Source organism: Mesorhizobium sanjuanii, from assembly GCF_002529485.1.
GTDB lineage: Bacteria > Pseudomonadota > Alphaproteobacteria > Rhizobiales > Rhizobiaceae > Mesorhizobium > Mesorhizobium sanjuanii.
Genome location: NZ_NWQG01000012.1, coordinates 1 through 57,671, shown reverse-complemented (window position 1 = coordinate 57,671; position 57,671 = coordinate 1). Strand labels below are relative to the sequence as shown.

Below are 57,671 nucleotides of genomic sequence, written 5' to 3'. Positions count from 1 at the left end.
GTGACAGGATCGCCATGCAGACCGAACCCAATGTCACGCCCTCCGCCGAGGATATCTGCCGCGTTTGGCGCGCCGACCTCCGCCTGAGCAGTGGCGCAGCCATTGTTTACATGCAGAGGATCAAGCTGTTCCGCGCCTATTGCGTCGAACATGGGCGGGTGGAGCGCGGAGAACTCACCCTCGAACGCCTGAACCGCTTTATCGACTGGTATGCGCAACGACGGAATCTCGATCCGCGTTCGCTACATCTTTTCCGGAGCGGTCTGCGTTCGCTCAACCGGATCTATCATAGCTTGGGGTTAGCACCGCCGCCTTGGCGATCGCCGCGTCCGGCAAAGCCGCCGGCAACACCTTTGCTTTCGGAGTATGCCGACTATCTTCTGCGGCATCGCGGCAATCCGCAAGCGACTGTAGACCAAAAGCTGTATCAAATCGGCAAGCTTCGGGATCACCTGGCGCAGGCCGGCGAAGACTGGCATTCGATACGCTTGGTTGCGTATTCCGATGAAGCCGGCCACTGATTCCGATTTGAAGCCGGCCGGTCATTCCGATTTCATTCCGGCCGGTGTTCCGATTTGAAGCCGGCCATTTTTCGGACTGATCCTGGGTCTCGTTGATGTTTGGATTGGGTTTCGTTTCAGGTCAAGCTTGCGCTATTTCAGACGCTCTTGGCGAGCGCTGTTTTCGCATGCTTTCACCGGTGAGATCGATGCGATAGGCGTTGTGAACGAGGCGGTCCAGAATGGCATCGGCAAGAGTTGGGTTTGCAATGATCTCGTACCAGTGATCCAGGGGCAGCTGACTGGTGACGATGGTTGATCGGCGTTCGTAGCGGTCTTCAATGATCTCAAGCACATCACGCCGCTGGTCATCATTGAGTTTTTCCGGTCCCCAGTCATCGAGAATGAGAAGGTCGGTTTTGGCGAGTTGCTTGAGGATCCGGCCATAACGTCCGTCGCCTCTGGCAAGGGCAAGTGTTGCAAACAGCCGGGGAACGCGGTGATAGGCGACGGAGAAATCCTCTCGGCAAGCTTTGTGGCCAAGCGCACAGGCCAGCCAGCTCTTGCCCACGCCCGCCGGCCCGGTGATGAGAAGACTGTGATGCTTGCGAATCCAGTCGCAGCCGGCAAGCGCCATGAACAGATTGCGGTCGAGACCGCGTGCAGCACGAAAGTCGGCATTCTCGATCTGCGCATCATGGCGAAGCTTGGCAGCCCTGGCGCGAGCCTCGAAACGCTTCTGGCGGCGCATGGTCGCCTCGCGTTCGAGCAGCATGGCAAGCCATTCGCCGTGCTCGAGGCCGCGTGCTTCGGATTGTGCGTCGAGCTCCTGGAAAGCGGTGGCCATGCCATAAAGGCCGAGCTCTCGCAGCATGTCGATGGTCGGATGGATAAGCATTGGTGTGTCTCCTCAATGAAAGTAATCAGGGCCACGCAGATTGGCGTGATCGACGATGGCGGTCGGTTCGGTGGAATGCCTTGCGGCCTTGTGATTGGCGATAAGCGAGGCGATGCTCTTGCAGTTCAGGCCACCGATCTCGACAGCGCGGGCGGATACGGCTTCGGCCCGATTGCGATCGATGTCGCGAAACAGGCGTAGGATGCCCAGACATGTTCGAAAGCCCTGCTCGGGATGCGGACGGCTGGCGAGAATTGCGATGACCAGACCTTCGGTCTGCGGCCCGATCGACGTGGCCCAACGCCGAAAGCGCTCCGGTGTCCATTCGGCATAGCGCCGGTGGGAACTGGGCATGTGATCCGGATCGGTTCCGTGGCGAGGACCGCCATAGCGGCGCTGATGCACCGCGACGCGCTTGCCGCGGTGGAAGATCTCGATCGTGCGCGCCGTTGCTCTCAGATCAACCTGCTGGCGAATGAGGCTGTGCGGCACGGAATAAAAGAAAGTCTTGAACTCGACGTGGTAATCCGTCGAGACGCGGGCCAAACGCCATTCGGCAAACTCGTAGTCTTCGCTCGGAAGGCTTGCGAGTGCGGCACGCTCGACACTCTCGAACAGTTGCCGGCGACTGGCGCCCAGCCGGCGCGTGACGTGGTCGTTGATGCGATCGAGTGCCTGACGAATGGCCGCATTGGCTTCTGCCAGCGAGAAGAAGGTCTGATTGCGCATCCGCCCCAGAATGCAGGACTGGGCGAAGCGGACGCCGTTCTCGACTTTGGATTTGTCCTTCGGTCGCCGCGGCCCTGCCGGCAGGACACCGACACCATAGTGGGATGCCATCATGCCGTAGCTTCGGTTGATCTCGGGATCGTAGAAACTGGCGCGGCTGACGCCCGCCTTCAGATTGTCGGGGACGATCAGCCGGGAAACGCCTCCGAAGAAACGAAACATCCGAACATGCGAGCCGATCCAGTCGGGAAGTGTTTGTGTCCATGTTGCTTCAGCATAGGTGAAGCTGGATGCGCCGAGCACCGCCACGAAGATCTCTGCCTCGCGGATCTCACCGGTCTTGCGATCAACAATCGGATCTTCTTGCCGGAATAGTCGACGAAGACCTTGTCGCCGGCCGCATGCTCCTGGCGCATCGTCGGCGAAAGCCGCTGCTCGAAACTGCGAAAGAGTTCGCAGAAGCGACTGTAGCCATATCCTTCGGGATGCGACCCACGATAATCCTCCCAGAGGATGAGCAAGGTGACACCGGGCTTCTTGAGCTCGACGGCAAGATCGGCCCAGTTCGGTTCTGTGCGTCTTCTCGTGCCCTGTTTGACGCCGTTGCGAGTGAAGAGTTTGTTCTCGAGCGCATCGTCGGTCAGTTCGCCCGGCAAGGGCCAGGTCAATCCAACCGCCGCTGCGCGCTGCAGATTATCCTGCACCGTACTGCGCGCTATTCCCAACACGACGGCAATCTCGCGGGAGCTCGTCCCGCTTCCGGCAAGCCGCAGCATTTGTCGTAACTGTCTCATGGTCAGCCTTCTCTTTGCCGGCATCAAAATCTCCCCGTTCATCGCGGGGCATTTGATGCCAAAGTTGCTGACCCAGGAGGTAATGTTCAGTGCCGAAAACTGGCCGACTTTTGATTGGAATGGTGGCCGGCTTCAAATCGGAATGGTGGCCGGTCTTTGATCGGAATGGCGGCCGGCTTCACGTCGGAATCCGCACGCTTGGTTGATGTCGACGCCTTTCTCGTCGCTTACGCACAACGGTATTCCCGGTCGTACGTTAGTGGCGTCGCGTCCAGTATCCGCTGTTTCCTGCGTTTTCTGCATTGGAGCGATCGCATTCCCGTCGATCTCAGCGAAGCCGTGATCGCGCCGGTGCAACCGCGCCTCGAGCGACCGCGGCGGGCGCTCGCCTGGGAGGATGTGCAGCGCCTGCTGAAGGCGGTGGATCGGTCGACACTGATGGGACTGCGCGATTACGCGCTCCTGTTGATGATGAGCACCTACGGTCTTGGAGCGGGCGAGGCCATCCGCTTGCGGTTCGAAGACATCGATTGGGAAGCCGGCACCCTGTCGGTCGTTCGGCCGAAGACGGGGACGGCCTTCATATTGCCGCTTCTGCCGGCGGTCGCTAAGGCGTTGGCAGACTATCTCCACGGCGGGCGCCCCATGGACACACCCACCCGGCATCTGTTCGTGCAGATGCATGTGCCGTTCGGTCCCTTGGCGGCTTCAAGCGCGGTCCGCCATATCGTCGCAAGGCATGCGAGAGTTGCCGGGATATCGGCACCGTTTCTCGGCAGTCACGTGTTGCGGCATTCGCACGCCGCATGCCAGATCGATCTCGGCACCCCGCCGCGCGTGGTCTCAGAGCTTCTTGGGCATCGGGATCCGGAGTCCCTTTCCGCCTACGTGCGGATCGCAACGGAGACGTTGCGTGATGTCGCATTGCCGGTGCCGTCATGACCAGGCGCGGCTGGAGCTGAGTTTGAAGTGTGCCACCTGCAGCTTGGTGCGCTCGCCGCCGAGAACCGCCTAGTCTTCTGACCAGTCGAACTGGAACGCCTCACCAGGTTCGAACGCCAGCGGCACGAAGGTGCCGCGCCCGCTCGTTTGCATCTGTCGCTGGCGGTCCTCTTTCCAGGCACGCGCAAAGGCGGCAACGCGGCCGTATGAGCCCTCATAGCCGAGGCTCATCAGGTCTGCGTGCAACTGCCTGATCGTGCGCTTCTGCTTGCGCGACCTGTTCGCTTCCGTCCTCAGCCAGGCCGACAACCGCTCGGCATAGTTGCTCGGCCGCTCCGGCACCTTGAAACGAGGCTCGACCTCGTCGGATCGCAGTATTTGCGGGTGGTGTTCCGCGAAAGCTCCGTGCGCCGCGCAATCTCCCGGATCGACAGTCCGTCCCGCAGGTGCCAGCGCCGGATAACGCTCAATAACGCCATGTCTATCACTCCAAAGTCCCCCCGCAATCAGCCAGCAGGGGTGGGTTCAAACATGGGTCACTTCTCAATGGAAAAACCGCCTAATCCCGGGTCAGTTCTCGGCGGAAATCAACACGCGGGCAATACCGCTAACAGACTGAAAGCCACAACGATTGATTTTAACTTCATAATTCTACTCCCATTCTCGCGAGGTGTCTCGATCATTTTTCACCAGCTAGGATGCTTCCTTTTCGGAATGTTTTTTGTCCGACATTCGCGATCACCGCTCTGTCGCTGCGCCTCAACGCAGTCCCTTAAATTGCACGCCCCAGCAGAATGAGACGCTGATTTTCGGCCTTAATTAGCAAAGGACGGCTGCTTAGGTTGCCCTGTGGTTCTCCTCGCGAACCGAACGGCTCTGCGTATGTTGAGTCATTGCTGACTCGGACGCGACGACTTACACCGCGTCGGCATCCACCGTGAAGGTATGTCCCGACATACGCTCGCCTGCATCCGAGACAAGAAAGAGCGCCATAGCCGCGATATCATTTGGCAGCACCCCTATCCCCATTGACGAGTTCGCCATGAACCGGGCGCGGATCTCCTCGCGGTCAACGCCCGTTTGAGCAGCTTCCCCGGCGATTACACGCTCTAGACGATCGCCTTCAACCCAGCCGGGACAGATGACGTTGACTCGTATCTTCGAAGGACCCAATTCCTTGGCGAGGCTCTTGGCCAGTCCGATAACGCCCCATTTTGAAGCGTTGTAGGGTGAACGTCGCGCATTGCCCACCAGACCTGCGGTCGACGATATATTTACTATAGCTCCGCCACCGGCCTGTCGCATGAGCGGAGCGGCAAGACGGGCAAGCACGAAATGGCTGGTGAGATTGACCGCCAACGTCCGGTTCCAAGCCTCCAGTGTCATGGATTCAGCGGGTTCGATCGGACCTGCTATCCCGGCATTGTTGATCAGGATATCGATCCCACCGAGCCGCTCGACCGCAGCTGCGAAGAAGCGCTCAGTATCGTTCGCATCGGCAAGGTCACAACACATCGCGCCAATGGCGGGATGGCGCTGTCTTAGCTCTGCAACCTTCAGTTGATCGACACCGCACACCTCCACCTGAGCCCCAGCTTCCGCAAGTGTCTCGGCAATAACACGACCAATACCGGAGGTCGCAGCGGAGACGATAGCTCGGCGACCAGAGAGGGAGAGGGATGGGGTCATTGTGCTGCTCCTAGTTAAATTGAGAGTGGGGATCGAAAGGGGGTTTCAATGAACTTGTGAACCAGATTCTGAAGTTGTTTTCTCAAAGGTGCCACACTGGATTGTGATGGAATTCGGCCGAGTCCTCCGGTAGGTTGAGATTTTCGGCTTATGCGGCGAGCTCAATCTGCTGATCAAGTGTAAGCGCGACGAGCGGATCACCAGCATCGACGGTTGACTTCTACTGCCTTGCGCGAACAGTCCTGGTCATGGCATAGAGCTGGAGGACGGCTGGACCGATGTGCTGAGGAGCCGTTGCGCGCAGTTTTGCCCACCCGTAGTTCATCGAGAAATACGAACCCCATATCAAATCTGCGTGTCGGGTGCATTGTCGGGCCGTGACTCTGCGATGACACCCGGACCAGCCGCCAAGATTTCTCTTCTTGTTTAGTGAAATTTGTTGACGCTTAACGGACGGAGCCTCATATCCTGTCATGTGGGAGGGGACTAGGCCGACCGTAACGGCCTCACATCGTCCGCAGCCGATACAAAGCCCCGAGGAGACGACCTCCGCGACAGACGTCGCAGTTCGTCCGCTGTCAGGGAGGATGGTTTCGTTTCGCTGTTCCACAGGCTCTGCCCGAAGTATTTGCCAGCGGCCGATCTGCTGGATCACCAAGCCCGACTCCAGCGAGCCGGCCTTCACGCGGCGGCGAGTCGTGCCTCGCGCCGCAAGTCCTCGGCTCTGTCCGTTCTCTCCCAGGTGAGCTCGGGCCCTTCGCGGCCGAAGGCCGTACGTCGCGGTCTTGCCTCGGGCGTACGAGATCAAGCATATGGATGATGCCTTTGCGTCTGAAATCAAACAGCTCAAGAATGATGCGCTCTATCGTTTTTTCATTTTGGCGGTCCCGAAAGGTGTGTCGCGGATTGACCCGGGAGTGGCCCCTCCACCAAATGTCCACCTCACCTTATCATCTTCCAATTGGCAATTAGAGCAACCGCCCGCATCGTCCTCACGGATGTGGGGGTTAGCGCCGCAGGGTATGATACTCCAGCTCTTCGCGGTCATTGCGACTGGTGACCGTGATTTCTGGAAATTCGGTCATACAGGTCGCCGAACGTAGTCGCCTTGATTATCTCATCCAATTGTGGCGACCTCCAGTGGTCGCTTTTCGTCAAATAAGACTGCAGCTCTGCTGCGATAAGGCTGTCTCCCCCAACATCAAAGAAGTTATCTTCCCAGCCTATATCTTGAACGCCAATAATAGTCTTGACTCCATCAAGGAAAAAGCTTCTCTGATCACCGTTAGTCAAAATGTTGTCTTTACCTTTTTCGACTTCTTCTTTCTTTCGCAGAGATCTTTTCTCTTCTTCCGGCTGCTCGTCTGGCGTCGTGAACACGTCCTCCCGTTGCCGTTCTCGCTCCTCGGTCTGCGGCGGAGCCGTCAAGCCTGCAGGCTGACCCTCCGGCCAGCAACGGTGACCATCAAACGAGTATGTCGGAAGCGAGACCCGCCGGCGGGAACCGAATGGTTCCAATTGATCCCCCACTCGTTTCCAATCCACCGAAACACCCAAAGCCCAGAGGTTCCCAAGACATTCCAGAAGAACATGACGGTCGGTGAACTCCTCGTCGTTCCTGTCGCGCGCGGCTGGTATAATCGCTGGAATTCTGGTCTTACGATCCTCTGAACTGATTGCTTCATGAGCGAAACGCGCCAGATTGCGTGAGGGGCCAAGGTCAATGAGAGCAGTTGCACCGGCCGCGACGATAGCCGCGACAGACCGATCGAATCGGATCGTTCCACTTGCTTGCCTGCTCCAGTAGGTCTCGGGTAGAGGCTCTTTCGCCTCGTGCAGATATCCCCCTGAATTGAGCGCGATGGCCAGAGCCGGTACTCGCTTATCGAGCGTGCGGACATGTGCATCGATAATATCAGCTGCCGGTTTCATTAGTGGAGAGTGGCTGGGGACGCCGCCTGTGTTGAGGATCTGGTTGGGAATTTCTGCCTTCTCGAGCCCCTCCTGCAGCCTTTCAATCAATTCCCGTTTCCCGGTGAACACGACACTGGTTTTGGAATTCACGACGCCAATACTAATCTCGCCAGCTTCAGCCCGGCCACGCCAGGCGTCCTCCCTGAGGATGTGTTCAGCCTCCTCCGGGCTGCGTTTGACCGCAAGCATAGCACCGTCGACACCAAGATTCGCCATCGCGCGACCACGGGCGACCATCAAGGCTACAGCGTCGTCCAGTTGCAGAATGCCCGCCAGGGTGGCCACGACGTATTCGCTCATGCTGTGTCCGACAAGGTAACCGGGATGCACGCCACACGATTCCAGCAAATGTGCCATAGCGTACTGCACGGAGAAGATCATGACGTTGATTTCTTCAAAGGAAGCGGCCTCGTATGCATCGTTTCCCCCGAACACGAGTGACACCAGATCACGATCGAGGACCTGGCGACTGGTGGCGGCACACGTCAAGAACGCCTGGCGAAAATCCGGTACATGATCAAATAGGTCCTTGAACATCCCTGCGTGCTGCACTCCGCCGCCCGGCAGCATGAACGCAATCGAAGGCGAAGAAAGAATTCGATCAGCCGCACTATCGGCCTCTTCTTCTAATCTCTTGATGGCCGTGTCCAAGTTGCGCGCCACAACGACAGTTCGATGCTCGAACTGGCATCTCGCCACGCGTAGTGTGTGAGCGACGTCGCCAAGATCGATATCGCGGTTACGCCGCAGGAACGCGGCTAGATTCCGGCAGGCCCGGCTTAACGCCGAGGAGGTCTTTGCAGATAGACACAGGGCGTGGGATCCCCGATCGACCGGTCCGGGCCAGGCCCTTACCTTCTCGTCCATCCATTCCTGCAGAATGACATGGCAGTTGGTTCCGCCCATGCCGAGCCCCGTGACTCCGGCAGTGCGCGGCCGTCCCGGCGGGCGGGGCCAAGGTCTAAGCTTCTCGTTGATAAAGAAGGGCGTGTCTTCCAGACCGAGATCTTCGTTCAGCCGGTTGATATTGATTGTCGCGGGGATTACTCCATGCTGAAGGGTGAGAACTGTCTTGATAAAGCTTGCCACCCCTGAGGCGATATTTGCGTGGCCGATATTGGGTTTAATTGACCCAAGCGCACAAGCGTTGCCCGTTTTCGCTTGCCCCGCGAAGACCTCTGCCAGAGCGCGGACCTCGATCGGGTCGCCGACCTTGGTGCCGGTACCATGAGTTTCGATGTATTCCACATCTTCAGGGCCAAGTGCCGCGGAGGCAAGTGCTTGGCGCACAACGTCAGCCTGGCCTCGCGCGCTAGGCGCCGAGAAGGACGATTTGGCGCGGCCATCGTTGTTAATGGCACATCCTTTTACCACCGCGTGGATCGGGTCATTCGCCTCAAGCGCGTCTTCAAGGCGCTTGAGAACGACAACCCCTACCCCATCTCCGAGCACCGTGCCACTGGCATTGGCATCAAAGGCTCGGCACACACCGTCCGAAGAATTAATGTAGCCCTTGACAAACTGATACCCCGCTTGAGGGAAGGTGATACTTGAGCCCCCTGCTAACGCCATGTCGCAATAGCCGGCCGCTAGCGACTGAGCGGCGAGCGCGACCGCCACTAACCCAGTTGAGCATGAGGTTTGCACGGCAATGCTTGGACCGTTGAGGTTCAGCATGTAGGATACGCGCGAGGCGAGGTAGTCCTTCTCGTTGCCGAGCTCCGTCAGGAAAGCGAGTGGTGGGTTGGTAGGATCGACGAGGCCGCCGCCCTTCAAATAATGCAGTAGATAGAGTGGGAGAGAAGAACCTGCGAACACTCCGGTCCGGCCTTCATGCTGGGTTGGCGCATATCCAGCCGACTCGAGTGCCTTCCAGCAGCATTCGAGAAACAGGCGATGCTGCGGGTCCATTAACGTTGCCTCACGCCTCGAAAGTTTCCAGAAATCCGGATCGAAAAGGTCCACATCCTTGAGATGGGCGCCCACGCGCACATAATCGGGGCGCTTCAGGAGAGCCTCCGGAAGGCCCCGGGCCTTGAGTTCCTGCGTGGAGAGCGAGGTGATCGAGCACACCCCATGGCGGAGGTTCTCCCACAGCGCGTCCACAGTCTCCGCACCAGGAAAACGCGCGGCCATGCCAATCACCGCAATGTCCATACTGGAGCTGCGTCGATGGTCCACCGCTTTCACGTGCGGGCTACACGACAAGACTGGCGCTGTTTTGGGGAGCTTGGCGATTCGAGGACGCCCCTGCCCGCGAATGGGCTTGCGGAGAAGAGCCGCGAGTTCGTTAAAGGTTGGATTGAGGAAGACCTCCACTACCCGGAGCTCCACCTTCAGACTCTTACGAAGCTGCGTGCAGAGACGGGCAGCCAGAAGGGAGTGTCCGCCGCAGTCGAAAAAGTTGTCGCCCGGATCAGCAGCTTCGGACTGGAGAACGTCGCGCCAAGCCGCGCGAAGTGCCGATTCGACCTCGTCTTCGACCTCGTCTTCGACCTCGTCGGTACCGGTCATCGGAGCGCACGCCTCTTGCGCGAGCCCGCGAAGGAGCGACCGATCAAGTTTCCCGTTAGCCGCGATGGGCAATTCCGTCAGAGACACGAGCTCTGACGGAATTGCGTAGTGCGGCAGCTCAGACTTCAGGTGCGACCGCAAGGCCGCCTGCCAGCCCTTGCCCCTATTCCGTAAGACTACATAAGCGATCAGCCGATCAGGCTGGCCGGTCGTCGGATCGAGCTCGGGCACAACGGCTGCGGAGCAGACGCTGGAGTACCGAAGCAAAGCAGCTTCTATAGACGCTGGAACGACGCTGTATCCTCGGATTTTCACCATGAAAGCGCAGCGCCCGATAATCTCCAATTGGCCACCGGGCAGCATGCGGCCAAGATCGCCGGTGCGGAACATCGTGCCCCCAGCTCGGAACGGGTCGGGAAAGAACCTTTCCCGTGTCATCTCCGGGCTGTCGAGATATCCATGAGCCAAGACATCGCCGCCGACGAAGACCTCGCCCAGGAAACCCAGCGGTACGGGATCGCGTTCCTCGCCGAGGATATAGACACTGACATTGTGATGAGGCGGACCGACCGGGACGACCTTCTGTGTTGTCGCAGGATCGATCTCGCTCAGGTCAATATACGAGATGTCATGTGCCTCCGCTGCGCCGTAGTGATTGATAATCTTGACGTGCGGCAGCGCATCTCTCACTCGCGCAAACAGCGCTGCTGTTAACACCTCGCCTGATAGGATGATCAATCGGAGATCGGTAAGGCGGGAGGGGACGTCGAGCAAGCCGCTGCTAAGAAGCACATCCAACAGTGAAGGGGTTAGCAATATTCTCGAAATTCGATTTCGTTCCAGATAGTCGACCAGCTGGGGCGGATCGTAGATAACGTCGTCAGGAACAAGATAGGCTGGAATCCCGGCGAGGATCGGCCGCATTATCTCCCCGACCAAGAAGAGATTGACCGCCTCGCGCTCATCAGCCGCATATGGCAGCGCGTGATAGCGCAACTGGTAAGCGCTCACAGAACTTCGGTGAGGTAAAACGACCCCTTTTGGTTCACCAGTCGTCCCAGACGAAAATACAATCAGGGCCGGGGCATCGAGATCTACCGCTTGGGGATTGGCCGGGCTTGCCTTCCCGAGTTGCGCTTGCCAAGCCTCGTCGAGCGACAGCACAAGGCCCGACCAGTCAGGCGGAAGATTAGCCGCGAAGCGGTTGTTGGTGACAACGATTTCGACCGCTGCCTTCTCAAGTAGTCGTTTTACCGCAGCAACTGGCAGTGCTTTGTCAAGCAGGACGTAGGCCGCCCCTGTCTTAAGGATACCGATCAGCCCAACGGCATATTCAGGGGAAGTATCCATCAGGATACCGATGCGCGAACCTCGGCTTTGACCATGTCCGAGGAGATGTCCGGATAGAGTCTCGCTCAGCTCATCGAGTTCACGATATGTGATGGTCGCAGCCTCTGAAACGATCGCAGGACTGTCGGGGGTTAAAGCCGCTTGTTTGCGGAATTGCTCATGCAGTGTGAGATCATTGTAGGGGACTGCCTCGCCGTGTTGGATGGAACCCGAAAGCTGCCCCTTCACCTCGCTGATCTCGCGCATAAGGCTAGACACCACCTCCTCCGTAAGAGAATGGGTGAAAAAGTGATCGCCATCAAACATAATCCGGGCAAAGCGCGACGTAGTAAGCCGACGCCATTCGTCTAGATCATTGGCATTGATTTCGTCCTTAACTCCACCCATTGCGGTGATTGCCGCCTTGAGAGGTGTTGGTAGGTTTCGGTCGTAAGTCTCCGCAAGTTCGAAGTCGGCCCGCAGCGGCGGCAAAATGAAATCCAGTAGCAGTTTCTCGTTTGCCAGCGCCTTCTTGGGGACCAGGCCAAGGGTGCGAACCACATTGGCTAACTTATCATCCGCGTAGGTATACATCGGCGGCTCTTCCGGAGGCAGGTCGGCCGACGGGTGAGCAGACACGACAACATGGAAGGGAGATGGCCGACCGGCCTTCTCCAGAGAGCGGGCAACCTCATAAGCCACGAGGGCTCCCATGCTGTGGCCGAAGAAAATAAAGGGTCTGTCGCTGTACGCTTGGAGCGCCTCAGTGACCATGGATACCAGTACGTCCATGCTGCGGATGGCAGCCTCACTTGACCGTTTGCCACGCCCGGGCAGATCGAGGCAAATAAGTTCAACGTCCTCGGGGATATAGTCCGGCCAATTACGGAACGACTGGACGCCCCCGCCCCCGTGCGGGAAACAGATTATCCTATACGACACCTCAAGTGAGCTCTTTAAAACTCTAAGCAACGCGTTGTCTTTACAAGAAATTTGTTCCATCTCAAACTACTCCATTTGCTAACTTCATAAATACCATAAGTGCGCCACGATAAAAAGATATGTTTAAGAATTTTACTTTACGACTAGTAAAGCTATTTTAACAAAATTCTTAATGTTCGTAATGTTTCGTAATATTTTTGGAGAGAAGCCGAGATTTTCGTTTAACAATTATGCTAGGACATTCCGTCTGCTGACATTGTTTTGAATCACTCTCGATCGATTTCATGCTTGCTCCAGACCATCTGTGCCTAGATTAGTTTCCGTCCACAAACGTGCGCATTCGTAGCGTTTACAAAGAGTTACACCCTGCCGATTGGCCTTGACGACGGCATGGATAGGATCATGGCGCTGACTGTCGACAGACTGGTGTCATTGGCACGATCAGGCGCACGCCACGAGGGCCGACAAATAGCCGGAGCGATGCAACTGCGATGCCGGGTGCGTCAGGTCGCTTGGGGCGGACGAGGTTGTAGCCACGACCGAGGACCACGTAAGTCTTGAAGTGATCAAGGCCACGCCAGGTACAGCGCGCCAGGCCGTAGGCGCGCTTCAAGCACGATATTCCGGCTTCGATGCCCCTGCCAGCTATGACGGCAAGGAGATTCGCCGGACATATTCGGCGCTGGGGAATTCACCGTGATGATCTCCTCCGACCATCGAACATGTGGAAGGGAGATGTGACGGGGACCGGCAGATGGTGTCGATCCTCACCTGCGTGCTGACCGACGGATTGAGCTCGGTCGAGGCCGCCTGTCAGGAAGCCATCGAGCACGGCGTCTCGTGGGCCGGTTTCCTCAACATCCTGGCCCGCAGCCGCGATCCGGCGCCGGGCACGATCCTTTCCATTCCACAGGCGCTGAAGCTCGCTCACGAGCCGATCGCCGACTGCGCCCGCTATGACAGCCTCAGGAGGACGAACAGCCATGGAACGCACCGAAGTACTGGAACTGATGGGGGCGCTGAAACTCTTCGGGATGCGCGCGGCCTATGACGAGATCATGGGCGTCGCCATTAAGCGGCAGCACGAACCGCCGAAGATCGTCGGCGATCTGTTGCAGGCCGAGATATCGGAGAAGCAGGCCCGCTCCATCAAGTACCAGCTCACCGTACAACCTTCCGCTGGCCAAGGATATCGAGGACTTCGATTTTGCCGGCGCGCCGGTCAACGAGAGCCTGATCCGCGACCTCGCCGCCGGCGCCTTCGTCGCCGATCAGCGCAATGTCGTCCTGGTCGGCGGGACAGGCACCGGCAAGTCGCACCTGGCGATCGCCATTGCCCGTTCTCTCATCCGCAACGGCCCACGCGGGCGCTTCTTCAACGTTGTCGACCTCGTCAACAGGCTCGAGACCGAGACCGTGCCGGCCGGCAGGGCCGCATTGCCGATCATCTTACCCGACTCGACTTCGTCGTCTTCGATGAACTCGGCTATCTTCCCTTCGCCCAGGCCGGCGGGCAGTTGCTCTTCCATCCGGTCTCAAAGCTTAACGAACGCACCAGTGTCATCATCACCACCAATCTCGCCTTCGGGGAATGGCCGAGCGTCTTCGGCGACGCCAAGATGACAACCGCGCTGCTCGACCGCCTCACCCATCACTGCGAGATCGCCGAGACTGGCAACGAATCCTGGCGCTTCAAGAGCCGCTCTCAAAGCTGAAGTCCAAAAGCCAATCAGTCGCGCCCGATCAGGCTGTGCAACCCCGACCAGCTTCGCCTGATCGGGCGCTTACCGGCGTGCCTCTCAACACCGAAAGCCGGGGTCCCTTTTGCGCGAAAAAACAGGGTCCCGATTCCGTGGTCATTGACATTTGCTTTCAAAGCCGCCGTGAATGGTACGATTCGCTGCCGCCGCCGAGCCAGGTCGTCGGCCTCTAGGCCGGCGCCTGCGCTGCCGGTGATCTCAAACGCGGGCCTGACATGCGCCGCTCCGAATTCACCGGCCTTGACCTCATGCGTGATGACCACGGTGATGGCGCCGGCTGGATCAGGATCCATCCGGAAGAGGTGTATCGGTGATGCTGTAGGAAAAAACCAGTTGGGCGAGGGCGAGGGCGGCCGGCCAATCTCATCAATGCGCAACACGTCCAGCACATAAAAAGGAAGGCCTGACGTCTGTCGCGTCCGCGACACTGTCTTCGATGTACGTCCTCTAACTTCACTCTCATGCCCTTGAATCATGGCCCGTAAAATCGACGACGTTATTTCTGCTCGGTGGCACGACTTTTGCTCCCATCCCCTTGGAGTAGGGAGCTGCCCACCAACATTCAGGTGGCGGTTGAGCTAATCCATTCGTGCTTCATCAAAGGCTACAACTGCCGATAGGGAGATCTAGCTCACATGCATGCGACGCTGAAGACTTTATCTCATTTTGATCGAGCTCACGTTGCCCACTTAAAGCTCGAGCCCGAGCAAGAACAGTTTGTCGATTCATTGGATTTTGTGTTCTCCGAGCTTCAAGGTAACGCGCGCCCCGACCTGGAGCACGCATTTTCAGTCGTTGTCAGCCATCAGATCGTTGGCTTCTTTGTCCTGCGTGAAAAAGCGGCCTTGCCTGAATGGGCCCCGCCAGGCGTGATTACCTTGCACAGCTTTCGTGTGGGGCGGGGATACCAAGGTAACGGATATGGAAAAGCGGCTTCCAGACTTGTCTCTCAATGGATTTCGACAAACCGCCCATCGGTCAGGCGCCTCATGCTTACCGTTGAAGAAGATAATGTAAGGGCTAGACATTTTTATATGACATCTGGGTTTTCTGACACCAGCGCTACTTACTACGACAAAAAGTTTGGTTTTCAGAATGTTCTTGAACGCAAGATAAAGTCCGTCTGAAGTTGTGATTATTGTGACTTCCTTTGTCGGCTGTTGCCCGATCATCGCACCGGTCAAATAGTTCATGCTATTCCCCGTTTACACTCTCCAACTGACCCAGTGCCCCCCGAGCGTGAAGCAGCGAAGCTAAAGTCGAGGCCGCGGAATAGCGATGGCTAAAGCGGGATTGGCCCCACCGACTTAACCTCTTCCATAATGACGCAAGTTCGGAAGCTCTTCACGTTTCCTTCCTTGAAAAATAATTGTCTTGTAAGAGACGTATACTCCCCCATGTCTCTGGTATTAATTAGGAGGATGAAGTCTGCCTCTCCGGTAACGTGGTAGCATTGCTGCACCTGAGGGCAGTTCAGGAACCGTCTTTTCATCCCGTCGAGCAAATCCAGTTTTCCGCTTTTAGCCGTCACCTCCACGATGACCGTCTGAGGACACCCAATCGGTCTCTCGTCTGAGATGGACATGAAATCGTCGAGCCCCGTTTTGCCTGCCTGGATCATCTACTAGGCACTCTCCTGATATACTTGGCTCTCGGTACAAATTCTGCGCCCTGATAGTAGTCACGTCGGAGGCTGCTATCTCTGGCTCTGAACCACGTGCCGGAGAGTGAAAATGACCACCGCGCGGATGGTTCGAGGCCAGGACCCGTCGCCGTCGCTTTCGTCGTAAGGTTCGTCAGCTATGACGAAACCGGCCTCGCGCACAAAATTGCTGACAGTCCCGAGAACCGTTGACTTGAAACATGGGAGGGACCTGGACCCCGCAACCTGTCTACGAACCGACACGCGCGATCCTCTCTTCACGCCAAGTCAGCGGCGTCTTTCAATCCCGATACGATCAGGTCGGTTCGCAATCCCTGTCCGGCCCCCAGAAACCCGCGAGACTTTGTCCACATACTCCACTCCTTCAAGTGGATCGGTGTTTATCGATGAACTCTTTCACCCTCCCTTTGCGGTGCACCTTAGCGTGCTCCCAACGTTCCGATATCGCGGCGCATGTCAGCTGCATGTCCCGAAAATGCGTTTTTGCTACGGAAAGCTGGTCATCGGTTGAGCTTTTTCCGGGTCCTCCTCCGAACTGCAGAGCATCTCTGCACTCTTCAAGGCTCGCTGGTAATTCGCCAGCGAATTGGCTGGCCAACTCGCTTCGGCGCTCCGCGACGCTGCTATCCAGAGACAAGCGCCTGGTGATCTCGCCAATTCGTGTGTGGGCCTTCCTGAAAGGCATGCCTCGCGACGCCATCCGTTCGGCGGCGACGGCCGTCATTGATGACCCGTCTTCCAGATTTTCACGCATCGACTGCACGTTGAACGACATGTATTTCACGATAAGCGATGTGAGGATGATAGCCCTTTTCAGGGCCTCCTCTGAAAGCCTGAGAGGAGAGCAGCCGTAGTTGCTTGTCTCGATCGAGTTGCTGAAAGGTGCTTTGCAGGTAGCAGTTGCCGCAGAAACGTATGCGCCAATTACGGTGCTTCCCGACCCCTTGATGTGTTCAAGTAGGAACGGGTTCTTCTTTTGCGGCAGCATGGACGAGCCTCCGGCAAGATTTCGAGGAATGTCAATAAGAGCGAACTCACGAGTCGTCCAGACCTGCAGATCCTGGGCCACACGGCTGAGCAAGGTTGAGATGCTAGCAAAGATTGAAAGTGCGTGCAGGTGATGGTCTCGGCTCGCGACCGCGTCAAGTGAGTTGAACGACGGCTCTTCAAATCCTAGAAGACTTGCGGTTTTCAAAGGATCAATCGGCATACTGGTGCCTCCGCCGGCACCAGCTCCCATAGGGCAGTTCCTGATGTCTTCCAGCAGGCTATGGAGGCGCTGGCGTTCGCGCCCCAGAGCGAAGAAGACGCCAAGCAAGTAGTGCCCTGGCGATCCGGGGAGTGCGATCTGGTATTGACTGTAGAGCGGAGCCACTAGTCTCGATGCCTCTTCCGCTCGCTGCAGCAGGGCATCTTGTGCAATTTCAATCTGTTGGGAGATGGAACACGCGGCCTCCCGGAGAGCCAGGAGAGAAATGGTCGCGTTCAAGTCGTTGCGGGACCTCGCAAGGTGCAGCCAGCCGGCCTTTTCTGTGCCAGCTCTGGCGGCAAGTTCGGCCTCATAAGCAAGATAGAGACCACGCGGCGCATCACGGCCCTCTAAAGACTGAAAGCCCTCGTCCTGGAGGTCCAAGATGTGCTTGAGGAGGTCGGCAGCGGCTGTTTGGCTGATCAAGCCCTCATCAGTGAGCATCACTAGATGTGCTTCGTCTATGGCCGTCTGGTACTGCAAAAGGCGGCCGTCGCGCGAAAGTTCGATAGGCGGAGCGAGCAACTTCATCGCTTCGGGATGTAGGTTCCACGTACCTTCGGTTGACCCAGCGACGTGCTTGTTGTCCGCCTCGCTAGGAGCCGCCTCGATATCGATTACAATGGAATTGATCATCCGTTGAGCTGCCGCCGCGGCCGCATTGAGTTCATCAGAGACGCCTATCGCGTAGGCGACGCGGTCTCTGAAGTCGCCATTTATTTCAACTTCCTCCCCCTCAGATTTTAGGAGGCCCGCCTCCGGCACTGTCGGGTCTGGATTTCGAGAAAAGCCCAGGCGTTTAAGCTTGCCGGATTTATGAACGAGTTGGAAACGGATGGCTCCCGCCCTTGTGCTCACGCGTGGAGGCGTGAAACCTTCTCCCGCGTAAAGTCTAATCACCGTGTCAAGGATTGACGTTCCCAGGGCATGGGAGAGCATGACTGGAATCATCCCTCCAGCCAGCCTGGGGTTGACCTCGATGATGACGGGGCCTGACTCCGCCATCACGAACTCTACATGAGCCGGTCCGAAATTCAGGCCCAGCGCCGACACCGCGCCTGCGGCAAAAGAGGCCAATTCCCGTTGAGATGGCTCCGGTAGCGGTGCCGGGAAGTCGTGCCCCACCTCGACGAAGCAGGGAGCCGGCCCTTTGTGCTTGGCAAGAATTCCAAGACAATGCAGCGTACCATCGTACGCAATTATCTCTGCAGAGTATTCCTTACCCTCGACATACTGCTGGATGAGGATGTCGGGACTTGGCAAATCTACTTGATCGAGGAGTGAGCCCCTTGCGCTCTCAAACGCCTTGATGGCGGCTGCGGCACTTTCGCACAACCTCACGCCGCTACTACCACTTCCGGACACCGGTTTGACGACCACCGGCAGAGTAGCTTGCGCAAGAATATTCTCGACATCTCTGACGGTAGTGGCCAGCCGTGTTTCAGGGATCGTGATTGATTGTCGCTGTAACTCGGCCGCTTGCCTCCATTTGTTCCGGCATGTGGCTATAGCCTCCGAATTCGCTGCTGGTAGCCCCATCTCCGTCGCGGCACTTGACGCTGCTTCCACAAAATAATCCGACGACGAGTATATACCTGCCAAGCCTCTTAATTTGGCAGCGACCCCGACGAGTTCGTCCAGACTGCGCGTTTCAGCTTCGATCACTTGAGCGACCGAGTCCTTAAGAAAGGGATAGCGCGCAGGATTGCGCGTAACGAGGTAGGTCTCAAAACCCAGGAGTCGGGCCCGCTTCATCAATAGTTCGCCGGTGCCAGTCGTGTTGCTTTCCACGAAAAGGAAGCTACCTCTGTTCATCAAACTTCCTCCAAAAGGCTCAGGACAGCTTCCCGGCTTTTCCGCTTCCAAAGATATCGGTTCCATGGCGGGAGAGCGGTCGAAGGGTGATTTTCGGTTACCGGCGCGTCTAGCAGAACACCTTCATGTAGACATGCGTTCTGCTCGAGCCAGTCGCGGTCGTAAACAGCTTCAACGTAGCGGTGGCCTTCATCAGGACATATGACGACTACGGTCTCTCCTGTATACTGTCGAGCGCGCCAACGCCCAACGATGTAGCTCGCTCCCGAGGTCGGACCGGCGAAAACGGCGTGCCGCTCGTGGAGGCTTTGCGTTGCAGCAAATGCGAGCGGAGCCGAGAGGAGATGCACCTCGTCATAGAGTTCATGCTTCACGTTCTTGGGGACAAGACTGTTCCCAAGCCCCCGCAATTTCCGTTCGCCGTCCTGTTGGCCAAAAATGACGCTGTTGAAGGTGTCCACTCCAATCAGGCGCGCGCCAGGGGCTTTTTGGCGGAGGCGCTCTATCGTTCCGCAAGTAGAGCCGCCTGACCCCACAGAACCGACCAGAGTTACGTCGGCGTCCAACATCCCTGATATCTGATCGGCAAAGGGCTCATAGGCTGCGGGGTTGTCGGGTGTTTCGTATTGCCGGGGCCAGAAACAGGAGTGGCCCAACAGTCTCATCCTGGCGTGTAATGCGTCGAGGCGGCTTCTTTGATAGCCACCCTGCTTCGCCTTTTCAGTTATTATGAAGACTTCGGCTCCCAAGGACCTCAACCTGTTTTCCAGGCCTTTGTCCATCACTGGGTCTGTGAAGATTTCGAGTTGAAATCCACCTTCCCGGCAAACTACGGCCAAGCCCAGCGCGAAGGTTCCGCTCGAGGTCTCGAGAACTTTCGTGCCGCGCGTCAAAGTTCCTCGAGCCAGCGCTTGCTCAATGATGTACTTTGCAGGGAGAAGCTTCATGAACGCGAACTGCGCAAGATAGAGATTCGTCTCACACCTAATAATGCTGGGGAGAGCATAGGCATCAGAATAGCCGGAGAATGGCAGGCGTTTGCGAATAGCGTCCATATTCCTCACCTCAGTGGCTGCCAGTCATGGTCAGATATATTTTTGGCGAGTCGTCGAACGGCGATACTTGGGCGAGCACGGACTGGAGCTTCTGTGGAAAGTCAGCCGCCATTCGGTCAAGCAGGATTCCAACCATTGTGCCGCTGTGCGCGACTATGACCCCGAGAGCGCCAGCGGCCTCGGATGCTTTCAGCATTGAGTTCATATGCTTCTTTGGAGCTCGCTCCTGATGCAAGAGCGCGCTGGCCGTAGCTATTCTGCCGATCGTGGCCGTGTCACCCTGCCGAATTGCCATCCGTGCGCGGTCGAGTAATTGGCCATATTCTGCTCTGTGACTGGCGGAGATTTCACCTCGCCGTTGATCATAGTCGACGGTTTCGACCGTCCCTCCTTCATCGATACCTACGATTGCAAGCGGCGGCATTTGCCCAAGGAAGGAGAGAAGGCTACATGCTCGCTGCTGATATGCGACCACGCCTGGGTACATCACCCCGTCGGATGGCTCGATCTCCGCCATCAGCTTCTCGATCAATGACGTCCGGACTTTAAGCTTGAAGCAGCAGGCGATTGACCGTGCAGCCGCAACAAGATCCGCGGACGAACTCGCCAGCCCTTTGCCTTCCGGGAGCTCAGATTGCAAAAGGAGGGTTCCTCCTGAGGCGCCGAGCGCAATTACGAGACTCTCAGCCAGTCGTTTTGCTTTCGCTTTATGCGACGGATAAACGGTTACAGATCGTGTGCCTGCAATCGGCATGAAGTGAGCTCGCGCAAAGAGCGCTATGGGCATCGTGACCAAGAAGTGAGGGTCCCGAGGAACGGAGCCGACCGGCAACTGACCTTGCAGCAACTCGCCGAATGTACCGCAGCAAAGAGCACCGCTAGAATGAACACTTGGCTGCTGCCCGTCCTCGGCGATAGTCTGAGCCGCATCTGCGCCATCGAACGTCTGGTGATACATGTAAGGCCTCCAAACTTCATCGGCGGCCGCTTCGAGAAGTTCCCTAGTCGGCATGCTCGCCCCGTTGGGGCCGATGGGATGGGTGGAGTTTTGGATCGCCATATCACTTCCCCGTCAGATACATTGACGTGCGATTTTCTGTTACGAAGGTGAGATCGAAATCATCGGAAGATGGGCTCGCATTTAATTTGGGATATTTGGAAGTAGATATGGTGCCATGACCTCCGACTTTTGGTGAACGTAGCATTGTCAGCAATTTTAGATCGTAAAGATTCTGTGAAATTACTTGAAATATCTGTTGCACTGTTGGTCACCGGCAGCGTCGCGTGGAGCGTCTCAGCGAATTTCGGTGGTGTTCGATATTGGAGGGCCGTCAGTTTAACCAGTTAGTGATCCTGCTTTGCGGTAACCGCCAATCAGACCAATGTTGGACGGGACACTTCGCGATGATTTTCGCTGGAGATTGGTTTGCAATCTCCACCCAAGTCCGGACTTGGAAGCTTTGCGTTCAGCCGAAGGTGTAGCCTATCGGCTGAACGCCCTAGCTGAGCCGGCGCGGGCCGGTGAATCGAAAGGCGCGGACTCTGGAGGAAGCGATGGCGCCAGCGCGAATGTCTCACGGCGAGCGCATGGATTGAGCCCGCAGCAGGCGCAAGCGAAAACGTTGCACAAGCGGGCACCGCGCGGTTCCCGGAGCCCCCCCGGCCGTGTGGTGTTGGTGTCATTTGCTGCAATCCTCATGCCTACGGCTCGTGCGTGCGATCCCGCAGGCGAGGCGCCCAGCAGGGCAGGGCTCAACGCAGGGCTACGAATCCAGGTTAACGGTGAAGCTCGCCGATAATTGAGGCAAGGTAGTCAGTGCTTCGGCCGGCCTCTTTTCGTCTGAGTTTGATGGAGTGCTTGTCGCCGACAGCTCTGACGAGGTGGCGCACAATAGGCATGTTGATGGCGCCATGGCCTTTTCTGAGCCGCGACCGATCGACGTTGAAGACGACGTCGAGGGTCCAGTGAGAGCGTTCTCGACCAGCCAGTGGCCGCGCACGGCGTAAGCGGCCCGTTCGGCCGTCAACGCGGCGGGGCGATAAAGTATCGCGAGTCGAAGCGGCTTCTATCCTTCAGTCCGGTGCGCGAGTTGACGCGCACGATGGTTGTGGCGCCTGGCAGGCGCAGTTCGCCGGGAAAGCGACGCTGGCCTTCGAGCCAGCCGGCCTCGCGACTAACGGTGACAGTGCGCTCCTTGATGCGGCCATGGGCCTTGTCGAGATCGCCGAAGCTGTCGAGACGATCGGCGGGAGCGTCGTCGAAATAGCGCTCGATCTCGGCTCGCAGCGTCGGCTGGTTCGCCTTGACGGCGAACAGGTAGTCGGCGCCGGCATCCCTGATGACGTTGGCGATGGCGGCATTGATGGCGATGGCGTCGATCGAGACGATCGCGCCCTTGAGGCCATCAAGTGCCGCCAGCACCGGGATCGCGCTCGGACTAATTTCGGTTCTGTCGCGATCCCAGATTTTTAACGCGAAGAATTGTGCGACGAAAGAGTTGCCGCCCATTACGCTCCTCAACATCCCCACCTGATCGAAAACGCTGGCTCATCGACACTAGCGATGTGTCCAATGCCGCTTTCTGTACGCAAGGTTTCACTCTGTCCGACATCCGACAATTGTTGGATGTGAGACAGGGCGCCAAATCCGCTAACCCGGTGTTTTAATCCAATCTTCCTCTCTGGCACGCTCTGTGCAGCGTGGCTTGCGAACGCATCAGCTAGAAAATAGTCCCATGATCACACTCACTGAAAACGCCGTCGCCGCCGTCAAGGCCGCGCTTTCCCGCGCCGACGAGCCGGCGGAAGGCTTTCGTATCATGGTCGAGGCGGGCGGCTGCGCCGGCCTCCAATACCTGATGGGTCTGGAAAGCGTCTCGCGCGAGGGGGATGCCGTTATGGAGACGGACGGGGTCAAGGTGTTCCTCGACGCAAGCTCCCAGCCCCATCTCGCCGGCACGACCGTTGACTTCGTCACGGGCCTGGAGTCCTCGGGCTTTGTCTTCGACAATCCCAATGCGCGGGACAAATGCGCCTGCGGCAAGTCCTTCGGCTAGCCGCCATCACGACAAGGATTGGCGCCGTGCGGGATAATACCGACAACGTCTACCTCTTCAGCGACAAGCTCTATTTCATCAACCCGAACAATGTCGGCGCTTTGGAAACTCCCAATGCGGCCGGCGAGGTCGGCGCCGTCGCCTGCGGCGATGGGCTTAAATTGACGATGGGTTTCGACCGTAAGACGCAGACGATCACCGCCGCAACGTTCCAGACCTTCGGCCGCGGCTCGGCCATAACCGCTTCCTCGGCGTTTACCGAATTCATCCTCGGTAAGACCATCGATGAAGCCGTTCAGATCACCGATCAGGATATGGCGGATTTTCTCGGCGCCCTGCCGCCGCACACGACCTGCTCATCGCTCGACCGCCTCATCCTGGAGCGCGGCTTGCGGCTGATGAGCGAGTTCTTCCGTGCTGTAAGGCAGGCTTTCGAGGAGACGCCAGGATTCTCACGCCTGGTCCTCGCAAAGGCACCATCGGCATGAGCGGCGTGATCAAGGGGTTTCCCGTGGTGATAGGCTTCGAGGAGCCAGATGCCCTTCCCCGCAGCCTCCGCTCGCAGAAACCTAGTTCTGCGTGGAGTTCGGGCGAGTGGGTTTTCGGCAACGAGCCTCGACGGTGGAACGCGCTGCAGAACGTGCAGTGGGACATTTCCCACCTTTTGCCGCGTCTCGTAAGCCAGCATAGATGCTCCTTTGCTCGCTCGAAGGCCGCTTAAGCAATGTCATATGCGGTCAAGGAAATCGTCTACACCCTTCAAGGTGAAGGACGAAATGCCGGGCGGGCCGCCGTATTTTGTCGTTTCGCCGGCTGTAACCTTTGGTCGGGACGTGAAGGCGACCGGGCAAAAGCATTCTGCGGATTTTGCGACACCGATTTCGTTGGGGTAGATGGCCCCGGTGGCGGACATTTTGACACCGCACGGCAGCTTGCGTTGGCGATCGAACAAGCCTGGCGCGGGTCGGGAGCTGGGCAGCGTCTTGTCGTGCTCACCGGAGGGGAACCCCTCCTCCAGATCGATGAAGAACTCCTGGAAGCGCTGCATTCCTTGGCGTTTGAAATTGCCGTGGAGACCAACGGTACCATCCCTACACCCGCCGGCATCGACTGGCTGTGCGTCAGTCCGAAATGCAATGCACGCCTCGTGGTCATGGCAGGGGACGAGCTAAAGCTTGTATATCCTCAGATTGGCGCGGAGCCTGAACATTTCGAAGTTCTCGCGTTTGAGCACCTTTTGCTTCAGCCGATGGATGGGCCCGAGCGCGAGGCGAATACGGCCGCCGCAGTGGCCTATTGTCTTGCCAACCCACGTTGGCGCTTGAGCCTTCAAACCCACAAACTTCTCGGGATCCCATGAAAATCACGCAAGCTTTCACCTTCGAGGCCGCGCACTGTCTTCCGCGCGTGCCAGAGACCCACCGCTGTCACCGCATGCACGGCCACTCATACCGGGTGGAACTGCGTCTGGAAGGGCCCGTCGATCCAGACACGGGCTTTGTCATCGATTTCTTCGATGTCGAGGCTGTGTTCGGACCGCTTCTGCAACGTCTCGACCATCAGTGTCTGAATCAGATTGAGGGTCTCGAAAATCCGACCGCGGAAAACATTGCGGTCTGGATCTGGAACCAAACCAAGCCGCTTCTTGGCCAAATGTGCTCGGCAACAGTCTACGAGACACCGCTGTGCTGGGCTGAATACGAGGGTTGACCCGATGCAACGAGATCCGGGAACCGCACTCGTCCTTTTCTCCGGCGGCCAGGATTCGACAACCTGTCTGGCCTGGGCGCTGGAGAACTTCGAGCGCGTCGAGACAATCGGCTTCGACTATGGGCAGCGGCATCGGATCGAGCTCGATGTGCGGCCCTACCTGCTCGCGCGCATTCGAAAAGACTTTCCGGTCTGGCGTGGGCGATTGGGCGAGGACCACATGATTGACATGGCCGTGCTCGGCCAAATCAGTGATACCGCGCTCACGCGCGACGTCGAGGTCGCACTGAACGCGAACGGTCTAACAAATACCTTCGTGCCTGGCCGCAACCTTCTGTTCCTCGGCTTTGCGGCCGCGATAGCTTACCGGATGGGCGCGAAACACCTCGTGATCGGCGTGTCCGAGACGGATTGTTTCAGCTACCCGGACTGTCGGGATAACGCAGTCAAAGCGATGCAACTTGCCCTGAACCTTGGAATGGAGAAGCGTTTCATCATTCACACACCCCTCATGCAGCGCGACAAGGCGCAGACCTGGGCGCTGGCGGATTGTCTGGGCGGTGAGGCGCTGGTGAAGCTCATCTGCGAGGGAAGCCACACCTGCTATAGCGGAGACCGTGAGCATAGACATAGCTGGGGTTTCGGTTGCGGGACCTGCATAGAGTGTCATCTTCGCGCAGCGGGATGGGAGCAATTCCAATCCTGCAAAGATGCACCCGTGGCCGCCCATGAAATGACGTGAGCGCTCAGGTCCAGACCGACCGTGGCAATCCGTTCCATAGATCGTTTCCTTCTCGTTGTGGGGTTCAGCACGACCAGGGTAGGTGCCTTCGATGCCGCTTCGAAGGGCTGTTCCATACCATCGACCTTGATGATCTTCGCCGTTCGCGTGGTGCTGTTTGGGCAGCACCATGGCGAGCAGGCTGCGGTGGTTATCGTTGATCCCGGTCAGATTGACCGTGGAGCCTACTGCCAAGGTAAAAGGGGAGGTTGTGGTTTCGACGAGAGGTGGTTGGTGGCCGAGCCTGCCATTATGTGGAGGATCGGTCCATGCACGTCCATAACCAGCTGGCCGCACTATCGGCATCATTAAAGCGACGAATGACGACCTCATCGGCAATCGATGCCCTCGCCTGCGTAAGCCGGCACGGGCGCAGGCGCCTGCGGCGAGGCGATGTTGCGGATATCCCTCCCTTGGCCTGCCTCGGCCCAACCAGAGGATTCCTGATAAGCGCCTTCGATGCAATGCTCGTGCGTCCAGTGAATGCGCGTGCCGTCTTGATGGCGATCGTCACAGCCTCAGTTTCGATGTTTGACGAAATGGATCTGCTCGACCGCCGGAGGACAATTGAGCAGGTAGTTCAGCAGGTCGATCTCATGTGCGTCGAATTGAAAAGGCGGCTGCCGTCACGAACGATAAACGCGACCGCATCAAGCGCCGGGGCAAAGCCATCCCTATGCATCAGAATGGCGAACGTGTTGTCGAGGTCCAGAAAACACTGTCCGTCGACGTCAGCCAGATTGGCGCCTGCGTTGCAGCGCGCCGCGCGGCGTCGGATCGCACAGCCGCAGCGCGCGTGGTGCCATCGGGAAAAACGGGCGGCCGCGGGCGTACAATCTTGGCGATTGACGGTAGGCGGCGCGGAGATTTCATCCAACATGTCAGGCCTCTCCTCGAAGGATCCGGAGACCTACGCCTCTTTCGCGCAGACATGGCCTTTGCACTTGGAAGACGTCATTCACGAATTGCATATGGAGGCGGCTGATGAACAGGCCAACGATCGCCGATCTGGCGAAAGCCGCGGGCGTAAGTGTTTCCACGGTCAACAGGCTCTTGCACGGAACTGGCACACTGCGACCGCAGACGGCCGACCTCATCTTGAACGCAGCGCAGCAGATCGGCTTCCACAGTTCGGGGCCGCTGCACGAACGCAGGCGGGACAATCTCTCGCATCGGCACTTGAGCTTTCTCATGCAGCAATCGCACCGGCCGCTCTGTCGGATTCGGGCCGAGGCGCTTCTCAGCGCCTGCGCGCGACGCACGGATGCGGTTATTGAGCCAGACGTGCTCTTCCAGGACGACCCTTCCCCCGAAGCGGTTGCTGCCAATCTGCTCAAGATAGGCGAAAGCGCCGATGCAATCGCGGTGATCTCGGCCGATCACCCGCTCGTCGGCCAGGCGATTGATGAGTTGCGCGTCAAGGGCGTTCCGGTGATCGCCTACGTCACCGATCTGTCCGCCGCCAGCCGGGCCGGCTTTGTGGGAACCGACAACTGGAAGGCCGGCCGCACCGCCGCATGGTTTATCAGCCAGACGTCCGGTCGGCCCGGCAAGGTCTTTCCTCTTATCGGCAGCAACCGTTATCAGTTCCAAGACATCTCGGATGCGAGCTTTCGCTCCTACATGCGCGAGCACGCGCCCGAGTTCCACGTCAGCGAAACGCTCCTGACCCATGAGGCGCCGAAGAACGCCTATGCAATCGTTCGCAGGCTGATAGCGGAGGAGCCGGAGCTCAGGGGCATCTTCGTTAATGGCGGCGGCATTTCCGGCGTCCTGCGGGCCATGCGCGAGCACGCTGTAGAGCATCAGTGTAAAATCCGGATCGTCTGCCGCGACATCGGGCCCGAGACACGCGAGGGATTGAGCGAAGGCTTGATTACTGCTTCCTTGTGCCATCCCGTCGACAGGATGCCTGAAGAACTCATCGACGTGATGCTGCGCATGATCGAACGCACAGACACACGGCTAATCGAACAGCGGATTGTTCCGTTCGAGATCCTCACGCCAGAGAGCATTTGGACTTAAGAATCGGAAGAGCCATCGTCGTCCGGATAAGGTCATCCGTGCCGCTGCGAAGCGAACGCTTCGTGAAGGAAAACTGGGGCGCAAAGGGCAGTTCGGCACTGATGATCCTCATATGCACCGAAATAGGCCAGGAGGACGAGGAAATGGAAATCTCCGAGGAAGACGATCCTGTCGAGAGCTGGACCCCACGCTTGCGCCAAAGATTAGGCTGCTTGTGCGGCCATTCGTGCCGATTTGCGCGGCTTGTGGCGCGCCACAACGTCCACCTAATAATCGAGTCAATCGAGGCAGCGCACTGGGCGATCTATAGAGAACTTGCCTGTTCGCCCATGAACACGGCGGATATGTCGGGCTGTCATAGCAAGCAACCGAGCCGTTTTGGCTTGAGTGAGGCGCCGACGCATAATGATGGCGCGAATCTCGCGGGCAAGCTTGGCTTTCCGCAACTCCTCTTCGGAATTGTCAAAGCCCAAATCCGCAAACACGTTGCCGCTGGTCATTTCGCCGGTGATTCTTCAGTCATGACTTTGTTCCTTTCCCATAGTTTTCGCGATAGTGCGTCTCGGCCACCTTCAATCGCTGTCACGAGATCGACTTCGCACTTGGGCGTCTCCCTGCCTTCTACTGGATGTAGATCACACCAGCGAAGCGACGGCATGGACGGCACGATAAGTATCCCCGTCTAAGTCGTCGACCACTGCAAAGGATGCGGCTGCCAAATCGCTTGAGGGCTTTGACCGCCAGATGCTGCTCGCCATTTTGGGCATCGTTGATTGCAACAACCATGACGATGCAGACATCGACCAATCTGACTCCGCTTAGCCACTGAAAGAAAGATTCGGGTCAAACAGCCATTTTCGCCAAGTGATCATATTTTCCTATGAACGCATTTTGGACTGCACGGACCGTTCCAGCTCGGCGCAAAACCCTCCCAGATACCCGTCAATCGCGCTCTGCAAATGCACCCAGTAGAGCGCTTTGGCGGTGCTACATCGATAATGAGCCCAGTTTTGCTTTTCTTGAGAAGGTATCCCTCTTGCTTGGCCGCAGCGAATATCCCGGTAAAAATTGGCGGCAGCGCATCGTGCTTAGCGCTCGCTGGGCGGAGCTGGTCCGGGTTGCGAAGCCCGGCGAGCGCGGATCGTCTTGGGCGATGTGGTGATCAGGCGCGGTTCTTGACCCGCCAGGATTCATGTCCGATTTCGATGATCTCGCAATGATGCGTGAGAGGATCGAGCAGTGCGGTTCGTTGTTCCGTCGAAGTAGCCGCGCCCGCTGTCGCGGATGAGCGCCCGGGCGATGGCAATGGCCAGATGCGACTTCCCGTTCCGGGCCAACGCCATTGGACAAATGCCATCAAGGGCATCTCACCGCTGGGCGGCGGCGAACAAGAAGGAGAGGAAGTGATGGAACGCAGGCTTGATGGAGTGATCGCAGCCCTCCCTGAGGAGCGTCGGGAGCGTGTCGATGCACGTTTCGAAGAGCTAAGGACGGAGGTCGAGAGCCTCGGCGATCTGCGCCGTGCGGCTGGCAAGGCCCAGGCGGAGATTGCTTTGTCCCTCAAGATCAACCAGCCCTCTGTCTCGAAGATCGAGCAACAGGCCGATATGTCTCTGTCGACACCTAGAGCTACCAAGAGGCGATCGGGGCACAACTCGACCTCATCGTCGCCTCGCCTCGCGCGCGCCCCCCGTATAGAGCGGCTCAGCTACGTCGTAGCCCCCAAACCCCCTCCGCACGTAGTGCTAAAGAGCGCGAGGTGGACGAACCCGCCCGAAGCAACGCGCCGGCTGAATGCGCCGTTTCGGTCAAAAATTGCCGAAAGGACGACAGTCTCGTCGACGCTCGCAATAGGTATGAGCAAGCCCTCGTTAAGCCGGATACCGACTGCCCGCTGTCACGCTCGCGGAGGACGGCTCTTCCCTCGCCCATGCTGGCCCAGTTCACCGCCGCGCTGGGGGTGTCCGGCGATGTGCTCGCCGACGACGACCCGCTCGAGCACGATTGGTCACAGATTCCATACCTGCTCAATTAGATAGCACGCGCCTGCGGATATCTTCGGTGGCTCACAATTTATGAAATTTACGGCGATTATCGCCGCACCGCAAAATGACAAGAAAGTCAAACGGCGATGTCCTCCCCCTTCTTATGCGGCTTCAGGACACATTGAGCACAGGCAAATGCTGCCAAGCACGCCAGCACCACGACCCCACGTCGTGGCGGCAGTTAACAACTGCCCGCTGAAGTTTGCCAACGGGCCTTCGGTCAAACTTGGCGCAGCGCTGTTACGGCAGGCACAGCACGTGGAGATCTGTCGAGCATCAGCCATTGCGAAAGGTGTAGCCATAACCGTTGATGGCCGGCGCGCCGCCGAGATGCGCGTAAAGTATCCTCGAGCCCGCTGGAAAAAAGCCTTTTTGAACGAGGTCAATCATCCCTTGCATCGATTTGCCCTCATAGACGGGATCGGTAATCATACCCTCGAGCCGCGCACACAGACGGATCGCCTCCTTGGTTTCCTCGGATGGAATGCCGTACCGCGGGTGCGCATAGTCCTCGAGCAACACCACGTCATCCTCGGCAAGTTCCGATCCGAGCTCGACGAGGGTCGCCGTATGTCGGGCAATGCTAAGCACCTGCGCCTTGGTCTTGGCCGGGGTAGCAGAGGCATCGATACCGATCACGTTGCGCTGCCGACCGTCCTTGGCGAATCCGACGAGCATGCCGGCATGCGTTGAACCGGTGACCGTGCAAACGACCATGTAGTCGAAGGCAAACCCAAGCTGTTCCTCCTGGGCGCGGACTTCCTCCGCGAACCCCACATAGCCCAGGCCTCCATTTGGGTGAACAGACGCCCCGGCCGGTATCGCATAGGGCCTGCCGCCCCTTGCCTTGACCTCATAGAGCGCTTTTTCCCAGCTGCGGCGGATACCGATATCAAAGCCATCGTCGACCAGACGCACCTCTGCGCCCAAGATGCGGCTCAAGAGAATGTTGCCGACCCGGTCGTAGACGACATCCTCATGTGGAACCCAGCTCTCCTGGACCAGGAGACATTTCATGCCGATCTTGGCGGCAACGGCGGCGACCATGCGCGTGTGGTTGGACTGCACGCCGCCGACGGTGACAAGGGTATCGGCATCTGACGCGATCGCGTCGGGGATGATGTATTCGAGCTTGCGCAACTTGTTGCCGCCGAACGCCAGACCGGAGTTGCAGTCCTCGCGTTTGGCGTAGATTTCGACCTTGCCACCCAGATGCTTGCCGAGCCGGTCGAGCTTCTCGATGGGTGTGGGTCCAAAGGTGAGCGGGTAACGCTCGAATTTTTCCAGCATATTCTCTCCGGCGATGATTATTCAGCTAAAATAGCCACGCAAAACTCGTTCCATAAGCGCTGCTTGGATTGGTCGGCCGCACTCTCCGACCACCCATCAGAGCTTTGGGGATTCCAGCGCTCTCCTTGCGATTGAGACGGAGCGATCCACATGTCGCCATGCTGCGATGAGGCGACCATCGCCTAGGAAACCTACGACGACACGCGGTCGGCATCTGCGTTTTTGCCAGCTTTGCAAGTGCAGCCAGACCGCCAAACCAACAGACTTCGATAAAAACGCAGTGGCTCTTGTTTGCGATTGGACCGGCAGCAACTGCACGGTTGCCGAGCCGAATTCCGCGAGGCGATTTTTGTGGCGCTCAACGCCTCACAGAGGTTTCAGCTGCTCGATCGAAGTGCTCGTCTACCTGATCGAAACGGGTGCCAATGCCCTCGTAGGGCTGGCCTCGCCGCGGCCGTAAGTCGTCGGATTGTAGTTGACGAGCGTGTCGGTCCTAGCGGTATCCAGCAACTGATTAGTAATCTATGTCGGTGTTGCTGACGTGAACTTGCTGCTGTTCTGGACGCGAGTCGTCTGAAAGGCATGCCCGGCAGAGACGGAGCTCCCTGCCGGGCCGGGTTCGCCTTGGGAGGTGGCGTAAGCTAGCGACTTTCGTGGCGGTGGGACCACTCAATCCGTGCGTTTTGCGCAATAACGAGCATGTACCGTGCCAAGCCAAAAAGCATTTAGAAAACACCCAAGAGTCAGCTTCCTCTACGTTGCATACCCGACATTGTCGGTTATCGGACAATGGCGAACGTGCCTCTCGGCATCGACCTACGCCTGAACCCGAGCGCCCCCGCAAGCTCGTTCGCTGCCATTTCGACCTGGCGAACTGGTGGTACCGGGTTTTAGCTCCGACTGTTCTCCGGCTGACGGATAGGGCGGATGTCGCTTTTAAAAGAGGAACTGTCTGTACCTTCAATTCAAGAGGGCGCGGCCACGAGAGACGGCGCGGCGAATGCGGTCGCGCAGATGATCGCGAGGATCAACACATCCGGCAGACGCGCAAAACCGCAGCCTGATCAGTGTCCACCCCTAGGGCGCTCTCCAACCGGGGGTCAAAATTGGGCTCTGACGCACTTTTGGTGATGATTGAACCTTAACCAGCACCGATGACGCGCGCCTGAAGCAGGTCGAGCTTTCCTCGGCCATACATTTGGCGTTTCACGAGCTTGAGCTTGGTGATCTGGCCCTCGGTCTGACCGTTGGACCATTGCGACGTGATCGCAGCGCTGACGGCCGAGCGATCTTTGAGAACGCCGTTGGCGAACGAGGCGACCAGACTTGATCTGGCCCGCTCCAACCATGGTTCGAGATCTGCAAGAGTCTTCTTGCGGATCATGGCCTGGAAGCCGGCGACGGTTTCCCGGGCCTCCACCAACAAAGGCACGCCGCCCTCGATCGCCGCCACCGTGACAGTTTCGGACTTAGAGAGGCTGTCGCGACCGATGGTCATTAGCCGCGCAATGGTTCGGGCCGAGGGCGCACGGCGCAGGGCGTCGCCATTCACTTGATCTGAATGCCGGCGACGTGTGGCCCACTCGGTGACGACACGCAAGCAACCACGGAACCCCTGGTTCTTGAGGCGTCGCCAGAGTGCTGTTGCATTGCGTTCCCCAGCCGTCCACTGGGCGTCGAGCCAAGGAAGATAAAGCTCCAGCGAGCTTTCTCGGACCCGAAAGACGTCAGATCGCTGGCCTCGCAGAACCTTGCGGACTACGCCGCGGCTATGGCCGGAGCGGCGAACAATCTCCTTAATCGTAGTCCCGTCCTTGGCCATTCCGAGGATGACGGCATTGGTGTCTTCCCGACGAAGGTACCCTTCATATTGAATCCGCTCGGCGGCGGTTAGCAGTTCTGGATCAATCGTGGCGGCACCAAGCGCGGCGCGGATCGACCGCATGGATTTGCGAACTGCGTCGAGGAAGGCGCGGCTGGCGTTCTCCATCAAGTGCCAGCGGTCGGCCACCTGGATCGCCCCAGGCAGCGCCTTGGCGGCCGCAAGAGCGTAGCCACCGCCGCGATCGCGGGCGACAATGCCGATCTGGGGTTGGTCTGTGAGCCAGGCCTGGGCCGTCGCCGGCTCACGGTCAGGCAGCAAGGCGATGGTCTTGCGCCGCTCAAGGTCGCAGATGATCGTCCCATAGCGTTGATTTCGTCGCCACGCCCAGTCGTCGATCCCGATCACGGCCGGCGGGACAAAGCGCGGACTACCGCGCCGCCGCACGATGCGCAGCAACGTGTCGTTACTTACCGGCAGCATCAACCTCTTGGCGAAGCTGGCCGCGGGCCTGCCGCCCAGCGCAAGCCCAAGGTGATGGACGATTTGGTCGAGCCGGGCGGTTCGCCGCGCCCACGGTGCCAGAACATCTCCGTCGAAACGCTCGGCGAAGATCCGCCGGCCACACAACACTGCGCCGCAGTGGAACCGCCGAGCCACAACGACGACCCGAACAGGCTTGCCCGCCATCGGCAGGTCTGCCAAGCGCCGCTGGTACCGACTGTGGATCCGCTGCGACCTCGTTCCGCAGCCCGGACAGAGGCTCGCCGTACTCGAGGGACGGACCGTGATCAACATCATCTCATCATCGACGGCGGTGTCGTCTACCACAAAGCCGCGAGGGACTAGGGTCGAAAGCCGCAATGTATAGCCCATGGCATTGATTCCTTGTGTGAAACCAACGCCAGCCGGCACCCCATTTTCATCAAAAGTGAGTCAGAGCCAAAATTGGACGCCGATTCCCCGCCTCAGGTGTCAAAATTGCACGCCGAAACACAGGGCCGTCATCGGCGAATCCGCCCGGAGAACCGAAACTGCATTCCCCTGGGCGGTAGAACGATGAGAATGCCGTCGCCTTCGACCTTACCAGGGAACCATGGCTTGAATAATCAAACTTGAACAAAGGGATGAATCTGAGCTCTGATCTTGTTACGGCGCCTCAAGGGAGGAGCAGCGATATGCCGAGCGTTTGATTGCGCTGGGGCACATCTTGAGTTTCATTCCTATACTCATCGTCGCGCGACGGATACCGAACTTCCTGGGACCTATCGACAAGCTCAGCCTCTTGCCCGGCTTTGCCAGCGCAGTTGGATCGCCAAATCAGAAAGAGCACACTTGCGAAATAGCCCACCTGAAGAAGTAGCGAACAGCCCAGCGTCGTGACGACTGCTAGACGGAAAGAGTGCGAGGCGAAGTAAACCGTCACAGCGTTGCCGCACAGGACCAGCCCGAGGAGCCGACAAAAGATGATGAAGCGCATGCCGTTCTCCTGATTTTGTCTCGTCAAATCATGCAGCTCATGCTGCGATCTGGTCGGCCGCGACATGGGTCTGGCAGTTTTTTGGGCAGACGCGGCCGCAGGCTCCGCAGCCAATGCAGCGGCCGGCATGGTCGACAACCATGATCATACGATTGAGCTCACCATCGAAATCGTCCTCACCGCCGTCGCAGGCGCCGAGGATTTCACCCGCGTCATCGACGCCGTAAAGATGCATGACCTCGCGCGAGCAGACTTTGAAGCAGCGGCCGCAACCGATACAGATCTTGCCATCGATAGCGATCAGATATTCCGGCACCCATATGGAGCCGTCGCGGCTGATGAATTTGCTCCTCATCGCAAAGTCTTCATTTTGGCAAGCTCTCTCCTGGCACCATCCAACTCGGCATAAACGGCATGCGTTTTCTCGGCGACTTCCTCTATCTCAATCCATTTGACCGGGAGACCCTCGGCAAGGTCGCGCAAGTTCGTCTTGGCAATTGCCGCGCGCAGTTGAAGCTTTCGGACTTTCTTCGCCATCTCATCCAGCTTTGACATGATCCTTCCTCGAAAATGGGTTTCTTCACGCCCGCGCCACGTCGGGATAGGCAATAGCTGCAGTCACATCGCCGACCAGTTTCGCGCCGGTATCCGCGAGTTTCCGGAGAGTCTCGAAGCCGAACCGGTAGACGTCTCGACAGACGTTTGATTTCTGTTGTTGACAATGTCATCACGCCTGAGCGCTCCTCGATCGCCAGCTCCGACATGTCGAGCCTCCACAGCACGTCCGGATCCCGATTGCCAATGAGTGGATATTCCGGCGCAGTTCCTCGGTGATAATGAAATCGGCCAGCAGCCCGGTGTCCGATTTCCGTTGGCATGAGCCGTGAAAATCCTGAGCACGGATCAGCCGCAGGAGGCATTTGACCAACGGGCGGGCAAGGGCCTCGCCATCCTTGTTGACGGCAAGGCCAAGCGCTGCGTGAGACATTCGTTTCCTCAATTTCAGGTCTCGTCCTCAACGGAGGATTTCTGCTTTCGGTTACGCTGACTTCGGGCCCGCTTACGCAGCCGACGTCCGGCCTCGCCAGGCCGATTCCACGTAAATGCTGCCCCTGTGGCCGACCTTGAACAGGTCCTGGACTGTGACGTCTTCAACGACGGGCCAAATTCGCGTCGAATATCGCCGCCGCGGCTATTCGGTTGGAAGTCTAAGGTCCGAGCCCTGACCTGGAGCAAACCGTCGACCCTGTGCTCCATGAACACAGTTACTGCGGGCGCGCCGCAGAAAATGGGCGAATTGATCAGGGTTCCATTCCACTTGTCATCCCGACACCTTGCCGGGCTGAAAGTTCGTGAGAGGTTAGCCACGCAGCCAGTCGTCCACTTTGATCAGAGGAGCCGGGGACTCTCTACGCAACATGTTGTTCTCCATTCCCACACCTTTCCTGACGTTTATGCGCGAGCTGGTTCTCTCAGAACGGAACACACCGGTTAGGAGACCATCAAAGTCTTGCGTGTTCTCATGCGATTAGCCCTCACTCAGTATTGCCGATCTCAACCAGCAAACGTCATGCCAGCGCTTTGCCCGCAGTAAATGCATGATTCTGCCTCGAAACCTCACAAGCCTAAGACGGCCGGTTGTTTTCAACCCGACATGTCTTCTGCCGCTGTCAGCTTTTGGACACGCATCATGCGTCAGACGCTTGAGGGCGAGAACCGCTCGGCTGTCTGCCCTGCGGTAATGTTGGCGTCGGCTCATCTAGCATCATTCGCCGCCGGCGATGCTCGGGCGCGCTAGGCTGACCTAGCGCCCCGAACTGCATGACCTTCTTGACCAGCCGGCAATAGGTCGGAAATTCCGCGATTCCGAAAAAGTTGGTCAGCGCAGTGCAGCCCGCTCGGCATTTGCCGCACGAATGGCAAACGCCCGAAAGCTGTCAACCGAGCAATCCTCCAAGGCGCAGGCCAGCGTCTCAACGATTTGTTGGTTAAGGCCGGCCAGTGTTTGTGTCTATCGTCTGGGAGTGGCCTTCGGCAGCCAGCGGTAGCTCGTAAAGGTTCGGCATGATCGGCTTTGATTGCCGCCCAAATCCTGGTCGAAATTACGATAGGCTATTTGCCTCCTCCTGACCGAGAACAGGAATGTCTGCTCTGGCGTAGAAGCCTAGGACGGGTCCGAGATCAAAGGTCGTTCCTGGCGCAAGGCGCCGGACGGACGTGGGCCATGTTTCGGTCGAGACGCCATCGATAGCTCGCGCCAGCGTGCTGGCGAATCGGGGCATCAGCGGTGCGAGTGTCTGCGCCAGGATCGCAGCGGCCGTCGTCTGAAGGGCGAGCGAAGTGCGGGTGCGGGCGGGATAGAGACGTCGCGCCGCTTCATAGTCTTGCGCCTGTCGGTAGACTACACAATCGCTCACGAAATCGCAGGCCTGCGCGGCCGCGCGCCGGACCGAGAAGCCATCGTCCGAATAGGCGCGTTCCATCGCCGCGCGATGGAACTCTATCCGAGCAAAGAAAGCGCGATCGGCGGGAGCCCAGTCGCCTGCATCGGGCACACAGCCGCCAAAGTTCTGCTTGATTTCCCGGTGCAGCGCATCAAGCCAATTCAGCCAGATTCCTTGGAACACCTCGTTCTCCGTGCGGCGTAGCGCGTCCAGCGTGAAGTTCGTCCGCTCACCTTCCGGGCGTGTCAGGCCCAAATGAAGACGCACGACATCGACTGTCTTTTGGCCCAGAACCTCTTTGCCCCAGACCGCATGGCCGCGGCTTGTCGAGAACTTCTGACCGTCGAGCAGGTAGAACTCGTTCACATGATACCGGATGCGCGGCGTCCAGTGGGAGAAGACCTCAGCATAAAGCGCCGGATAAAGCAGGGCGTGGTAGAAGGAATTATCGAAGCCGAAGAAATGGACAATCTGCCAGTCCTTGCTGGGCAGGGCCGCATTCCAGTCTCGGCCGAGCGATGTAGCTAGCGCCTGGATGTTGTAAAGAAAACCAAACGCCATCTCTGGCCAGACCCAGGTCACCTGCCCCGGGAACCCCTCGGCCGGTAGCCCCCAGTCCGACGGGTGGGTGATGGGCACGGAAAAGTCGCCACGTTGGCGTAGACGCGCGAAGAGGTCCATGATCCGAACGGGGGCGCCCGATGCCCTTAAATGCCGGTCGATATTGTCGTAGCACCGTTCCAGCGCAAGTTCGGGACGGCGCACGGAGCCGACCACCGGCGCCTCGGCCGAGTGCCGCGACCGGACTGCCCCTAGGTCGTGGCATAGGTTCGGCGCGCCGCATTCCTCGCAGATGTTGCCACCAGCCGAGCTGCCGCAATAGGGGCAGAGGCCGCTTACTTCCGGTTCGTAAAGGTAGTCGCCTGTCACAGCATCGAAGAGCGCAGGGCTCCGGCGCAGATCTACCGCCGTGCTGCTCAGAAGACTACGGAAACACCCGGCTTGAAATTCTGCATAAGCGCTATCGCCCAAAGTGGTAAGGAAGCTGTGGACCTCACAGTCGAGAAGCGCAAGCGTGGCTCGAATCTCGTCTCCGTAGTGGCGCGCCACCTTTGCGGGCGTCGATTGCTCGGCATCGGCACGCGTGGTCACGTAGCTCTGGTAATCGTCGCTTCCAGTCAGGTGATAGGCTTCGACCCCTTTCATGCGCAGGAAACGCGTGTAGACATCGGCGCCAAGATAAGGGCCAGAAAGATGCCCCAGATGCAGATCGCCATTAGGCGTCGGCGGCGTAGAGAAGACGAAGATCGGCCGGCGGGGAGTCGCGACTTGTGCAGCAGCTTCGAGGGCGGCCTTGCCGTCGCGCCAGTAGACATCGACGAAATTTAGGTCGTCGTCCCCATCGTTGTGCAGCACATGCGCTTCAAAAGGATGGAACAGAACGACATCGCCGGCTGCGACCGAGATCTCCCCAAGGTCGGTCCTGACCTTGCCCGCTCCAGACAGGACCACGAAGGCCTCGATTTCGTCGTGCCGATGGGGCTCGGATGTGACGCCTGGTGCCACCTTGCCAAATGAAAACCCGGTGCCCGCGCTTCCCGTCCCAAGCGTAGCCATGTCGATACCGAACGCCCGCGACAGCTCCGTTCGAGAAAACGTGGATTTCCGCATGACGAACCTCAGCTGTCGAAACAATGGTCTCTTCGGCTGCCGGCGCAACAGCCTCTGCTGCAAGTTGCGAAGAGAGCGGCAGCCCGACACGTGGCCCCCCGTCCGAATAGTCCGGCTCTGGGGCCCAGGCGTGCGAAACTACGGGCGCCAGGAGGGCTTTAGGCGTCACAGAAGAGCGCCTGGCGACACCTCTACGTCGACATACCGAAGCGTCGTGAAGGACTGCAGGCGATGCTCCAGTAGCCGGCAATCAAAACCATGCTCTCCGCGCATTTTTTTGGCGGCCGATCAGTTTCGTGTGCATTCCCGCCTGGTTCCGTGAGCTCAATCGCGATAGAAAATGCCGTTTGGGAGCTTCAGGTTGTCGAGATCAGCCACTTTGCCCTCTGGCGGATTAAGGGCGCGCTTAAGCACGTTATATTCAGCGCGGGTCGGTGCACCGGTTGAAGCACGCTGGAACACCAAGTAGAGCGTCCGCCGCGAACGATTGCTTTTATTCGGCTTTGAGTAATGCGGTGCATAATCGTCGAAGATGAAGATGTCACCAGCCTTCCATACTACGGGTTCCCAGGAGAATGTTTCGGCGACCTCAGGATCAATCACCCCGCCGGCATCCATGGGAAATACCCCCTTCTTATGGTTGCCGGGGCTGAAGAAAAGGCCACCATTGTCCGGGTCGGAATCGTCAATGCCTATGGCAACGATCGCATGGACCATCCGGTCGGGCAGCCTGTGTGGAATGTGATAGATGTCCTGATGCGGGCGATAACCGCCGCTATCGGGATAGTGGAAGATCAGCAACTCCTTGAGTCTGCGCGAATCTTCGCCAAGCAAATCCTCGACCGCAGAGTTTATGCGCTGATCTTCTAGGAGGAGAAGACGCAATGGGTCATGGAAGTCCAGAAAATTCTCGGCCTTAGAGGTGATCTTTCGATCATCAGTCGTCTTCTCGAACCACATGAGCCATTTATCATCGCTGACATCCCAGCGTGATATGTCTTCAACAAAGCTGGACATACCTTCCACAGCCGCGGGATCGAAGAACCTTTCGAGCCTGATGTATCCGTCTTTCTGCCACTTTTCTCGTTGTGCATCAGTCAACATGCGAAAAGCCTCCTGTTGGAAAGAGTGGTTGGTCAAACATTCCGGTTAGGGGCAGTCGGGCGCTGTTAGGGTGTGGTCCCACGGAGACGATACTCCACGGCATGCAAACGGCGGCGCTAAGTGCGTTGCGCTCCGGGTGGATTGCAAGGCTTTGTTGTCCCTCCTCAATGGAGAGATCGCCGAGGCCAAAAGATCTGTCGATCCGGTACGTCTGCATAGTAGTCACGGCCGAGCATGCTGTTGATGGTGCGACTGCCCGAAAGACGACCTTCGTGCAGCCTGACGCAACGCAAGCCGTGCGCCGCGCGAATCTTTGCGACAAGTTCCCGTTCGGGTCGGGCGATCAGGGAGGGCACGTCGCTGGCATCGGGTCCATCGATGCTCCAAAAACGGGTACTGTCCGCAGAAGTTCGGCGCCAGACTGCCCATCCGAGGCCACGCCGGGTCCTCGGGTTCCCTAGGCTGGTGCCGATCACTTACCTCACCCGGTCCAGCCACCACACGCTTCGCTATGGGCCGGAAGCCCTCCGCTGACCGCCGACGTAGCCATGGCCGCCAGGGCCACTGCGCACTTTCGAGTGAGCGACCTGGTACGGTTTCGACGACCGTGGGGCAAATGGACGCCCGCAGAATAAAGCGATGCGCCCATAGGTCCAAGGGCATGTTCAGTCACGATGAGTTCGGAGCGGACTCCGGCCGTCGCCGCAGCGGAGGCGGACAAAATTCCTTGGATGCCACCGCCGATGATCAGTAGTCGCTGAGTCATATCCCGCTGCCCATTTCTTCGGCTACCGGGTCGGGCCAGCTCTCGACGGTGGTACGGCTGATAAAGCCAGGATGCTCAGGGTTCGCGCACGGCGCGCGCTGTAGAAGGCTGTCAAGAATGCGGCGAGCTCGCCAGGCCAGCAGGCTTAGGTTCGGATCGGCCAGCCCGCGCTGCCCGTGATTGGCGTTCTGTACGAAGATGCGTCTGTCACGCGGTCCGTCCCAGCACACCGAAAAATCCTCGTTGATGACCAACTCATTGTCGGTCTGTTGCAGCCGATCCGCCATCGGTTCCAAAAAGCTTGGCACGGCGTTCTCGTAACCGGTGGCCAGGATAACGATGTCGGCCGTGACTTCTTCGACGTCGCCCAAGCCGCGCTGCAGCGTCAAGTTATGACCCGCGCCGGCGTTGATGCAGCGCGAAACGTTGCAACCCGGCCGCAGTGCGATGTCACATAGGTCTGGCTCAAGAAATTCGTGGCGATACAGCGCCTGGTAGACGGCGCGCAAAGTGCGATCCGAAATACCATCCGAGGCGAGCACGAAACGCCGCAGGAACAGCTTGCGCTGCGGCTCGCTCATTGCCGCGAAACGATCCGAAAAACAGGGCATGAACAACTCGTTTGTGAACGGGCTGTTGTCGAGGGGCAGGTAGTTTTCGCGCTGCGAGACCCAGGTGATCGAGGCAGGCCGCCGTTCTCTTGGCCCACCGACCAAATGCAACAGCACCTCGGCTCCCGACTGGCCGCCACCAACGACGCAAACATGTTTGTGTCGCACCTCAGGATGGATGTGCAGCAAATCGGATGAATGGAACAGGTTGCGTCCGATCCAGCCCTGAAATTGAGGTGGAATCCGCGCTTGCTTGCCGATGCCGACCACCAGGTCTCTTGCACTGAGAACTGCATCGCCCGTGCGCACCCGAAACTCGCCATCATAGCGTATTTCGCGGACGGTCTCGCCGCCGCGCACAAGTGGGTTTCTGCGGAACGCCCAGTTCAGGTATTGCTCGAACTCAGCCCTGAGCACAGCATCGAACTGTGCATTCAGGAAGTGATACAGACGCCCGTTCTCGTGCAGGTAGTTTATGAAAGTGTAGGCGGATCGCGGATTCACCAGCGTGACCAGATCCTTGATGTGGCTGACCTGGAGTTCTGAGGAATCGAATGCGCTGCCTGGATGCCAGCGGAAGTCGACTTGCCGATCCAAGAACAGTGCCCCGTGCCCGATTTGCTCGTGGATCTGACACGCAAGGCTCAAATTGGACGGGCCAGCACCGATCCCAATGCAAGAGAGATCCAGTTGTCTTGCTCCTACTGACCTTTCCCAAACAGACGCTGTGCGCAGCGAATGTGGGCCATGGCAGTTGGGCTTGCCGTCCCCGCAGGCATCGTCGACACCGCCGGACTTGCGACAGCTTGTCCGCGCGTTCGTAGTATCGGGTGTGACGCCCGCGGATTCCCGCTCCGTGATGAGATCGGCACTCATGCCGGCGATATGTTGCGCGTGGCTGGCATCGAGAATCCCGCCTCGATGACCCCCGCGTGGTCAGTGACATCCTTTTGCAACCTATCCCTCATTGCAATTGGGCTCAGTTGCCCGCCTCGACCACGATGAGCCGACCTTCGGCCTGCTTGGCGACCAGCGAGGGCACGGTCATGAGTGCGACGACAGCATTTTTCCGTGGGTTTAATCATAGAAGACATCCGCTGCTGCGTTCGAGAGGTCCCCTGCATCGAACGTGCCAGAGCAAAACATCAGCAAACGCAACGGAAGGGGTTTGCGATCCTGTCGAGTATCCAACATTGAGGCCGAAACCTTGCACCGGCGCCGATTTTTGCACGTAATCGTACTTTTCGACTTCGTAGCGTTGCAGGCGCTCTTGGCACTTTCCACACGGCCGTCATCGAGGACTGGCCCCGGCGCCGAGTGTCGATCCCTGAAAAGGAATTTCCGTTATCAAGGTCCTCATGAGGACTATCCCGACATGGTCCTGCATTCGGCGACGCAACGGATGCGGCAAACCTGATCCGTCTCCGGCAAGAAACGCAGCCGGACGAAATCTACAATCTGGCTGCGCAAAGCCACGTGCAGTCTCCTTCGGGACCGGGAACACCGCCAATGCCGATACGCTCGGCACGCTGCTGCTGCTGAGCGATCCGCATTCTTCGTCTCGAGAAAGAAACGCGGTTCTACCAGGCGTCAACTTCCGAACTCTTTGGTTCGGTCCAGGCATCCCGCAGCAGGAGAGCACTCCGTTTTATCCACGCTCGACCTATGCGGTGGCGAAGCTCTACGCCTACTGGATCACCATGAACTACCGCGAGGTATACGGGCTCTGTGGCATCCTGTTCAATCACGAAGGGCCGACGCGCGGCGAAACTTTCATCACGCGCAAGGTGACGCGTGCGTTGGCTCGGTCATGGCCGGCAAACAGGACTGTCTCTATCTCGGAAACCTGGAAGCAAAGCGCGACTGAGGCTCGGCGCGCGCCTATCGAGGGCATGTGGCGCATCTTGCAGCATCAACCTGACGATTTCGTGCTGGCAACCGGCGAGACACACACGGTCCGCACCTTTGTCGGGGCTTGCCGTCAGGCGAGTCGAAAAGGAGATCGTCTGGGAGGGCGAAGGCGTTGACGAGGTGGGCCGTGAACGCATGAGTAATCAAGCGCTGATCCGGATCGACAAACGCTGTTTCGGGCCAATCGAGGTTGACCTGCTGATCCGCGATGCCTCCAAGACAGCCGACAAAACTCGATTGGAAACCGAAGACCACTTTCGAGGACTTCGTCTCGGAAATGGTCGAGGCTGACTGCCGCGCCTACGGGATCGTGTTAGCGTGACGTGAAAACACGGTGACTTCGTGGGCATGTGCATCTTGCCGTTTCAGGGACGTCGGCATTTCAGGCCCGCCGCGGTCAGCCGGCGTCAGTTAGTTCTATCGTTTGGATCGGCAAACTCACACATCCTGCAAAGCAGAAAACCAGCCGCTCCATTCATGCGATCGACGATTTCGCAAAAAACTGGGCTTTTAAAGAGATCGCCATATTCGTCGCATAGAAGGTTGCCCAATACGTGACGCCGCTCAAAATCCATGGAGCAGAGAGTAACCTCGCCGTTTGGAAGGAGTACATTCCGATACTGCCGTTCGTCCACGCATATCAGCGCTCCGACGACTGGCTGCCGTGGTTCTACAATCTTAGGGTCTACGCTTCCACCCCTGCTGCTCACCGGTCGCGCGCGAACTAGGGCTTGGGCAGGGATAATGTCGGCGATATCGGGATGGGGCTCACCCAAAACCACGAATCGGATCGAAGGGATGTCGGCGTCGACGAGTTGACCAACCAAATCGCGATACTTGTCTCCGACAAGGCGGCTATTCATGTGGGCGCCATCATCAAAAACATGAACCACGAATACCCCCAACCGCAGCGCCTGCAAGCGTTGTAGATCCTGCCCCTTCATTCCCACAAGCGTCGTGAAAATCCTGATGCCGTGGCCTTTGGCGGAAGCGTGCTCGACCATTTCGGTGCAATCCGGATTGAGCCATGGGTCAGAATACCCGGCAAAACTAATGTCGACGGAGGTTGGTACGCGCCAGACAGCGCTTGAAATCTCCAAGACTAAGATGCTTCGTATCAGATACTTTTCTTTGCCGGTCAGCGAACTTGTCCTGCGGACAATATGAACATCCCACGATGCATCCTGTGGTCGTCGTTATCTCCAAAACTCTGCCGGCTGGGATAGCAGAGCGCAGTTCCGGTAAAATCATTCGTTGTGACTCCCACTCGTCTTGGTCATGCATAACGTCCAGCATGGTGTCTTTGGCTTCATGACACCGACGGTCAAGACATTCCGAATGAGCCCAGCCATCTCCGCCTGGGCAGCAGTCAACAGCCGGTTTCCTCAATCTGCCGAGCGGACTATCAACGAACTTTGGGCGCATCGGCGCGGCAGGGCGGCGCAACCGCAAAGTCGCGCGTCAGCCATTGCCAAGGTGTAGCCGTGACCGTTGAGCGGGCGCGCCGCCGAGATGGCGCAGCAGGCCATCAATCGTCTCGCGTTCTTATGCAGTCAGCCCCCACTCAATATTGCCGCATCTCCAGCAAAGGCCGTGCCAGCGCGCTTAGCCGCAGCAACTGCACGAGCAGGCTTCGAGAAACCTCACGCCCAAGGCGGCCGGTTGTTTTGGACCGGACATGTTTTTTGTCGCTGTCAGCTTTTGGACATGCATTTCAGACGCTTGAGGACAGACTTGGCTGTCTCCCTGCGGTAATGTTGGCGTCGGCTCATCATCTAGCATCATTTCGGCGCCGGCTGTGTGCGCGGAAGATCTACACGACCTGACCGCCGCGTGCAGCGACTGCCTGCCGGCTCATAGCTGATCTTTTCTCCTGAAGCCGGCGATGGGGCTAGGCCGTCGAGTGCGTGCTGCCGGATGCTGCGTATGCTGTTTGGCTAGACGGCGGATACCGCGTCACCTCCATATTTTCGCGACAGAGGTTTGGTGGCGTCGCAGGCCTTCCGGCTACATCACCGCAGTGCTCGGGAATTCGTATCTGATCCGCGTGAGGCGAAGACCTTCTCTCTCGACTGGCTCGCCGAGGCCGTCTGTCCTGCGGGCACCGAACGATTTCTCATTTGGCATGGCGCATGCGCGTCGATCCGCAAACCCCGTCATGAGGACAAATCGGAGCTGGCCGCCACTCCACCTCCGAGGGCAGACGGGAAGCAGCGCCTTCAAATGAGGAACAAAATCACTTTACCTCGAATCTTGCCTCTCGATCACAACCGGAGCCATGGAACCGCGTCCGCGACCATCGCCTCGCGCCCCAAGGCAATTGCCCAGCGCAAATGGCTACGCGCGATTACGCCATGCATCCCTTACGAGGCTATGACAGCACCTCGGAGAGCCTCGCCGCCATCATGCAGACCGATCTAAGCCCACCTGATCCAGCACAAAGGAATTTCAAACATGCACCAAGATACCGTCCGTGGGAAAGCTTTCGCCATGCCCCTGATCAGCCCGGCCTACCCGGCCGGCCCATATCGCTTCCGCAACCGGGAGTATCTGATCATCACATATCGCACCGATCCGCAGAAACTGCGCGACCTTGTGCCGGAGCCGCTTCAGGTGTGCGAGCCTATGGTCAAGTTCGAGTTCATTCGCATGCCGGACTCGACGGGCTTCGGCGACTACACGGAAGGCGGACAGGTCATCCCGGTCTCCTTCTGTGGCCGCAGGGGGAGCTATACCCACTGCATGTTTCTCGACGACCATCCGCCGATAGCGGGCGGACGCGAGTTGTGGGGCTTTCCCAAGAAGCTCGCTAGCCCAACGCTCCGAACGGAGACGGATACCCTTGTTGGCACGCTGGACTACGGGCCGGTCCGCGTCGCGACGGGTACCATGGGCTACAAGCACCGAGCCGCCGACCTCGCGAGCGTGAGGGCCTCGCTCGCTGAACCGAATTTCCTCCTCAAAATTATCCCGCATGTCGACGGCACGCCGCGCATCTGTGAGCTCGTGGAATATCATCTAGAGGACGTCCATTTGAGGGGCGCCTGGACCGGCCCGGCAGCCCTGAACCTCTGGTCGCATGCACTTGCCCCCGTCGCCGAACTGCCGGTGCTGGAAGTAGTCTCGGCAGTACACCTCGTCGCAGATCTCACGCTCGCGCTCGGGAAGGTCGTCCACGACTATCTCGCGGAAGCCTAGCCTCGCCGTCGGAAAGGAAGAACCATGAACTTTTACAGTGATATCTCATTGAACCAACGCGATGGGGAGCTGGTGGACGGCTTCTCGACAAGGAACGCCACTGACAATCTTATACAACGTCTTTCCAGCTACCTAGCCTTAGAGGACATTCCGCCGCTTTGCAGCGAGTGCAGGCGCCTCGCGAGTAAGAACGATTGCCCTTGCCCATCCTCCCTGCTTTTGGTGCAACATATGCTCGCTGCCGTTTACCAGCGGCTTGACGCCATTGACTGCCTCTCAGAGCAAGGCGCCATAAGACTGAAGGCTTTTACCGATTATCTGGCGGCGGTCGTTCGAATAGCTTCAGAGAGCGGCGACGCGGCACCCTGGATTGATCTAGCAACCCGGTTTAGCGCTCTTTTCGATCCCGACGAGGTTGCCCATTGATCTCGCGCTTATCGCTTTTTCGTGGAACGAGCAGCCTCGTCGGCAGATGCGTCATCGATCGCCAGCGGCGTGCCGGCGCATATGCGAGCGTAAAAGCGCCGAGCGGCCGGTGATGTATCTCGAACGTGACGACGCCGATTGGCGCGATGCGCGTTGGCTCGGGGCCCTCGTGCCCAAGCATGGGTGCGTTCCCATTCCCCGGCATCGTACTCGCGATCCCGTCTGTGCCGTGCTCAAGCAAACGAGCTCGAGCGAACCGCCCCAGGTTGCGGATTTAGACAGTCGTTGATGGGTTTGGCTGGCGAATTGGCGCGTTCGGCCTTCGGTTGGAAGACCGCCTTGAGGGGGGCCAACGAAACGGAATTGGCGAAGCCACGCTGGAGTATGCCTTCACTGGGGTCGCGTCCCTGCGCGTGCTGTAGCGCAGCGTTCGCGAAGCCGCTCGCGAGCGCGCCCTCATAGCGCGCTGAGCGGGCGAGCGGCTTCGGGGCGGGCGCAGAGGCTGGGTAGACGGGCCGGACTCACCTCACCCGGTCCAGCCACGACATGCATCGCCAAAGGCAAGGACCCCGCTGACCGCGCCCGCAAGGGGGGAGATTGGCCGTCATCGCTGCCTTCGCCAATCTCCAAGGCTAGAAGTTTGGAGCCGCCAGGGAAGCTGCCGGTCTCCCCCCTTGCGGGGGAGATGGCCGGCAGGCCAGAGAGGGGGTTTCCCGCCAGCGTTAGATCACATTCAATTCCCTGAACGCCCGCCCTTCAGCGACACGGCTGTACCCAAACGCCGAGCAGTCCACCGTGCGGTAGCCGCCGTGCACGATCAGCTCGGCCAGCGGCTTGCCGACCGCCGGCGCCTGCTGCAGGCCGTGGCCGGAAAAACCGTTGGCGAACAGGAAATTGCCGACCCGCGGATGCGGCCCGATCACCGCGTTCTGGTCGAGCGTGTTGTAGTCGTAATGGCCGGCCCAGGCGCGGGTCGCCTTGATCGCCTCGAAGGCGGGAATGCTGGTCGCCAGCACCGGCCAGATCACCTCTTCGAACAGCGACCAGTCGACCTCGAAATCCTTGGGGTCAGCTGGGCCGTCGCCCTCTTCCGGCTCGGCGCCGCCGGTGAGGTAGACCGAGCCTTCCGGCCGCACATAAATTCCGGAGGGATCGACCAGCAGCGGCATGTCGGCGTACTTTTCGCGCGCCTCGAAGACGAAGACGTTGCGCTTGCGCGGCTCGACCGGCAACACCAGCCCCGCCATGGCAGCCACCGTGCCGGCATTCGGCCCGGCTGAGTTGACGACGATGCCGACTTCCAGCCTGTCGCCATTGTCGAGGCTGACACTGGTCACGCTCTGGCCGTTCCACCTCCGCCTTGCGCATGACTGGAGAGATTTCCGGCGGGCGTCGCCTCCCGAGCAATGCTTTTCATGTTCGTTACTCTTCGTAAGATCGATTATTTCGATGGAGCCCATCTACGTATGAATGCAGGCGTCACAGTAGAGCTTTGAACAGCATCGGTGCGGGTCCGGAACCGTCATCGAGCCAAAAACAGCGGCAATGTCGGCTTTTCAAAGATCCATCTGGTCACACCGCCAAAGAGCCGCTCACGCAGCCGACGGCTGCCATAGGCGCCCATGACGATCATGTCCGCAGAAATGTCGATTGCGTGCTGCGCAAGCACCGTGGCCGCCGATTTGCCGGCACTTGGCAGGAGGTCAACCGACACCCGAGCACCGTGCCGAGTGAGATAAGCAGCGATGTCGGCTCCAGGCTCCGCGCCGTTCCCGTTGTAGTTGGCCTTCGGATCGACCAGGGCGACACGAACTTCCTCAGCAACGCACAGGAGACCCAGCGCTTCTCGAACCGCACGGGACGCCTCGACTCGCGAATCCCAACCGACCAGGACGCGCCGTGGCCACAGCGTCGCCTCAGCCCCCTTCGGCACAACGAGCACCGGCTTTCCCGTATCGAACAAGCAGCCGTTGACCACAGGAGGTCCGAGATTCTCGTCGTCGAGGAGCCCCGGTCCGATGATCGTGAGGTCGGCGCAGAGCGCCCGCTGTCGTGCCACTTCACCGAGGCTGGCCGGATCGTAATAGTCGGTGTCAACGTCATAGGCGAGAGACATAGATTCCAGCAGTTTGTGGATATCTCTGGAGCGTTTTTCCAGTCTGACCGCGTTCTGTGTAAATCGATCGATTTGCCGAAACCGATCGTTCAATCTGGCAATTGCCTGTCCACGTGCTACCGGCCACTCTGGGACACCATCTCCGATCCGCCGATGCGACATAAGGAGCATCGGAGCGGGTATAATCAGTACGGAAAGGTGCGCGCCGATCTCCGCACACAAGCCGGCAGCAGTTCTGACGTCCTGATCGGAATGGTCAGCGCCGGTCAAACAGAGTACCGTTTTAAAGCCCATTTTCCTGTTTCTTCCTGAGTTTCCGTTGAGGGCGTTTCAGGCCGCAAGACCGGCTCACAGCGCGAGGAAAGGGAGTGGCACCACACTCGGCACTCAATTCAGCCGTCCAGTTTCTCGAGCGAGTAGCCAGCCGACCTGACGGTACGGATGACGATACCGGTCGAGGCCGCCTCCAGAGCCCTTCTGAGCCGACTGATGTGGACGTCGACTGTGCGTACACCGACATGGATATTGGCCGGCCAGGCCCCCCCGATCAGCTCGTCCCTGCTGAAGACCGTGCCGGGCGCCTCGAGCAAATGCCGAAGCACGTTGAACTCGATCGGTCCGAGATGGATGTCATGGCCATTGCCGCAAACCCGGTGGGCATCGAGCTTCATCTCAAGGCTGCCATAGGAAAGCCAGTTGTTGTTTTCAATCGCGTTTGAACCCGGCTTCGGCAGCGCCAGCCTCGTCCGCAGATAATCGAGCAGCTTGGCCGGCGCCATTGGCCGCACAAAGCTCTCGTCAATGCCGGCCTTCAACAGATCAAGGTGCTGGTTCTCGGCGCCGGGCGCGATCAGGGCAATGATGGGCAGGCCGCCGGTCCGGGGTTCCCGCTTGAGCCGGGCGCAGATTGCGGACCCGGTAAGGCTCGTTGGACCGCAGTCCAGCACCACGGCCTGGAATTCCCGTTCGTCGGCCTTTGCAAGTGCTTCCTTGGCGCCGCCTGCCGGCTCACTGACGAAGCCGTCCACCTCCAGTATGTGGCTGAGGAACAGATAGAACTCCGCATCTTGCGAACAGATCAGGACGAGTGGCTTCATCAGCGCTACCCCGAGAACCACATTGGCCTCGACCGCGTCGGCCGCGTGGGCTGGCCATCGCGGCTCCTCAAGGCCTGACATGATCCTCTTGCTCGAAAATCGGTTTCATGCCCGTGCCACCTCGGGATAGGCGTCGATGGCTGCGATGGCATCGTCGACCAGTTTCGTACCGGCCGCGGCGAGTTTGCAGAACGTCTCGAAGCCGAACCGATGGACGTCGCGCACGGTCTTGGACAGAACGACCAGCCGCCCGGCGGTGAAAAGCACACGCCCGAAGCCCTCATGGCTCATTTCGATCATCGGCGATGCCATCAGGCCGGAGCGCTCCTCGATCGCAAGGGCGACGGCAGTGTAAAACTTGTCGAGCCTCCACAGCACGTCCGGATCGGGATCGCCGATGATTGGAATCGTACGCCGCTGTTCCTTGCTGACGATGAAGTCGGCCAACAACTCGGCGTCCGCTTTGCCGTCCCACGACCCGTGCGAATCTTGAGCACGGATCAGCCGCACGAGGCATTTGACGAACGGGCTGGCAAGGGCCGCCTCGTCATCGTTGACAGCAGGGCTGATCGCGACTTCAAACATTTTGCTCTTTCCTCGTTTCAGTCCTCGTCCTCGAAGGAGGGTTTCTTTTCGGCGACACCAGCTTCGGCCAGCACCTTGCGCAGCCAGGGCGGAGGACATGTCCTCAGCATCGTCTGCGTGCGCAACAGCACCTCTTGGATGGTTTGTGGCTGCGGCACCTTGATTGGATGGATTTTTGCCGAAACAACCTTGGCTGCCGAAGGTCCGCCGATGGCCAGACAAAACAGCAGATGGCAGCCCTTCAGAGCCTCCACCTTCGGCGTGATGCGGTCATCGCCCTCGATCCGACGCTTCCCGCTCTCATCGGAAACGTCATCGAAGGCCACAGCTTCCACGAGATGCCACTCCTCGCGCGTCACGTCGTAGACAGCAAAGCGCTTGGCCGACCCGAAATGGGCGTTGAGATCCTTCATGTCTTGCGTGGCGATGGCTACGCGCAATGCGCCTGCTCGTCGTTCAGGCATCGGTGCGTGAACCTCGTCAGTGACGAGTGAGAGGCGACGAACGGAGCTCATCTGGCATTTCTCGATTACGGAATGGATCAAGCGCCTCAGGCGTCGGCGCGTGCTGGTTGGCCTGGAAGATGTTGGCAACATCGAAGATCAGGTCGCGCGTTCCCCGATACAGGATTGTGAGCTTGTGCTGGCTGCCGAGCCGGTCGAAGATCGGGAAGCCGACGCGCATGAGCGGAATGCCAAGGCGTCGCGACGCCTGGCGACCGTGGGAATGTGTTACGAGAAGATCCGCGCCCGCTGCAAGAGCTTCCAAATCGCCCAGATCGCCGATCTGAACCCACTCCGCCGGTACTTTTTGCAGAATCTTCGACATATCGGTCGTCGTGACCGCCGCCGCGATTTCGCAGCCCATGCCGGTGAAGAAGGTTGCGAGTTGATAGAGTTGGTCTGGTTCAGCAGCGATCGCAATTCTCTTGCCTCCGAAATGGAAATGTCCGTCGAGCAACGCATCCTGCAATTGCGCCCGGTGACGGCGAATCCGGCCCGGCACCGCCGCGCCCGAAACCGCCGACAGCAGCGAGACGAACCGGTCGGCAGCCCTCAATCCGGTCAGCGACCGGAACACCGCGAACGGCACGCCGGTCAACCCGTGCAGTACTTTCGCCGGGAGGCGCATGTGCTCGCCGATGACGATGCATTGCGCGGCCGTGCCAAGCTCGCGGATTTCCTCGACGCTGGTGCCGCCATAGGTAGTCGTTACCCAGCGGTCAGGAACCGTGCCGTCGAGCGAGCCGGAGACGTCCGGCAGAATAACCGGCTTGAGCCCAAAACCTTCAACCATGTCACGCAAATGCTCGACGTCAGCGACAGTGAGGTTGCATCCGGGCAGGATCGCGATCTTCTTCGGCTGCCGCGTCCGTTCACCCGACCGTGTAATCCCTTCGATCATCGCCGCGACAGCCTTGGCCCAGCCTTCTTCGATCGCGCCGTCAAAATCCGGCGTGTTGGCCAGCACGACCTCCGTACCCGCGAGCTCTTCCACATGCTTCAGCTTGACGTTGGCGATATCACTCGCGCAATCTTCGCCACGGGTCTCCACCAGCGCGGTCGTGCACACCCCTATCAGCTTTGGCTTCGTGCGGGTTTTGAGGTTGAGGATCGCCTCTTCCAGATGGTCCGCTCCGCCGAGTATGGTTGCCACCTCGTCCATCGCCGTTGTCTGCAAGGGGATCGCTTCCTTGAAATGCCGCACGAAGAGCACAAGCGCGAAGCTGGTGCAGCCTTGGCCGCCGTGGAACAGGGGCATCGCACCCTCGACTCCAAGAAAAGCGAAGGCGGCACCCAGCGGCTGCGACGACTTCAGCGGGTTGACCGCCGCTGATTTGATTTTGCGAAGGATGCGGACCATCGGATTTCCTCAACGGTCGCCGAAGCGGTGAGCCGGCGCGCCGGCGAATTCGTTGAAAGCGTTCACAGTCGCGATCCCGTTCTTCGTGCTCGCCAGATCCTCCTCCAAAGCAGGCTGGCAATCCCACGGCGCCGGCTCCCGCACCTGGCCCCAGATCGGGTTATGAATGGCGAGGTCGATCTGCCGTACAAGTTCCACCATGCCGTCATAGCCGGCATAAGGATGTTGGCGCTCCTGGTTGATATCGAGCCAGGGTGTCTTGGCTTTCAGCGCGATGAATTGCGTGCGCCCGCCCGACAGCATGATGTCGGCCTTGTGTTTTGAGAGCATGGCGTAAAGATCGCGCGCTGCCATCTGCTCGAACATGTGGTTTTCGTCCTTGAGGATCCGCTTGATCCGCTCCTTGTCTTCGGCGGTGGATTTCTTGACCGAGGTGCCGACGATCTCCATGCCGATCTCCATCAGCGCGTGGACGACTGACCAGGACTTCACACCGCCTGTATTGAGCAGCACGCGCTTGCCTTGAAGCCGCCGGCGGTATGCCTCGAGCTTCTTCCACGCAATCGCTTCCTGTTCAGCAATCAGCGTGTCTGTGCGATCGAGGATCTCCGCATCGGCGCCCTTCCCCACCAGCAGCTCAGCAATGTTGCGAAGTGCTTCGGAGGTATCGGTTATGCCGTAGAAGGAGCCCTCGAAGAACGGGATGTCCCAGCGCTCCTCCATCTTGCGCGCCAGATTGATGAGTGCGCTCGAGCACACCATCATAGCCGCCCGGGCGCGGTGCGCGGATGCAACGTCGATGTAACGCGCATCGCCCGGAATGCAGGCGCGCACCCGGATGCCGAGCCGATCAAGCAGCGGCTTCACCAGCCAGAATTCGCCTGAGAGGTTGAATTCGCCAAGGATGTTGATGTCGTAGGGCCCGGCGTCGTCGGGTTCCACCGTGCCGATGACATGATCGAGCAACGCTTCGGCGGCGAGTTTGTTGCCGAGGTTCTTGGATCCGGCCAACCCCGGCGCATTGATCGGCACCACGGCCAAGCCGAATTTTTCGGCCGCGCGTTTGCACACGGCCTCGATGTCGTCGCCGATCAGCGCCGTCACGCAGGTCGAATAGACGAAGACTGCCGGCGGCGCATATGTTTCCTTTATCTCGCGGATCGCCTTGAAGAGCTTCCGCTCGCCCTGCCCCATCACGACGTCGAGTTCGGTGAGGTCGGTTGTGAAGCTTGTCCGCCACAGGGTTGGCCCGGACGAAGCTGCGCCTCTGTTGTCCCAGGAATTGCCCTCGCAGGCGAGCGGCGCATGGACCAGGTGCGCAACGTCGGTGATCGGCTGCAGGACGATCTTGGCGCCGTCAAAGGCGCAGCCGCCGGCTGCCGCCCCGGGGGTCAGCGGCTTCGAGCAGCCCTGCTTGCGCGCCTTGGTATCCTTGCCGCGGTTGTTGTCGCAGGCGGGCTCGTCGAAAACGTCCTGGATCTTGGCACTGAGCGAGGTCATTGCGTCAGTCTCCGAAGTCCATTGGGCAATGGACGGCCTCGGCGAAAAGCCGGCACGGGCTTAGCGGGTGAGGTCATAGGAATAATCCGTCACGCCCGTTTCGCTCGTCTCGCGATCCAGCTTGTCGAATATCTTGTCGAGGATCGTCGTCAGCACGCGTAATCCACCTTGGTAGCCCATGAGGGGAAAGCGATGGTGATGGTGCCGGTCGAAGATTGGAAACATCAGCCGGATCAGCGGCGTGCCGGTGTCGCGCTCCAGATACTTGCCATAGGAATTGCCGATCAGCAGGTCCACCGGCTCTGTAAACAGCAGCGAACGCATCGCCCAGAGATCCTTGCCCGCCCAGATCTGGGCATCCTGGCCGAAGGACGAGGATGCAAGCAATTCCTTCATCTCGGCCTCCCAGGCCGATGTGCCGTTGGTCGCGAGGCAATGTGTCGGCTCGCCGCCGGTCTCCATGACGAAGCGGGCCATGGCGTAGACGAAGTCCGGATCCCCATAGATTGCGTACTTCTTGCCGTGCAGCCATGACTGGCTGTCCGCCATGGCGTCAACCAGTCGGCCGCGCTCCATCCGGATTGTCTCGGGAATCTCCTGGCCGGAAATCGCCGAGACCTTCATCAGGAATTCGTCGGTCGCCTGGACACCCAGCGGATAGTGGAAGGATGCCGTCGCCTGCCCGACCTCGTTGCAATATTCCAGCGTCTTGCGGGTGTTGTAATGCTGCAGCGACAGTGTCGCCTCCGCGTTGAGTGCCCCTTTCACGTCTTCGATCTTGGTGCCACCGTCATACATGCGGTATTCGCCGTCCGACGGCGTGTCGAACTGGTCTGAGGCGTCCTGAATGACGGTATAGGTGACACCCATCAGGTCGAGGAGGCGCTTAAGTTCCCGGTTGTTTCCGACGCAGAATCCGTCGAAGCCTGGAATGATGTTGATGGTCCCAGCGGCTTGCGAGCGCTCGCTGCCCTTCCAGAAATGCTCCAGAACGCCCTTCACCATGACGTCATAGCCATCGACATGGCTGCCGACGAAGGCAGGCGTATGCGCGAAAGGCACGGCGAAGTCGCTCGGGACCGAGCCTTCGTTCTTGGCGTTCTCTATGAAGCTCTGGAGGTCGTCGCCAATGACTTCGGCCATGCAGGTGGTCGACACGGCGATCATCTTGGGGTCGTAGAGCTTGTAGGTATTGGCGAGCCCGTCGACCATGTTCTTCAGGCCGCCAAACACTGCCGCGTCCTCGGTCATCGAGGAGGAAACCGCTGACGAAGGCTCCTTGAAATGTCGCGACAGATGCGAGCGGTAGTAGGCGACGCAGCCCTGGCTACCGTGGACGAAAGACATGGTGCGCTCGAAGCCCGCGGCCGCGAACACCGCGCCGAGCGGCTGGCAGGCCTTGGCGGGGTTTATGACAAGCGCCTCGCGAGCGAGGTTCCTTTCGCGGTATTCCCAAGTCTTGGTCAATTCGCGTTGGTCGGTGACGATCTGATCAGGGTGCGGACATTCGAAATTCAGCTTCTTCTCGGCAAGCATTTGTCTGTATTCCGGCTCGCGGAACAGGGGAGCATGGTCGAGAACTTTTTCGGCCGATTGCGGCATGGTGGTCACCTTTTCCATCTGGCCGCGGCAAGCGGCAGCACAGGGACATCGAAACTTGAAGGGCCTCCGCGGATCGAGTGCCCCCGAACATTTTTATCGGCCTCCCTGCCTGGCAGGGAGGCCAGTCCTCATTCGGCGGCGACCGCCCTCGGCGGTGCGTCCTTCATCTTCTTCCACGGCGCGCGGTAGAGACCCCAGACCGGGTTGTTGATGGCCAGATCCATGTCGCGGGCGAAAATGGCGAAGCCGTCATAGCCGTGATACGGGCCGGAATAGTCCCATGAGTGCATCTGGCGGAACGGGATGCCCATCTTCTGCACCGGGTACTTCTCCTTGATGCCGGAGCCAACGAGATCAGGGCGGATGCCTTCGATGAACTTCTCCAGCTCATAACCGGTGACGTCGTCATAGAGGAGCGTGCCATTCTTCACGTAATGGCCGGTGCGCTGGTAGTCGTCGTTGTGGGCGAACTCGTAGCCGGTGCCGACGATCACCATAGCGAGGTCCTCGTAAGCAGTGATGACGTGACGAGGACGCAGCCCGCCGACATAGAGCATTACCGTATTGCCTTCGAGGCGCGGTCGGTACTTGGCGATGACGGCATCGACCAAGGGCCGGTACTTGGCGATGACCTTTTCGGTCTTCTCCTCGATTTCCGGGCCGAAATGCTTGGCGATGTTGCGCAGGGAGGCCTCGATCTGGGAGGGGCCGAAGAAATTGTATTCCATCCAGGCGATGCCGTACTTTTCCTCCATGTGCCGGCAGATGTAGTTCATCGATCGGTAGCAGTGGATCAGGTTGAGCTTGGCCCTTGGCGCGCGCTCTATCTCGGCGAGTGTGGCGTCGCCCGACCAGTTGCCGACCACCCGGAGCCCAATCTCTTCGAGCAGGATTCGCGAGGCCCAGGCATCGCCGCCAATGTTGTAGTCGCCGACGACGTTGACGTCGTATGGGCCGGACTCGAACGCGACATCGTCCTTGTCGAAGACCCAATCGCGGATCGCATCATTGGCAATGTGGTGGCCGAGCGATTGTGAAACGCCGCGGAAACCTTCGCAGCGCACCGGTACAATCGTCTTTTCGTGCTCCTTGGCTTTCTTGCGCGACACGGCCTCGATATCGTCCCCGATCAGGCCGATCGGGCATTCGGACTGCACCGAGATGCCTCCACTGAGCGGAAACAAGTCCTCGATCTCGTCGATGATCTTTTCCAGCTTTTTGTCGCCGCCGAAAACGATGTCCTTCTCCTGGAAGTCGGAGGTGAACTGCATTGTCACGAACGTGTCGATGCCCGTCGTGCCGACGTAATAGTTGCGGCGTTGCGACCAGGAATATTGCCCACAGCCGACTGGCCCGTGCGAGATGTGGACCATATCCTTGACCGGACCCCACACCACGCCCTTGGAGCCGGCATAGGCGCAGCCGCGGATTGTCATCACGCCCGGAATGGATTTGATGTTCGATTTGACGTCGCATTCGGAAAGGCCCTTGTCCTCCCCTCCAGCCTCGTCCTTGCTCGTTGCGACACTGAGGTGCTTCTTGCGACGCTTCGCCGCCTTGTCTGGATATTGGGACAGCACGTCTTCGATAAGCTTCGCATGCAAAGCGCCGTCATTCTCATAGTCGAGGCCCATGGGACCTGCCCCTTTCAAGGTTCGGGTAATGCCTCGCCAACGAGGCCTTGTTTCGTACGAAGGGGCGCCAGGTCACGGTCGGCGCCCTCTGTCGGTAGCGGCGGCTAGTGAGCGACGGCCAATTTCGCTTCCTTGGCCTGAAGCTCGGCAAGCATTTGCTCGTCCGTCTTCATGATGCCGAAGTCGAGCAGCATGTCCTCGAGCTCCTCCATGGTGATTGGGGTCGGGATGGTGCCCTGGCCCGAATTGACATGGATCTTCTCGGCCAACGCGCGGTACTCCCCTGCCTGTTTGGAGTCCGGCGCATACTGGATTACCGTCATCTTTCTCAGTTCGGCATGCTGGACGATGTTGTCGCGCGGCACGAAGTGGATGAGCTTGGAATTGAGCCTGGCAGCCAGCGCCTCGGAGAGGTCGAGCTCGCGGTCGGTCTGGCGCTCGTTGCAGATCAGCCCGCCGAGCCGCACGCCACCCGAATGGGCGTATTTCAGGATACCCTTGGCGATGTTGTTGGCGGCATAGAGCGCCATCATCTCGCCGGACATGACGATGTAGATTTCCTGGGCCTTGTTTTCGCGGATCGGCATCGCAAAGCCGCCGCACACCACGTCGCCCAGCACGTCGTAGGAGACATAGTCGACATTATCATAGGCGCCGTTCTCCTCGAGGAAGTTGATCGAGGTGATGACGCCGCGGCCGGCGCAGCCGACACCCGGCTCGGGGCCGCCGGACTCCACGCACTTGATGTCTTTGTAGCCGATCTTGAGCACGTCCTGGAGTTCAAGGTCTTCCACAGAACCTTCTTGGGCGGCGAGATGCAGAACCGTATCCTGCGCCTTTGCGTTCAGGATCAGCCGGGTGGAGTCGGCTTTGGGGTCGCAGCCGACGATCAGGATCCTCTGTCCGAGGTCGACCAGGGCGGCTAGCGTATTTTGAGAGGTGGTGGACTTGCCGATGCCCCCCTTTCCGTAGAATGCGATCTGACGCAGACCTGACATGTTGCTTCCTTCCTTCTTTCCATCCATAGCGGTTACCGCGACTTCAATGCCGGTCGGCAGATCCCGCCGCCTCGCACCGATCG

The 57,671-nt window shown here is 58.9% G+C and carries 42 protein-coding genes and 10 pseudogenes; 17 read left to right on the top strand and 35 right to left on the bottom strand.

Going from position 1 to position 57,671, the window contains the following annotated elements:
- Positions 1–14: 14 nt before the first annotated feature.
- On the top strand, positions 15–521 hold the full coding sequence (locus CN311_RS02765) for a hypothetical protein (RefSeq protein WP_097571894.1): 507 nt from the start codon (positions 15–17) through the stop codon (positions 519–521).
- Positions 522–642: 121 nt separating this feature from the next.
- Here CN311_RS02765 and istB (CN311_RS02760) read toward each other — a convergent pair whose 3' ends face one another.
- Positions 643–1,398, bottom strand: a complete 756-nt coding sequence (gene istB / locus CN311_RS02760) for an IS21-like element helper ATPase IstB (RefSeq protein WP_097571893.1) — start codon at positions 1,396–1,398, stop codon at positions 643–645.
- A 12-nt stretch (positions 1,399–1,410) separates the two neighbouring features.
- Positions 1,411–2,921: pseudogene (gene istA / locus CN311_RS02755) on the bottom strand (IS21 family transposase).
- Between istA and CN311_RS32840 the strand changes: the two are divergent.
- Positions 2,920–3,081 carry a hypothetical protein gene (locus CN311_RS32840; protein ID WP_189556919.1) on the top strand — a complete coding sequence of 54 codons (162 nt, stop codon included), beginning with the start codon at positions 2,920–2,922 and terminating at the stop codon, positions 3,079–3,081. The pseudogene istA and the gene CN311_RS32840 overlap by 2 nt on opposite strands.
- Positions 3,082–3,119: 38 nt before the next feature.
- A complete protein-coding gene (locus CN311_RS02750; protein ID WP_245440700.1) occupies positions 3,120–3,863 on the top strand; it encodes a site-specific integrase in 744 nt (247 codons plus the stop codon).
- Here the strand turns inward: CN311_RS02750 and CN311_RS02745 are convergent.
- The 4 genes and pseudogenes from CN311_RS02745 to CN311_RS33790 all read right to left on the bottom strand — a co-directional run.
- Positions 3,864–4,342, bottom strand: a pseudogene (locus CN311_RS02745) (IS21 family transposase); the annotation flags it as partial. It abuts the gene before it with no gap.
- Positions 4,343–4,778: 436 nt separating this feature from the next.
- Entirely contained in the window at positions 4,779–5,552 is a 774-nt protein-coding gene (locus CN311_RS02740) for an SDR family oxidoreductase (RefSeq protein ID WP_097571891.1), read from the bottom strand.
- 1,044 nt (positions 5,553–6,596) lie between these two features.
- Positions 6,597–12,371, bottom strand: coding sequence for a type I polyketide synthase (locus CN311_RS02730; protein ID WP_097571890.1), 5,775 nt, complete (start codon positions 12,369–12,371; stop codon positions 6,597–6,599).
- 381 nt (positions 12,372–12,752) lie between these two features.
- Positions 12,753–12,948: pseudogene (locus CN311_RS33790) on the bottom strand (hypothetical protein); the annotation flags it as partial.
- A gap of 93 nt (positions 12,949–13,041) precedes the next feature.
- On the opposite strand from CN311_RS33790, the pseudogene CN311_RS02725 reads away from it, so the two are divergent.
- Both CN311_RS02725 and istB (CN311_RS02720) read left to right on the top strand, forming a co-directional pair.
- Positions 13,042–13,362: pseudogene (locus tag CN311_RS02725) on the top strand (IS21 family transposase); the annotation flags it as partial.
- Positions 13,295–14,026 (top strand): annotated as a pseudogene (gene istB / locus CN311_RS02720) (IS21-like element helper ATPase IstB). The pseudogenes CN311_RS02725 and istB (CN311_RS02720), both read left to right, overlap by 68 nt.
- Positions 14,027–14,040: 14 nt before the next feature.
- On the opposite strand, the gene CN311_RS02715 reads toward istB (CN311_RS02720), so the two are convergent.
- Entirely contained in the window at positions 14,041–14,460 is a 420-nt protein-coding gene (locus CN311_RS02715; RefSeq protein WP_133117121.1) for a hypothetical protein, read from the bottom strand.
- Positions 14,461–14,706: 246 nt separating this feature from the next.
- On the opposite strand from CN311_RS02715, the gene CN311_RS02710 reads away from it, so the two are divergent.
- On the top strand, positions 14,707–15,198 hold the full coding sequence (locus CN311_RS02710) for a GNAT family N-acetyltransferase (protein ID WP_097571888.1): 492 nt from the start codon (positions 14,707–14,709) through the stop codon (positions 15,196–15,198).
- Positions 15,199–15,353: 155 nt separating this feature from the next.
- Here CN311_RS02710 and CN311_RS02705 read toward each other — a convergent pair whose 3' ends face one another.
- The 5 genes and pseudogenes from CN311_RS02705 to CN311_RS02685 form a co-directional block, all read right to left on the bottom strand.
- Positions 15,354–15,692: an Lrp/AsnC ligand binding domain-containing protein gene (locus tag CN311_RS02705; protein ID WP_097571887.1), complete on the bottom strand. Its 339-nt coding sequence runs from the start codon at positions 15,690–15,692 to the stop codon at positions 15,354–15,356.
- 406 nt (positions 15,693–16,098) lie between these two features.
- Positions 16,099–18,798, bottom strand: coding sequence for a lyase family protein (locus tag CN311_RS02700; RefSeq protein WP_097571886.1), 2,700 nt, complete (start codon positions 18,796–18,798; stop codon positions 16,099–16,101).
- Complete coding sequence (locus CN311_RS02695; RefSeq protein ID WP_097571885.1) at positions 18,798–19,853, bottom strand: cysteine synthase family protein; 1,056 nt, start codon at positions 19,851–19,853, stop codon at positions 18,798–18,800. Before CN311_RS02695 ends, CN311_RS02700 begins: the two co-directional genes overlap by 1 nt.
- A gap of 10 nt (positions 19,854–19,863) precedes the next feature.
- Positions 19,864–20,913: a GHMP family kinase ATP-binding protein gene (locus CN311_RS02690; protein WP_097571884.1), complete on the bottom strand. Its 1,050-nt coding sequence runs from the start codon at positions 20,911–20,913 to the stop codon at positions 19,864–19,866.
- Positions 20,914–21,629: 716 nt separating this feature from the next.
- A pseudogene (locus CN311_RS02685) lies at positions 21,630–22,287 on the bottom strand (ISAs1 family transposase); the annotation flags it as partial.
- 301 nt (positions 22,288–22,588) lie between these two features.
- On the opposite strand from CN311_RS02685, the gene CN311_RS02680 reads away from it, so the two are divergent.
- The 5 genes from CN311_RS02680 to queC all read left to right on the top strand — a co-directional run bounded on the left by CN311_RS02680 (position 22,589) and on the right by queC (position 25,361).
- Positions 22,589–22,909 (top strand): HesB/IscA family protein, encoded by a 321-nt coding sequence (locus tag CN311_RS02680; RefSeq protein WP_097571883.1) that lies wholly within the window; start codon positions 22,589–22,591, stop codon positions 22,907–22,909.
- Between the two features lie 26 nt (positions 22,910–22,935).
- Positions 22,936–23,397, top strand: a complete 462-nt coding sequence (locus tag CN311_RS02675; protein WP_097571904.1) for an iron-sulfur cluster assembly scaffold protein — start codon at positions 22,936–22,938, stop codon at positions 23,395–23,397.
- A gap of 236 nt (positions 23,398–23,633) precedes the next feature.
- Positions 23,634–24,269 (top strand): 7-carboxy-7-deazaguanine synthase, encoded by a 636-nt coding sequence (gene queE / locus CN311_RS02665; RefSeq protein WP_097571881.1) that lies wholly within the window; start codon positions 23,634–23,636, stop codon positions 24,267–24,269.
- Positions 24,266–24,619: a 6-carboxytetrahydropterin synthase QueD gene (queD, locus tag CN311_RS02660; RefSeq protein ID WP_097571880.1), complete on the top strand. Its 354-nt coding sequence runs from the start codon at positions 24,266–24,268 to the stop codon at positions 24,617–24,619. Before queE ends, queD begins: the two co-directional genes overlap by 4 nt.
- A gap of 4 nt (positions 24,620–24,623) precedes the next feature.
- Complete coding sequence (gene queC, locus CN311_RS02655) at positions 24,624–25,361, top strand: 7-cyano-7-deazaguanine synthase QueC (protein ID WP_097571879.1); 738 nt, start codon at positions 24,624–24,626, stop codon at positions 25,359–25,361.
- Positions 25,362–25,980: 619 nt separating this feature from the next.
- Here the strand turns inward: queC and CN311_RS02645 are convergent.
- Positions 25,981–26,280, bottom strand: coding sequence for a hypothetical protein (locus tag CN311_RS02645; RefSeq protein ID WP_097571877.1), 300 nt, complete (start codon positions 26,278–26,280; stop codon positions 25,981–25,983).
- 104 nt (positions 26,281–26,384) lie between these two features.
- Here CN311_RS02645 and CN311_RS02640 point away from each other — a divergent pair, with 104 nt between their 5' ends.
- Positions 26,385–27,425 (top strand): LacI family DNA-binding transcriptional regulator, encoded by a 1,041-nt coding sequence (locus tag CN311_RS02640; protein ID WP_097571876.1) that lies wholly within the window; start codon positions 26,385–26,387, stop codon positions 27,423–27,425.
- A gap of 278 nt (positions 27,426–27,703) precedes the next feature.
- Here the strand turns inward: CN311_RS02640 and CN311_RS02635 are convergent, their stop codons facing one another.
- Complete coding sequence (locus tag CN311_RS02635; RefSeq protein ID WP_245440699.1) at positions 27,704–27,925, bottom strand: helix-turn-helix domain-containing protein; 222 nt, start codon at positions 27,923–27,925, stop codon at positions 27,704–27,706.
- A 662-nt stretch (positions 27,926–28,587) separates the two neighbouring features.
- A pseudogene (locus tag CN311_RS32835) lies at positions 28,588–28,710 on the bottom strand (ATP-binding protein); the annotation flags it as partial.
- Between the two features lie 474 nt (positions 28,711–29,184).
- Between CN311_RS32835 and CN311_RS32415 the strand changes: the two are divergent.
- The gene (locus CN311_RS32415) at positions 29,185–29,460 is read left to right on the top strand and encodes a hypothetical protein (protein WP_165779564.1); all 276 of its coding nucleotides are present in this window, start codon (positions 29,185–29,187) and stop codon (positions 29,458–29,460) included.
- Between the two features lie 286 nt (positions 29,461–29,746).
- Here the strand turns inward: CN311_RS32415 and CN311_RS02620 are convergent, their stop codons facing one another.
- From CN311_RS02620 to CN311_RS02570, 9 genes and pseudogenes are all read right to left on the bottom strand, one after another.
- On the bottom strand, positions 29,747–30,760 hold the full coding sequence (locus CN311_RS02620; RefSeq protein WP_097571875.1) for a 1-aminocyclopropane-1-carboxylate deaminase: 1,014 nt from the start codon (positions 30,758–30,760) through the stop codon (positions 29,747–29,749).
- Between the two features lie 1,141 nt (positions 30,761–31,901).
- The gene (locus tag CN311_RS02605) at positions 31,902–33,458 is read right to left on the bottom strand and encodes an ISL3 family transposase (RefSeq protein ID WP_097571874.1); all 1,557 of its coding nucleotides are present in this window, start codon (positions 33,456–33,458) and stop codon (positions 31,902–31,904) included.
- 283 nt (positions 33,459–33,741) lie between these two features.
- Positions 33,742–34,062, bottom strand: a complete 321-nt coding sequence (locus CN311_RS02600) for an exopolysaccharide production repressor protein (RefSeq protein ID WP_097571873.1) — start codon at positions 34,060–34,062, stop codon at positions 33,742–33,744.
- A gap of 37 nt (positions 34,063–34,099) precedes the next feature.
- The gene (gene fdxB, locus CN311_RS02595; protein WP_097571872.1) at positions 34,100–34,417 is read right to left on the bottom strand and encodes a ferredoxin III, nif-specific; all 318 of its coding nucleotides are present in this window, start codon (positions 34,415–34,417) and stop codon (positions 34,100–34,102) included.
- A complete protein-coding gene (locus tag CN311_RS02590; RefSeq protein ID WP_097571871.1) occupies positions 34,414–34,617 on the bottom strand; it encodes a CCE_0567 family metalloprotein in 204 nt (67 codons plus the stop codon). Before CN311_RS02590 ends, fdxB begins: the two co-directional genes overlap by 4 nt.
- Before the next feature lie 25 nt (positions 34,618–34,642).
- Positions 34,643–35,050, bottom strand: a pseudogene (locus tag CN311_RS02585) (DUF269 domain-containing protein).
- A 1,114-nt stretch (positions 35,051–36,164) separates the two neighbouring features.
- Positions 36,165–38,201, bottom strand: coding sequence for a class I tRNA ligase family protein (locus CN311_RS02580; protein WP_245440698.1), 2,037 nt, complete (start codon positions 38,199–38,201; stop codon positions 36,165–36,167).
- 300 nt (positions 38,202–38,501) lie between these two features.
- A complete protein-coding gene (locus CN311_RS02575; RefSeq protein WP_097571869.1) occupies positions 38,502–39,281 on the bottom strand; it encodes a phytanoyl-CoA dioxygenase family protein in 780 nt (259 codons plus the stop codon).
- 762 nt (positions 39,282–40,043) lie between these two features.
- A complete protein-coding gene (locus CN311_RS02570; protein ID WP_097571903.1) occupies positions 40,044–41,348 on the bottom strand; it encodes a lysine N(6)-hydroxylase/L-ornithine N(5)-oxygenase family protein in 1,305 nt (434 codons plus the stop codon).
- Between the two features lie 723 nt (positions 41,349–42,071).
- On the opposite strand from CN311_RS02570, the pseudogene CN311_RS33620 reads away from it, so the two are divergent.
- Positions 42,072–42,685: pseudogene (locus CN311_RS33620) on the top strand (GDP-mannose 4,6-dehydratase).
- 4 nt (positions 42,686–42,689) lie between these two features.
- Positions 42,690–42,860: a hypothetical protein gene (locus CN311_RS33170; protein ID WP_245440696.1), complete on the top strand. Its 171-nt coding sequence runs from the start codon at positions 42,690–42,692 to the stop codon at positions 42,858–42,860.
- A gap of 116 nt (positions 42,861–42,976) precedes the next feature.
- On the opposite strand, the gene CN311_RS02560 is transcribed toward CN311_RS33170, so the two are convergent.
- Positions 42,977–43,669: a radical SAM/SPASM domain-containing protein gene (locus CN311_RS02560; protein WP_245440695.1), complete on the bottom strand. Its 693-nt coding sequence runs from the start codon at positions 43,667–43,669 to the stop codon at positions 42,977–42,979.
- A 1,354-nt stretch (positions 43,670–45,023) separates the two neighbouring features.
- On the opposite strand from CN311_RS02560, the gene CN311_RS02555 reads away from it, so the two are divergent.
- On the top strand, positions 45,024–45,767 hold the full coding sequence (locus CN311_RS02555; protein WP_097571868.1) for an acetoacetate decarboxylase: 744 nt from the start codon (positions 45,024–45,026) through the stop codon (positions 45,765–45,767).
- A 24-nt stretch (positions 45,768–45,791) separates the two neighbouring features.
- Positions 45,792–46,193 carry a hypothetical protein gene (locus CN311_RS02550; RefSeq protein ID WP_097571867.1) on the top strand — a complete coding sequence of 134 codons (402 nt, stop codon included), beginning with the start codon at positions 45,792–45,794 and terminating at the stop codon, positions 46,191–46,193.
- A 722-nt stretch (positions 46,194–46,915) separates the two neighbouring features.
- On the opposite strand, the pseudogene CN311_RS02545 reads toward CN311_RS02550, so the two are convergent.
- The 10 genes and pseudogenes from CN311_RS02545 to nifH all read right to left on the bottom strand — a co-directional run.
- Positions 46,916–47,539 (bottom strand): annotated as a pseudogene (locus CN311_RS02545) (NAD(P)/FAD-dependent oxidoreductase); the annotation flags it as partial.
- Between the two features lie 176 nt (positions 47,540–47,715).
- Positions 47,716–48,603 (bottom strand): universal stress protein, encoded by an 888-nt coding sequence (locus CN311_RS02540; RefSeq protein ID WP_097571866.1) that lies wholly within the window; start codon positions 48,601–48,603, stop codon positions 47,716–47,718.
- 98 nt (positions 48,604–48,701) lie between these two features.
- Complete coding sequence (locus CN311_RS02535; protein ID WP_097571865.1) at positions 48,702–49,487, bottom strand: response regulator transcription factor; 786 nt, start codon at positions 49,485–49,487, stop codon at positions 48,702–48,704.
- A 24-nt stretch (positions 49,488–49,511) separates the two neighbouring features.
- Entirely contained in the window at positions 49,512–49,991 is a 480-nt protein-coding gene (locus tag CN311_RS02530; protein ID WP_097571864.1) for a NifX-associated nitrogen fixation protein, read from the bottom strand.
- A gap of 17 nt (positions 49,992–50,008) precedes the next feature.
- The gene (nifX, locus tag CN311_RS02525) at positions 50,009–50,506 is read right to left on the bottom strand and encodes a nitrogen fixation protein NifX (RefSeq protein WP_097571863.1); all 498 of its coding nucleotides are present in this window, start codon (positions 50,504–50,506) and stop codon (positions 50,009–50,011) included.
- Complete coding sequence (gene nifN / locus CN311_RS02520; RefSeq protein WP_097571862.1) at positions 50,472–51,854, bottom strand: nitrogenase iron-molybdenum cofactor biosynthesis protein NifN; 1,383 nt, start codon at positions 51,852–51,854, stop codon at positions 50,472–50,474. Before nifN ends, nifX begins: the two co-directional genes overlap by 35 nt.
- A 9-nt stretch (positions 51,855–51,863) precedes the next feature.
- Positions 51,864–53,354, bottom strand: a complete 1,491-nt coding sequence (nifE, locus tag CN311_RS02515; protein WP_097571861.1) for a nitrogenase iron-molybdenum cofactor biosynthesis protein NifE — start codon at positions 53,352–53,354, stop codon at positions 51,864–51,866.
- Positions 53,355–53,414: 60 nt separating this feature from the next.
- The gene (gene nifK / locus CN311_RS02510) at positions 53,415–54,956 is read right to left on the bottom strand and encodes a nitrogenase molybdenum-iron protein subunit beta (protein ID WP_097571902.1); all 1,542 of its coding nucleotides are present in this window, start codon (positions 54,954–54,956) and stop codon (positions 53,415–53,417) included.
- 128 nt (positions 54,957–55,084) lie between these two features.
- Positions 55,085–56,590, bottom strand: coding sequence for a nitrogenase molybdenum-iron protein alpha chain (gene nifD, locus CN311_RS02505; protein ID WP_097571860.1), 1,506 nt, complete (start codon positions 56,588–56,590; stop codon positions 55,085–55,087).
- A 104-nt stretch (positions 56,591–56,694) separates the two neighbouring features.
- A complete protein-coding gene (gene nifH, locus CN311_RS02500) occupies positions 56,695–57,588 on the bottom strand; it encodes a nitrogenase iron protein (protein ID WP_097571901.1) in 894 nt (297 codons plus the stop codon).
- Positions 57,589–57,671 lie beyond the last annotated feature (83 nt).

What these genes read in the sequence shown, in the direction of transcription:
- CN311_RS02540 (WP_097571866.1), bottom strand. Translation starts at nt 48,603, where the DNA reads ATGGGCTTTAAAACGGTACTCTGTTTGACCGGCGCTGACCATTCCGAT.
- CN311_RS02575 (WP_097571869.1), bottom strand. Translation starts at nt 39,281, where the DNA reads ATGTTGACTGATGCACAACGAGAAAAGTGGCAGAAAGACGGATACATC.
- fdxB (WP_097571872.1), bottom strand. Translation starts at nt 34,417, where the DNA reads ATGAGGAGCAAATTCATCAGCCGCGACGGCTCCATATGGGTGCCGGAA.
- queD (WP_097571880.1), top strand. Translation starts at nt 24,266, where the DNA reads ATGAAAATCACGCAAGCTTTCACCTTCGAGGCCGCGCACTGTCTTCCG.
- CN311_RS02605 (WP_097571874.1), bottom strand. Translation starts at nt 33,458, where the DNA reads ATGGGCTATACATTGCGGCTTTCGACCCTAGTCCCTCGCGGCTTTGTG.
- CN311_RS02555 (WP_097571868.1), top strand. Translation starts at nt 45,024, where the DNA reads ATGCACCAAGATACCGTCCGTGGGAAAGCTTTCGCCATGCCCCTGATC.
- nifD (WP_097571860.1), bottom strand. Translation starts at nt 56,590, where the DNA reads ATGGGCCTCGACTATGAGAATGACGGCGCTTTGCATGCGAAGCTTATC.
- CN311_RS02740 (WP_097571891.1), bottom strand. Translation starts at nt 5,552, where the DNA reads ATGACCCCATCCCTCTCCCTCTCTGGTCGCCGAGCTATCGTCTCCGCT.
- nifX (WP_097571863.1), bottom strand. Translation starts at nt 50,506, where the DNA reads ATGAGCTCCGTTCGTCGCCTCTCACTCGTCACTGACGAGGTTCACGCA.
- CN311_RS02600 (WP_097571873.1), bottom strand. Translation starts at nt 34,062, where the DNA reads ATGCGCTTCATCATCTTTTGTCGGCTCCTCGGGCTGGTCCTGTGCGGC.
- CN311_RS02640 (WP_097571876.1), top strand. Translation starts at nt 26,385, where the DNA reads ATGAACAGGCCAACGATCGCCGATCTGGCGAAAGCCGCGGGCGTAAGT.
- CN311_RS02535 (WP_097571865.1), bottom strand. Translation starts at nt 49,487, where the DNA reads ATGTCAGGCCTTGAGGAGCCGCGATGGCCAGCCCACGCGGCCGACGCG.
- CN311_RS02680 (WP_097571883.1), top strand. Translation starts at nt 22,589, where the DNA reads ATGATCACACTCACTGAAAACGCCGTCGCCGCCGTCAAGGCCGCGCTT.
- queC (WP_097571879.1), top strand. Translation starts at nt 24,624, where the DNA reads ATGCAACGAGATCCGGGAACCGCACTCGTCCTTTTCTCCGGCGGCCAG.
- CN311_RS02645 (WP_097571877.1), bottom strand. Translation starts at nt 26,280, where the DNA reads ATGTTGGATGAAATCTCCGCGCCGCCTACCGTCAATCGCCAAGATTGT.
- CN311_RS02695 (WP_097571885.1), bottom strand. Translation starts at nt 19,853, where the DNA reads ATGGACGCTATTCGCAAACGCCTGCCATTCTCCGGCTATTCTGATGCC.
- CN311_RS02710 (WP_097571888.1), top strand. Translation starts at nt 14,707, where the DNA reads ATGCATGCGACGCTGAAGACTTTATCTCATTTTGATCGAGCTCACGTT.
- CN311_RS02730 (WP_097571890.1), bottom strand. Translation starts at nt 12,371, where the DNA reads ATGGAACAAATTTCTTGTAAAGACAACGCGTTGCTTAGAGTTTTAAAG.
- queE (WP_097571881.1), top strand. Translation starts at nt 23,634, where the DNA reads ATGTCATATGCGGTCAAGGAAATCGTCTACACCCTTCAAGGTGAAGGA.
- CN311_RS02700 (WP_097571886.1), bottom strand. Translation starts at nt 18,798, where the DNA reads ATGAACAGAGGTAGCTTCCTTTTCGTGGAAAGCAACACGACTGGCACC.
- CN311_RS02550 (WP_097571867.1), top strand. Translation starts at nt 45,792, where the DNA reads ATGAACTTTTACAGTGATATCTCATTGAACCAACGCGATGGGGAGCTG.
- nifE (WP_097571861.1), bottom strand. Translation starts at nt 53,354, where the DNA reads ATGACCTCGCTCAGTGCCAAGATCCAGGACGTTTTCGACGAGCCCGCC.
- nifN (WP_097571862.1), bottom strand. Translation starts at nt 51,854, where the DNA reads ATGGTCCGCATCCTTCGCAAAATCAAATCAGCGGCGGTCAACCCGCTG.
- CN311_RS32840 (WP_189556919.1), top strand. Translation starts at nt 2,920, where the DNA reads ATGGTCAGCCTTCTCTTTGCCGGCATCAAAATCTCCCCGTTCATCGCG.
- nifH (WP_097571901.1), bottom strand. Translation starts at nt 57,588, where the DNA reads ATGTCAGGTCTGCGTCAGATCGCATTCTACGGAAAGGGGGGCATCGGC.
- CN311_RS02530 (WP_097571864.1), bottom strand. Translation starts at nt 49,991, where the DNA reads ATGTTTGAAGTCGCGATCAGCCCTGCTGTCAACGATGACGAGGCGGCC.
- CN311_RS02635 (WP_245440699.1), bottom strand. Translation starts at nt 27,925, where the DNA reads ATGACCAGCGGCAACGTGTTTGCGGATTTGGGCTTTGACAATTCCGAA.
- CN311_RS02620 (WP_097571875.1), bottom strand. Translation starts at nt 30,760, where the DNA reads ATGCTGGAAAAATTCGAGCGTTACCCGCTCACCTTTGGACCCACACCC.
- nifK (WP_097571902.1), bottom strand. Translation starts at nt 54,956, where the DNA reads ATGCCGCAATCGGCCGAAAAAGTTCTCGACCATGCTCCCCTGTTCCGC.
- istB (WP_097571893.1), bottom strand. Translation starts at nt 1,398, where the DNA reads ATGCTTATCCATCCGACCATCGACATGCTGCGAGAGCTCGGCCTTTAT.
- CN311_RS02590 (WP_097571871.1), bottom strand. Translation starts at nt 34,617, where the DNA reads ATGTCAAAGCTGGATGAGATGGCGAAGAAAGTCCGAAAGCTTCAACTG.
- CN311_RS02765 (WP_097571894.1), top strand. Translation starts at nt 15, where the DNA reads ATGCAGACCGAACCCAATGTCACGCCCTCCGCCGAGGATATCTGCCGC.
- CN311_RS02690 (WP_097571884.1), bottom strand. Translation starts at nt 20,913, where the DNA reads ATGGCGATCCAAAACTCCACCCATCCCATCGGCCCCAACGGGGCGAGC.
- CN311_RS02705 (WP_097571887.1), bottom strand. Translation starts at nt 15,692, where the DNA reads ATGATCCAGGCAGGCAAAACGGGGCTCGACGATTTCATGTCCATCTCA.